This is a genomic window from Micromonospora sp. BQ32 (assembly GCF_059358895.1).
Map to the genome: position 1 here is coordinate 1 of NZ_JCADBI010000001.1, position 56,251 is coordinate 56,251.

Below are 56,251 nucleotides of genomic sequence, written 5' to 3' on the forward strand. Positions count from 1 at the left end.
TTGCGGGCGAACTGGTGCGAGAAGTTGATCGCCTCGATCTCGATGCCGTTCATCGTGATGATCCGGCACCTGGTGTATGGATCGACCGCCTCCGGGTCGATCGGATCGACGTTCAGTTCACGCCAGTTGCGGATCTGGTTCTCGAGTGGGATTCCTTTGTGGTCGAGCGGATTGAACATGCCTCTCCTTCATGGGGGACGGGGGCCGTGCCGCCTGGGGTTGAGCGGCGAGGGAAGGGTCGAGGCCCTGTTGCTGATGCTCCAGGGCACCGTGTGACGGCGGCCGGAGGAGGGGGATCTGGTCGGTCACCTGCGGCCTCCGTCCTCGACGAGGGTGGTCGATCCGCCGCGTGTGCACGGCAGGGCTGACCACTGGAGGGCGCATGTCTTGACCCGATTGGCCCCCTACCCACCCCGAACGGTGGCAAACCAGGCGGTCATCCGGATCGAGGTCCGATGACGATTCGCGGGTGTGGGTGCCTGGGCCGTGGGTAGGGCTGAATCATGCTGAAGCGAGCGGTGTGGCAGGGCGTGGCGGCGGGCCTGGCCGGGGCGGCGGTGATGACAGCCGCCGAGAAGATCGAACAGCGGGTGACCGGTCGGCCCGACTCCTACGTGCCGGCCCGGGTTCTGGCCCGGCTGACCGGCCTGCCGGAATCCTCCCGGCAGCAGCCCCGGTGGCAGAACCTGGCAATGCACTATGGCCAGGGCGCGCTGGTTGGCGTGCTGCGCAGCGTCATGGCGCAGGCCGGGCTGCGCGGCGTCTGGGCCTCGACGATGTTCACGGCGGTGCGCCTGACCAACGACCAGATCCTGGAGAACGCCACCGGCGTCGGGGCGCCCCCACCGACCTGGCCCCGCCCCGAACTCGCCATCGACGTGTTGCACAAGTCCATCTACGCGTTCGCCACCGGAGCGGTGGCCGACGCGCTCGCCGCCCGCGACGGGGCGGGTCCCGGGCAGCGGCACGCGGCGCTCCGCCCCGGTCGCCATTCAGACGTCGGTCCGCTGCCCCGGGCAGCAGCACGTCGGGCATAGCCGCCGAGGACCGGGAAGCTGCGCACGAGGCTACGGAGTGCTTAGCTGCACGGATGATCACACCCGTTCCGCTCGGTACCTGGCCGACGCCCCTGGAGGCCGCGCCCCGGCTCGCCGCCCGGCTCGGGCTGGCCGAGCTCTGGTTCAAGCGTGACGATCTCAACGGCCTCGGCGGGGGCGGCAACAAGATCCGCAAGCTCCAGTACACCTGCGCGCAGGCGATCGCCGTCGGCGCCACCACGGTCATCACCTCGGGGGCGCCGCAGAGCAACCACGCCCGGCTCACCGCGGCCGCGGCCGCGCGGCTCAACCTCTCCTGCGTGCTGGTGCTCGCCGGCTCGCCCCCGGAGCGTCGGCGAGGCAACCTGCTGCTCGACGGGCTGGCCGGCGCGGAGATCGTCTGGACCGGAGACCGTCCGCTCGCCGAGGTGGTGGCGGCCGAGGCGGAGCGACGATCGGCGTACGTCATCCCGTTCGGCGGCACCTCGCCCGCGTCGACCCAGGGTTATGTGGACTGTGGTCGGGAGTTGCGGGCCCAGCTGCCGACCGTCGACGGGGTCGAGGTGGTGGCGGCGCTCGGCTCCGGCGGGACGATGGCCGGTCTGGTGCGGGAGTTGGGCGCGCAGCGGGTGGTCGGCGTGGATGTCGGCGCCGTGCCGGACCCTCGGGCGACCGTCGCCGGGCTGCTCGTCGGCGAGGTCGCGCCGGACGCGCTGCGGATCGACGGCACCCAGGTGGGTGCCGGGTACCGCACCCTGACCGACTCCGCCCGGGCGGCGCTGGAGGTGACCGCGCGTACGGAGGGGATCTTCCTGGACCCGACGTACACCGGTCGGGCGATGGCGGCGCTGCTGGCGGGCAGCTTCCCGCGCGGCGACCGGGTCGTCTTCCTGCACAGCGGCGGGCTGCCGGGGCTCTTCGGCCACCCCGAGCTGTAGGGGCACCGGCCGGGCACGCACTGCGGTGCCCTCCGGCGGGATCGCGCCGGAGGGCACCGCGCCGAGCTGTCGACGGATCAGACGCTGGCGAAGTGCTCGCGGTGGTCGCGGGCGAACTCGGCGAAGGTCCGCGGCTGCCGGCCGACGATTCGCTCGACATGGTCGTTGGTGAAGTCGCCCCAACCGGAGCCGTAGGCGACCCGGTACTCGGCGAGGACCTCGGCCGACCATTGGTCGAGGCCGGCCTGGAGCAGGCCGTCGCGTGCCTGCTTCATGGCGGCCTCCGACGGCTTCGTGCACCTGATCGAGCAGAAACTCGCCGACACGCTCGGTCCCGACCGGTACCGCGACTTCAGAGACGCGCTCAGCCGGGGCGTGGCGAGCCTCCCGGCGACCGGTCAGGACAACGACGGCTGAGCTGGCATGTGCCGGCGTCAACCGGGTACGCCGCCGTGGCCCGGGGGCCGGCGGAACGCCCAGGCTGACCGCCTTTCACGCAGCCGAGGAGCACCGAGATGCCTATCGCAGGGCGGGCCCGACTCGCGCCGACGGCCTCCCTGGTGCTGCTGGCGTCGATCCTGGTGTCGTTCCTGGCGGCGTCGGCGGCCCCGACCCCGCTCTATGGCCTGTACCAGGACCGCTGGCACTTCTCGGCGGTCACGACCACCGTGGTGTTCGCCGTCTACGCGCTCGCGGTGCTGGCCTCGCTGCTCACGTTCGGCAAGTTGTCCGACCACGTCGGTCGGCGGCCGGTGCTGGCCGTCGCGATCGCGGTGCAGATGCTCGCGCTTGTCGTCTTCATCTTCGCCAACGGTGTCCCGGCCCTGCTGGTCGCCCGTCTCGTGCAGGGGCTGGCTGCCGGCGCCGCCACCGGCGCCGTGGGCGCCGCCATGCTCGACATCGACCGTGCCCGGGGCACGCTCGCGAACTCGATCGCCCCTGGTATCGGTACCGGAAGCGGCGCCCTCCTCTCGGCGCTGCTCATCCAGTTCCTACCCGCGCCGACGCGACTGGTCTACGTGGTCCTCCTCGCGATCCTGCTGATCCAGGCCGTCGGGGTCGCGCTGATGCCGGAGACGGTCACCCCGGTGGCCGGAGCCCGACGCAGCCTGTGGCCGGACATCACGCTGCCCCGCTCGGTGCGCCAGCCGGTCCTGATCGTCGCCCCGGTGCTCTTCGCGATCTGGGCACTGGCCGGATTCTTCGGCGCGCTCGGCCCGGCGCTCGTCCGCAGTCTCATGAACACGTCGATCGTGATCGGCGGTCTGGTCCTCTTCGTCTTCGCCGTCTTCGGGTCGCTCGCCGTTCTGGTACAGCGCAACACCGCCGCGCGGACGGTCATCCTGACCGGGATCGTCGCGCTCATCCTGGGCATGATCGTCACGTTGGTGTCGGTCATGGCACAGTCCATCCCGGGCTTCTTCGTCGGCCTCGCGCTCGGGGGCGTCGGCTTCGGCAGCGGCTTCCAGGGCAGCCTCAAGACGGTCATGCCCCTGGTCGAGGCGCACCAACGCGCCAGCGTGCTGTCCGTGCTCTACGTCGTCTGCTATGTCGGCTTCGGTCTCCCCACGGTGATCGCCGGCTTCCTCGTGGTCTACGCCGGCGGCCTGCCGCGGACCGCCGACGAGTACGCCGTCGCCGTCATCCTGCTCGCGCTGGTCGCCCTGTTGGGAGTGCGCAGGGCCACCAGGAAGGCGCCGGGCTGATGCCGGAAAGCGGCGCCGAACAGGCACGCAAGCAGTAGCGTGATGATCAGGAGAAGGGGGCGGCGATGAGCCCGAAGGTTGCCCAGGGCGGCGCGAGCGCGACGTCGCGCATCGAGAACCTCGACGTCAAGCTTGAGGTGATCGTCATCCCGGTGTCGGATGTCGACCGGGCGAAGGCGTTCTACGAACGGCTGGGGTGGCGGCTCGACCAGACCCCGCCCGGCATCGTCCAGTTGACCCCGCACGGTTCCGGATGCTCCGTACAGTTCGGTCCCGGGCTCACGCCGGCGGCACCCGGCTCGGCCATGGCGTACCTGATCGTGTCCGACATCGAGGCCGCCCACGACACCCTCGTCGCCGCCGGTGTCGAGGTCAGCGACGTCTTCCACGTCAGCCCGGACGGCCCGGTCGACGGGCCGGACCCGCAGCGGCGCAGCTACTTCTCGCGCGCCACCCTGCGCGACCCGGACGGCAACACCTGGCTGATGCAGGAGATCACGACCCGGCTTCCCGGACGCATCGAGGGTGGCCTCACGTCGTTCGGCTCCACCAGCGACCTGGCGAGCGCGCTGCGGCGCGCGGCCGCCGCGCACGGCGAGCACGAGAAACGCACGGGCGAACATGACGAGAACTGGCCCGACTGGTACGCGGCGTACATGGTGAGCGAGCAGTCGGGGGCCACGCCGCCCGAGTGAGCCCCGCCGACGCTGGCTGCCCGCTGCGTCCGTGGCGTGGCACCGTGGCCTGACCGCTGGCCGGTCAGCGCAGCCCGCGAATGAGGTTGTCGACCAGGGTGCGGGCGAAATCCTCGGTGAGCGGCAGGTCGGCGATGAGCAGCCGGTGGTAGCAGGCGCCCCAGAGCTGGTCGACGACGGATTCCGGGTCGATGTCGGCGCGTAGTTGCCCACGGGCCACGGCCCGGGTGAGGGTTTCGACGGCGAGGGCCCGCCGGGGGCCGGAGTAGCGCTCCCGGTAGGCGGCGGCGAGTTCCGGGTCGGTCTGGGCCTGCCCGATGAGTTGGCTGATGACCCGCCCCGCGGTGGTGTCCCGCACGAGGTGGACGAAGGCGACGAGCTGGTTGGTCAGGTCGGCGACGATGTCGGCGGTGTCGGCGAACGCCAGGGTGGGCGCTACGACGGTGAAGTAGCCGTCCAGGGCGAGCGCTCCCTTGGACGGCCACCATTTGTAGATGGTCATCCGGCTGGCTCCGGCGTGGGCCGCGACCTTCTCGATGGTGAAGCCGGCCATGCCCTCGGCCAGCAGGAGTTCACCGGCGGCGGTGAGGATCTCGGCGCGTACCTGATCGGCGGGGCGACGCCCGCGACCACGGCGCGCGGGCGTCTGGGCATCCGGCGTGAGCTCGGCCACTGATCCTCCCGATTATATGGACACGCTGTCTACTGGCTGGTTATATGGACACAGCGTACACAGCGGTGCCCCGACACCACCACGCACCGCGACGACGACCGAAGGAGACGAGGGACATGACGGGTCTACGACGGCGACGGTTGGGTGCCTCCGGGCCGGAGGTGTCGATCATCGGGCTCGGCGCGATGGGCATGTCCGACCTGTACGGGCCGGCCGACGAGGCGGAAAGCGTCGCGACGCTGCACGCGGCGATCGACGCCGGCGTGAACCTGATCGACACCGCGGATTTCTACGGGTCGGGTCACAACGAACTGCTGATCGGCCGGGTGCTGCGGGAGCGCCGCCGCGAGGACGTGGTGCTCAGCGTGAAGTTCGGCGCCCGCCGTACGCCCGACGGCGGCTTCCAGGCGGCACCGTACGACGTGTCGGCGGCGGCGGTGAAGGATCGGCTGGCGTACTCCCTGCGCCGGCTGGGCACCGACCACATCGACATCTACCGGCCGTCACGGATCAACCCCCAGGTGCCGATCGAGGAGACCATGGGCGCGCTGCTCGAGGTGCAGCAGGCCGGCTACATCCGGCACATCGGGCTCTCCGAGGTGGGCGCGGACAGCATCCGTCGGGCCGCGGCGCTGGCGCCGATCAGCGACGTGCAGATCGAGTACTCGCTGCTCTCCCGTGGCCCCGAGGCCGCGATTCTGCCGACGCTGCGTGAGCTGGGCATCGGGCTGACCGCCTACGGGGTGCTGTCCCGAGGTCTGCTGAGCGGCCACTGGTCGGCGGAGCGTGAGCTGACCGGCACGGACTTCCGGGCGAACAGCCCACGGTTCCAGGGCGAGCACCTGACGGCCAATCTGCGCCTGGTGGACGCGCTCGGCCGGGTCGCCCAGCGGCTCGGGGCGACCACCAGTCAGGTGGCGATCGCCTGGGTGGCGGCCCAGGGCGAACAGATCGTGCCGTTGGTCGGGGCGCGACGGCGGGACCGGCTGACCGAGTCGCTGGCCGCGGTCGACCTGGCGCTGGACCAGGACGCGTTGGACGAGATCGAGCGTGCCGTGCCGGCCGGTGCCGCCTCCGGCCAGCGGTACGCCACTCCGATGATGGCCCTGCTCGACAGCGAGAAGTGAACCCCGGCGGGCGGGGTCAGGAAGCTGGTCGCCAGACCCAGTTGCGGCGTTCGTAGAGCGGCACCAGCCCGGCCCGGCGCAGGTTGTTCAGCGACGGGTTCTGCTGACCGGGCGCGGGCTTGCCGGTCTCGGCGAACAGCCACCGGCATCCCGCCTCGGCGGCGGCTCGGGCGCGGGCGGCGATCAGCGCCGACTGCGCCCCGAGGCCGCGGTGACCGGAGGCCGTCGCGGCGGCGTTGAGCGACGCGGCCCCGCCGTGCAGGAACAGGTTGCCGCCCGCGACCAGCTCGCCGTCGTCCCAGGCCGCGTACGGTCGCCACGCCGGCCGGCCGACCGTCGCGGCCAGCATGTCGGTGAGCCCACCGGACGGCATGCCGAACCCGGCGAGCAGCACATCGGCCCAGCGCCGCGCCTCGGCGGCCGGCACCGGGGCGACGCGCAGGCGGGTCTGCGCGCCAGTGACGTCCTCGGGTCGGGCGGCGAGCTTGACCCAGGTGCTTCCCGGCTCCAGCCCGCGTGCGGCGGCGATCTCGTCGAAGCCCGCGGGCAGCACCGACGGAACGAGCTGGAGGACAGCCTGGCCGACACCCTGCTCCCGGTAGAAGTCGAGGACGCGATCCAGGGTCTGCACGGTGAACGGTTCGGTGGTGCCGAAGCCGAGGGCCTTGCTCCAGTACCCGCCGGAGGGATCGTTGCGCATGGCGAGGGCGACACCGCCGCCGATGCGGGTGGTCGCGATCCCAAGGTCGGTGTACGTGGGTCCGGGTGCCTGTGACTCGTAGGAGTGCATGAATTCGCACTCCACGGCCTCGGCGAGCGGGGTCAGGTCGGCTGGCGCGGTCATCGGCTGATTATCGTCTGGTCCGTTCCCAGGCCCGCGCCAACTGCATCCGGTTGTGGATGCCGAGCTTGTGGTATATGGACCGGAGTTGAGTATCCACGGTGTGGAAGGAGACGAAGAGGCTCCTGGCCGCCTCCTTCTTCGTGGCGCCGGCGGCGAGCATCTCGGCCACCCGCTCCTCGGCGGGGGTGAGCGCGTTGATGCCCCTGCCGGACGGCTCGTCGAGCGACGGCCGGTGGCGCGGGGTGGCGGCGAGGTCGGCGCAGCGCCGGTCGGCGATCGCCTGGTCGCCAGGGGCGCCGATCCGGGCGTAGAGGGCAGCCGCCTCGTGCGCGGCATCGCGCGCCGCCCCGGAGCGCAGCCGGGGGCTGTTCGCGAGATCGAGTAACGCGTCGGCCAGCGCCGGCCGGGCGGCGGTGGTGCGCAGCTGGTCGACCGCCGACCGGAGCGCGTCCGGGTCACCGTCGCGCAACCCTCGACTCTGGTCGGCCAGCGCGCGCCACAACGGCACCGGCGTACGGGTGGACACCAGCTCGACCAGTTCGGTGACCCGACGGGCGGCCTGGGTGTCGCCAGCGGCCACCGCCGCGCGTACCAGTCGGGGGCCGAAGTGCGGCACGGGCAGGAGCGGCCGGACCGACCGGTGCAGGTCGGCGACGACCCTGGTGAGCAGACCCGCCGGCGCGCTGAGGGCGGGATCGCGGACCGCCACGCAGAACGCGGGAGTCCACATCGTACGGTCCGGCCAGCGATCCTCGGCGAGACAGGTGCGGAGGATGGCGCGCGCGTCGTCGTGTTCGCCGCGGCGGTAGCGGACCTCGCCGATCACCGCGACCAACAGCGCACGCACCTCCCTGCTGAGGTCCGCCGAGCCGGAGCTGAGCGTCGTGACGGCCAGCGCGGCCGCCTCGGGAAGCTCTCCCACGGCCACCATGCGCAGGCAGTCCAGCGCGGTCAGCCCGGTGAGCGGGGCATCGGTCTCGTCGGGCGCCTGGCGGCTCGCGGTCCGCGCGTCCTGGTGCCGGCCCAGGCCGAGCTGCACGAGGATCCGTTCGGCCCGGATGGACGGGGCGTCGGCTCGTGCCGCCCAGGAGTCCGGATTCAGGGTCGCCAGCACGGCCTGGGCGCCCGGCAGATCACCGTGCGCGAGCGCGCGGGCGGCCCGGCCGAGGGCGAGGTGACGAGCGGACGACTGGTCACCCGAGGTGGCGTGCGCGGTGCCCGCGTCGCGGAGCAGGGCATCGGTGTCCGGATGTCCGGTGCGGGCCGCGATCGTGGCGACCAGGGCGAGCAGGGTGCCGCGGCTGCGGGCGTCCAGTCGGAGGTTCAGTGCCTCCCGCAGACCGGCGAGGGCGATAGTCGGCTGCTCCAGCGCCACGATCTGCGCCAGGCGACCGAGCAGGTGGGCGCGGTGGCGTTCGCCGCTGCGGCTCGTGGCGATCTCCGCCGCGAGGACGTGTAGCGCCTCCATCCCGCGCCCGGCGAGCCGGAGCTGATCCGCCGTGGCGAAGAGCCGGTGCCGTCGTTGCTCGGTGTCGGCGGCGATGTTGTCGGCCGGGAGCGTTCCGGCGTTGAAGGATGATTCGGACAATGGCGTTCTCCCCGGTTGTTACCAGGCGCGTCGAAATGCCGTCCTGCGACCGAGCCTAGCCAGGGCGGCAGGTGCGGGCGAGCAGATCGACGAACCGGCGCGATTGCGCGCAATGGCCCCTGCCGTCCGGGATCTGTCGAACGGTAATGGCGCGATCACGTGATGTGACGGCCGGTGCTCGGCACCGATTATCGAATCATGGCTCAGCTCACCGAACTTCCCGGTCTGCGGCGGCTCCGGGTCGTCCTGCTGATGTTCGTCCTCTTCGCCAGCACCGGCGCGGGTGGTCACCCTCCGGCGTGGGCCCGCCTGGTGCTGACGGTGACCGCGGCGGCGATTCCGCTCGCGATTGCGGTCCAGTACGGCTGGCCCGGAGTGCGTGTCCTGTTGGGGATCTCGTCTCGGCTACGGCTGCGGGGCGGATCCGTTCCCGCGCCCAATCCGATCCAACCCGAGTGAGGAGCAGCGACCATGGCGAGCAGCAATCCCGAGCCGCGGCGCGGCGACCAGGGCGCCCCGCCCTTCGCGGGCCGTAACGTCGAGCTGGAGCGGCAGAACCCGGACCTCCTGGTGCCGCCGACGACCGACAGCCGGCTGGTGCCCAACCTCAAGTTCTCCTTCTCCCAGGCGCACACCCGGGTGGAGAAGGGCGGCTGGACCCGCGAGGTCACCAGCCGCGACCTCCCGATCGCCAGCCAGTTGTCCGGCGTGCAGTTCGGTCTCGAGCCGGGCGCGTACCGCGAGATCCACTGGCACCAGCAGTCGGAGTGGGCGTACATGCTCAGCGGCAGTTGCCGGATCAGCGCCGTCGACCACGAGGGACGCAACTTCATCGAGGACGTGAAGGCGGGCGACCTGTGGTTCTTCCCGCAGGGTGTGCCGCACAACATCCAGGCGTTGGAGGACGGGGCGCAGTTCCTGCTGGTCTTCGACGACGGCGCGTTCTCGGAGAACAACACGTTCCTGCTCAGCGACTTCTTCGCACACACGCCCCGGCACGTCCTGGCGAAGAACTTCGGTTGGACGTTGGAACAGATGGAGAACCTGCCCGAGCGGGAGAAGTACATCTTCCAGGGCGACGTCCCACCGCCCCTGCAACAGGACCGGGTGGTCAGCCCGACCGGCGACATCCCACGAAGCTTCAAGCACCGGATGCTCGCGCAGACCCCGCAGCGTTTCCGCGGTGGAACGGTCCGGATCACCGACTCGACCAACTTCGCCGCCTCCGTGACCACCGCCGCGGCCCTGGTGGAGGTCGAGCCGGGAGGGATGCGCGAGTTGCATTGGCACCCGACCACCGACGAGTGGCAGTACTACATCTCCGGCACCGGGCGGATGGGCGTCTTCGCCTCGCAGGCCGCCGCTCGGACGTTCGACTTCCAGGCCGGCGACGTGGGTTACGTCCCCTTCGCGTACGGCCACTACATCGAGAACACCGGCGAGGAGCCACTGGTGTTCCTGGAGATGTTCCGCCATCCCCGGTTCGAGGACATCTCGGTGATGCAGTGGATGGCCAACACGCCCCACGAGGTCATCGCCGACACGATCAACGTGCAGAAGTCGATCGTCGACAGCTTGCCGAACACCAAACAGGTCGTGATCTGAGCGAGGTGTCCGGCCGTCCGTCGTGGAACGGACGGCCGGGCCGGTGGGTCAGCTCCCGGCGGGTGCCGGGGAGGTGGGAGCCGCGGCGGGTCGTCGGCGTCGAGAGACCGCCCCCACCACGACGTCGATGATGAGGAAGGCGAGCAGGGTGAGCCCGAAGAGGGGCAGCGCCCAGCCGATCGCCACGGTCACCGGCACGCCGATCAGCAGTGCCCAGAGCGGCAGGCCGCGTACGCCGCCGCGGGCTGGTGGGGTGCCGGCGAGGGCGCGTCGGTCGGCGCGGGTGGGTCGGCGTTGCCACCACATGCGGTAGCCCCAGAAGATGACGCAGAGCAGCCCGAGGGCGAGCGCGGCGAGCAGGATCTGGTTGACCAGGCCGAAGAGGATCCCCATGTGGGCCTGGATGCCGAGGCCGCTGAGCTTGGCCAGCAGGGGCCAGTCGGCGAAGTCGCTGCGGGCGGTGACCGTGTCAGAGGCCGGGTCGACGGCGATGCGGTCCTTGTTGACCGGCCAGGTGTTGTCGACCTGCGTGACGGTCCAGGCGGAGCCCGGCTCCGGCGCGGGGCTGATCTCGACCGGACCGGAGAGGCCGGCGTCGCGAGCGACTGCCAGGACCCGGTCGAAGGCCGCCGACTCGACGACCCCGCCCGCCCCGGCGGCACCGTGATCGTGGCCGCCGCCGGTCTCGGCAGGGGCGGTGGGGCCGGCGGTGAGGCTCGTGGAGATCTCCGGAGTGCGGGCGCTCAGCGCGTCGAGGCCGGCGGCGAAGTTCGCGCCGGCGTAGCGGGACCAGGTCAGGCCGGTGAGCGAGAGGAAGAGCAGTCCGACGGTGAGCCAGATGCCGGTGGTGGCGTGCCAACCTCGGGTACGGCGGACGCCCTTTGCCGTGGACAGGTCGGGCACGAGCAGATGCCGGGCGGCGGCTCGGGCGGCGCCGCGTCGACGCCACCAGAGAATGACCCCGCCGAGCGCCATCACCCACAGCCAGCTCGCGGCCAGCTCGGAGTAGTGCTCGCCCACCGTGCCCAGGTGCAGGTGGCGGTGCAGGTCGTCCAGCCAGGTGGTGGCCGGCGTGGACCCGAACCAGGTGGTGAGCTGCCCCTGGGACTCGCCGGTGTACGGGTTGATGTAGACGGTGTGCTGGTTCTCGCCCAGCTCGGGCAGGGAGAACACCACCTTGGTGGTCTGGTCACCGGCGCCGGGTTGCACGGTGGTGATGCTGCCGTCGGGGTGCGCGTTGCGCGCGGCCCCGATCTGCTCGGCCAGCGGGAGCTGACGGTCACCCACCTGGGCGACGGTCAGCTGGTCGCCGTAGAGGATGGCGTCGAGTTGCGGGGTGGTGGTGTAGGCCAGCCCGGTCAGCGCGGCGATCACCAGGAACGGGGCGACGAGGATGCCGGCGTAGAAGTGCAGCCGCAGCAGCAGCGCACCGAACGGCGACGTGCGCCGGGCCGGCCGGGCCGGTTTCTCGGCGGTCGTGGAGGGTTCCGGCGTCGGCGTGCCGGACAGTTCGGTGAGAGACATGGTGATCCGATCGGAAGAGTCGGGAGCACCCGGAGGGTGTTTCCCGTACTGGTCTGGTCGCCCGGTGAGGTGTCGCGTCGGCCCTGACTGGTGGTCGGGGGAGAGACGCCGGTGGTTCCCGGCGGAGGTGGAATATCGGATCCCAATGTCAGGGCTGGTCGGGTCGGGCCGTGCGGCGCGGATCGCTGTCGGCCCGTCCGGCTGCGGCGAGGAACGCGTTGTAGCGGGCGAGGTCGTCCTCCGCCCCGGTGGCGTCGGCTCGGTCGGCGGCGCGGTCGAGGCGGCCCTGTTCCCGCTGGTCGGCGCGAATCCACTGGCGAATCAGGACGATCATGACGACGACGGCGGGCAGCTCTCCGAACGCCCAGGCGATGCCGGCGCCCAGCTGCTGGTCGGCCAGCAGCGACGACGCCCAGGTGGGGTGCACAGCGATGTACCAGTCAGGGGCGATGACGGTGGTCGTCTGCATGAGGACCAGGCCGAAGAAGCCGTGCGCCATCATCGACGCCAGGTGGATGATCACCAGCAGGGGATGGGGAAGGCGTCGACGGCCCGGGTCGACTCCGATGAGCACCCAGAACAGCAGATAGCCCGCGACCACGAAGTGGGTGAGCATCGCGAGGTGACCGAGGTGGGAGCGCATCAGCACGCCGAGCAGGTCGCTGAAGTACAGGCCGAACAGGCTGGCGGTGTAGATGCCCAGCGCGACGAGCGGATGCGTGAGCACTCTGGTGGCGCGGCTGTGCACCGCGATCAGCAGCCACTCCCGGGCACCGCGTACCCGCGGGTCGGCCGGTCGGCGCAGGGCGCGTAGGGCGAGGGTGACCGGTGCGCCACCGACCAGCAGGATCGGCACCAGCATCGACAACACCATGTGCTGGGCCATGTGGGCGCTGAACAGCACGTACGCGTAGCGAGCGACACCAAGGTTGGTGACCGCCGCCAACAGGAACAACCCGCCCACCCAACTCGCCGTTCGGGCGACCGGCCAGCCGTGCCCTCGCGCGTGCATCCGCCGCACCCCGGCCAGGTACCCGCCGATACCGAGAGCACAGAGGGTCAGGAAGAACATGTCCGGCAGCGGCTGCCCGAGCAGGCGTCCCGCGCTGGGCGCGGCGGGCATCGGGAAGCCGAGCAGCTCGGTGATCGGGTCGGCGTCGATGCCGGCTTCGGCGACGGGAGTGGGGCTACGCGACAGCGCCACCGCCAGCCCCACGGTGGCGGCGAACACGATCAGCTCACCGGCGGCCAGTCGGCCGAACGCCCACCGCCGTCCGGCGCGCAACGCCGGCAGGGTGCGGGAGCGGTGTATCGCGCCGAGCGCGCCGAGGATCAGCAGGGCGGCGAGCTTGCCGACGACCAACCAGCCGTAGCGGGACTGCCAGAGCTGGTCGACGGCACCGAGACGGACGGCGGCGTTGGCCACCCCACTCACCGTCACGGCGACGAAGCAGCCCAGAGCGAGGCGGCTGTACCGGACGGCGGCGTCGGCCAGCAGCCGGCTGCGTCGCACCATCAGCAGGGCGACGAGTCCACCGCTCCACACCGCGGCCGCGAGGACGTGCAGGGTCAGGCTGGTGACCGCGATCTGGTGATTGCCGGCTCCAGCGGAGTGGCCGGTGAACGCCGGAGGCAGCACCGCGACCAGAGCCAGGATCGTGACGGTCGCGGCAAGCCCCCGGGACAGTCCGACGCGTGCCAGCCACGACACGGTCAGGGCAAGCCCGGCCTGCAGCATGAGCGACTGCCCCTGCGAGATCGTGGTGGCGAAACTGACGACCGTCGTGGGCTTGAGCGTCTCCAGCGGTTGGCCGAGCAGGTCCGAGACCGTCAGCACCATCAGCGACAGTGCGGTCATCGCCCACGCCAGCGCCGCGAGGCTCGCTCGTCGTAGAAGCAGGTAGCCGTGGGGCGAAACGGTCCGTCCGTCGCCGGGCAGCAGGAACGCGGCGGTCACCAGCATGCCGACGGTCACGGTGGCGAGACCGTCGGACAGCAGCCGGACCACGGGTAGTGCCCAGGTCGTGCTCGGCCCCGCGTCGGGGAGGCCCGGGATCGCGGCCGTGAGCGCACCACCGACCCGGAGGCCGAGCACCAACAGGATGACCCCCGACGCGACGGCCGCGACCGTGACCAACCAGCCGGATCCCCTGGGAGCCTTCGGTCGGACGGCGGACAGGGCCGGACCGGTCGGGGTTACCGAGGCGATGGCGACGGTGCGGGCACCGCCCGGATCGTCGGCGGCGAACTGCCGTGGTGCTGTGTGGGACACGTATCTACCTTGACTGGTGAGGTGATGGTGCGACCCGACCGCACGGGGGCGGGTCGGATCAGCGTCGGGCAGCCCGTCGCCACAGCAGCCCAGCCGTCGTCAGGACGAGGGCGGCCAGTGCGGCACCGGCGACGAGTACACCAGCGCTCGGACCGCCGTCGGGCGCCTTCGCGGCGGCGGACGGGGCGGGCGCTGAGGCGCTGACGTTGGCAACCGGCGCGGCGCTGGAGGTGGGATCAGCCACCGTGAACGGGTACGACCCCTGAACCGGGTGCCCGTCGGCGGAGACGACCCGGTAGGCGACCGTGTACGTCCCGTTCGGCAGGGTGTCGGTCACCTGGACCGTGCTCCTCGCTCCGGTGACCACTGGTTCGCCGGTGGAAAGCTTCCGCTTGGCGGCGTCGGTGAGCACGATCGTGGTGAACGTCGGGTCGAGCCGCTGCATGAATTCGAGCGTGACCTCGGTCGGTGCGCTCGGCACTGTCGCGTCCCGAGCGGGCGTGGCCGTCCGCAGCGAGTTGTGTGCCCAGGCCGGGCTGGCCGGGATGAGCACCGCCACGACGACAGCGAGCACCGCCGCGCCGAGCCGGACGGCGGTGGGGCGGGACGACGGTTCGGTCATGACGAAACTCCGGTTGGCGTGGTCATCCGAGCACCTGCTCGCCGACCCAACCGCCGGGTGGACATCCGGGCGGGATGGCGAAGACGGCGGACCCGATCGGCGTGGTCCACTCGTTGAGCAGATCCCGGTCGGCCAGCCGGCGTTGGATGGGCAGGTACTGCCGGGCGATGTCGGCCTGGTAGGACGCGAAGATCAGACCGGTGTCGGCCTGGCCCTCGGCGGTCGGCACACCGTCGTAGTTGTAGGGACGGCGCAGGATCTTCAGCCGGTCGTCGGTGACGTGGGCGCGGGTCAGGTGAGAGAAGTCGGGGATGACGGTGAGACCGTCGGCGTCGGTGGCGGCGAAGTCGGGTTCGTCGTGCTCGGCGGTGCCGGTGAGCGGGGCGCCCGTGTCGAGCCGCCGCCCGACGGCGAGTTCGCGGTCGGTCCGGCCGAGCAGGTCCCAGGTCTCCATGTTCATGCTGATCCGCCGCACCACCAGGGTGGTGCTGTCGCGCAGCCACGCCGGGCCGTCCGGCACCCAGAGCGCGGTGTCCATGGGCGCGCCGGGTCGGGGGTTGGCGGTGCCGTCGAGCTGACCGAACAGGTTGCGTTGGGTGTGGCCGCCCGGTTCGACACCGGGGCTGCGCCGAAAGCCCTGCTGGACCCACCGGACGGTGGCGAACGGTCGGCTGTCCTTGATCAGGACCCGTTGGGCGTGGGCGACGGTGATCGCGTCGTCCGCACAGATCTGCAGCAGCAGGTCACCGCCGGACCAGGCCGGCTGGAGCCGGTCGATGCGGAACGACGGCAGGTCGGTGACCGATGCCGGCCGGCGGTCGTCGACGCCGGCCGCCCGGTGGAGGCCGGGCCCGAAGCCGAAGGTCACGGTCAACCGTGCGGGCAGCAGCCCGAGTTCGGCCTCGGTGTCGGCCAGAGCAGGTCGGCCCTGGGTGAGCCGGGCGGCGTCGTCGGTGAGCAACCGCAACATCCGACCCAGCGCGGCCCGATCGACGCCGGCCCGCAGGGTGAGCGCCACGAATGACGCGTGCGCCTGCGGTTCGGTGGCCACCCCGGCCTGCCGGGCGCCGTGGAACGGCTCGATCAGGCCACCGACGGCCGCCACCGGCGTCGTGTCGGCAGCCGTCGCCGGCGGTGGTCCGGTCCTCCCGACACGGGTAGCGGCGATCGCGGCGCCGCCGACCACGGCACCGCCGGCGGCCAGGGCTCCGCCGGTGAGCAGGCCACGCCTGCTCACCGGCCCGGCAGGTGGCGTGTCGGTCACGATGCCGGGCTCATGCTCGTCCCCGGCGTGGAGCTCATGCCGGTCATCGGCTCGCCGTGCCCGGGGGCATAGCTCTCCTGCGCACCGGTGAACGGCTTGGCCACGGCGGTGAACTGCTGGGTCTTGCCGTCGGCGAAGGTCAGCGTGAAGGTCAACTCGTCGCCGGCCTGAACGGGCTGGGTGAGATTCATCAGCATGAGGTGATCGCCGCCGGGCTCCAACGCGTGGGTGCTCTTGGCTTTGATCACGATGCCGCCCTGCTTTGGCCGCATGACCATCTTGCCGTCCTTCACGGCCATCTCGTGCAGCTCCATCGGAGAGAGGGAGGTCGTGGCACTCGTCACCGTGACATCGGTGTCGCCGTCGTTGACCAGGGTCCCGAAGGCTGCCGTCATGCCCTTGTCGGCCGCCTTCACCCACGGGTCACGAATGCCGAGCACACCAGCGTCCGGGTTGGCCGAGGTCGACGCGGACGAGCCCGCCTGCGCCTTCGACGGAGAATCCGACGAGCCACAACCGGCGGTGCCCACCGTCAGGATCGCGGCGGCGAGGATGGCGGCCGAGCGGCGGCGTGAAGCGTTCGGGCTGGTGGTGCGCATGTTTCTTCCTCCGATGGTTGCTGCTGGGAGGTTGGTCGGCCGCAGCAGGAGGAAAGTTCCGGGCTCAGGGCACGTTGATCGTGAACTCCCCGGTGTGCACCTTGCCGGCGACCTGGAAGTCGAAGAAGGCCCGGTACCGGCCTGAACTCGGTGCGGTCAGCCAGAACTTGACCGTTCCGTCGACCAACTCCGACTCGGGGTGGACGTGCACGTAGCCGAGGTCGCCCTCACGAACGACGACCAGGTGCCCGTACGCGCCCAGGTATCGCTCCAGTTGCGCGGGCGTGGCCGAGTCGGCGCGGTTGACCTGGAAGTGGATCGGCGCCGTCACCCCCACCGTCGGGGTGCCGGTCATCGACACCGCGTACGGACCAGCCGTCGCTTGGGCCTGCGCTGGCGGCAGCGCGGTCGGGCTGTGCGCGCCGGGCACCGTGTGGTCGACGCCCAACACGAGGGGCTGCTGGGTGCCGTCGGCCGCGGTGACGGAGAAGTCGGCGTAGACGCGGTAGCCGCCGGGACGGGCCAGCGTCAGGGGGACGCTCCAGGTGCCGTCGGGTGCCATCGTCGGGTGCAGATGCTGGTAGCCGGACAAGTCGCGGCCCACCACGATCAGGTGTAACGGCTTGTCGTGGACGACCGCGAAGCGGGTCGCCGGCTGCCGGTCGGTCCCGACGATGCGGAACCGGTAGTCCGCGCGTACGCCGGGCGGTTGGGACCGCTCCAGTGGTTGCAGGGTGTACCCACCGGCGCTGACCGTCGTCCCGGTCGCCAGCGTCTGGCCCGTCGCGTCGTCACCCCGATGCGTGTGCGGGCCGGTCCCTGGTGAGTGTTGGTGCCCGTCGCCTGCGGACGTCTCCTGGCCTGAGGCAGGCGGTCCGCCCGCTGCCGGCCGTGCGGTGCCGGTCGCCGGACGCTGGTCGGCGGTGGCGACACGGGCCAACCCGAACCCGGCCAGTAGGGCCACCAGCAGCCCACCGACGAACAGCGCCAGATGGGTGTTGCTCAGCCGGGACCCCGGTGTGCCAGCGGCGACGTCCAGGTCGGGCCGTTGCCTGCCCGCGGTGGTGGGCGCGCCGACACCGCCGCCGCGAGGGGCCGCACCGGTTTTACCGCCGACGGTCTTGCTCTCGGAACGGGCAGCGGCGCCGCGTCGGCCGGCCGTCGCCGCCGAGGTACGGCCCCGGCCGGCGGGTCTGCCGGTGCGAACCGTTCGGCGACGCCAGCCGACGAATCCGGCCACCCCCACCGCCACCACGACCGCGACCGCCCAACCGGTCCAGGCCGGTGCTCCGGGGTCACTCTCACCGGTCGACCCGGTCGACGGAGCCGCCGCAGCCGTCGGGGTCGACGGGTCGGCGGGCGTGGTCGGCACCGCCGAAGCCTGCCCGGACGTCTGGTGCTGCTCGGTGGCCGCCAGCAGCGCCGGGTCCGGCTGGGTCGACGGCGGGTTCCACCCCTGCGGGGCCGCCGTCACCGGCCCGTTGTAGCGAAACGTCATCGTGCCCCGCACGGTGTCACCGTCGGACGCGACCGACAGGTAGCTCACCGAATACTGGCCCTTGGCGGGCAGATGCGAGACGGCCACGACCGCCGGGAATCCGGTCGTGTACTCGCGTGGCTCGAACTGCCCATTGACCAGGAAGTACTCGCGCACCGGCTTGTCCAGTTGCTTCGGCTCCCCGTACGACCAGCCGTTGTCGACCCGGGTGCCGCCGGGAGCGGTGATCGTGAAGTACGCGTTGGCGGCGGCCTTCTCGGTGAAGAAGAGATGTACCGACGTCACCGGCTCGCGCACCGTGGCGCCACCCGCTGGCGTGGACATGGCCAGGGTCCCGTGAGCTGCGGCGGGCTGAGCGGACGCGAGGAGAGCGACCACTGAGGCGAGGAGGAGCGCGAGGAGGCCCGAGACCATCCGCCCAGGAATCTGAGGGTGACGACGCATCTGAATATCCTCACTGTGCCGAGACTTTTTACAAGAGGTGACGATCTTTTTCCTCAGCTGGCAAAAGCTGACCAGCCATGACGGCTGGTATCCGGGTGGTCGGTCGGGTCGGCCAAAAGTTCCGGCGGTGCCGGCGCAGGTGACCCCTGCGGAAGCCGCCCGGCCGGCGGTCCGGTCGGATAGCGTCCACGTGACGTCTCGACCACGGAGAGTGTGGATTGTCATGCGTGCTGCGGTGCTGCGGGAGTTCGACGCTCCGCTGACGATCGAGGAGATCGATCAACCCACTCCCAAGGCGGGGCAGGTGCTGGTGCGGATCGTCGCCAGCGGGGTCAACCCGCTCGACACGAAGATCCAGGCAGGTAAGGCCCCGCACGCGCGCGTCCAGCTGCCCGCGGTGCTCGGCCTGGACCTTGCCGGCGTCGTCGCGACGGTCGGCACGGGGGTGACCGGCTTCGAGCCGGGAGACGAGGTGTACGGGCTGTGCGGGGGCGTCGGCGACCTGCCGGGCTCGCTGGCCGAGTACGCCGCCGCAGACGCCCGGTTGCTGGCCCACAAGCCGAGAAGCCTCTCGATGCGGGAGGCCGCCGCGCTGCCACTGGCGGCGGTCACCTCCTGGGAAGGGCTGGTCGACCGGGCTGGGGTCCACGCCGGGCAGAAGGTGCTGGTGCACGGCGGTGCCGGCGGGGTCGGATACGTGGGTGTGCAACTAGCCCAGGCGCGAGGCGCCGAGGCGTACGCCACGGGCGGGCCGGCGAGCCTGCGGGTGATCGAGAGCCTGGGCGCCGTGCCGATCGACTACACCGCGAGCAACGTCGAGGAGTACGTCGAGAGGTACACCGGAGGCGAGGGCTTCGACATCATCGTGGACAACGTCGGTGGCGCGACGCTCGACGCGTCGTTCGCGGCGGTACGCACCTATCACGGGCACGTCGTCAGCGCGCTTGGCTGGGGCTCACACTCGCTCGCCCCACTGTCGTTCCGAGGTGCGACCTACTCCGGCGTGTTCACCCTGCTACCGATGCTCACCGGGCGGGGCCGCGAACACCACGGCGGCATCCTGCGCGAGATCGCGACGCTGGCCGACGCCGGCGCGCTGCGCCCCCGACTGGACGGGCGCCGGTTCACGCTCGACACGGTCACGGACGCCCACCACCTGGTCGCCGACGGCACCGCCGAGGGCAAGGTCGTCGTGGACGTCGCCGGTTGAGCCGAGCCGTTCGTTCACACCGAAGGCGTCCACTCCCGGCGAGACCAGGTGGATGTACGGTCCATCGCCATGAGCTATGACCTGATCTTTGTGCCCCGAAGCGACGAGCAGTCCTGGGATGATGCGTTGGACGCGGCAGAAGAGGCCGACAGCGACAAGCGGCCAAGCGGCGAGGCTTGGGCCCGACTGGTGGCGGCTCGGTGAGGTTTCCGTCTTCGAGGGGGCCCACAACTACGAGCTAACCCACGAGCCGACTGGAATCCAGGTCAGCTACTACCCAGAAGAGGCTGGGATCACGGTTCCCTACTGGTACCGAGGCGGAGATGCTCGGGCGGTCGTCACGGCGATGTATCAACTCGGCGACGCCGTCCAGGCGGTCACGGGCCTACCCGGGTACGACCCCCAGCTGGAGTTGCCGTTGTCGGGTGCCGTCACGCAGATGGAGCTTGCCGTCAGCGTCTTCGATGAGGTCGCGGCGTCCTTCGCGGAACGAGGGATTTCCAGCCCCAGCAATGGCTGAGTGACTATCTGGGTGACGACGGGCACGAGCGGCGGCGGACGTGCACGGACGATCGTGGACCGTTGTCGCAGGTACATGCCCAGGGCAGCGCAGGTCAGCGAGCCGTGTTGGTTGCCTGGGGGTCAAGGGGTCGTCGATTCGCATCCGGCCGTCCCGACGCAGGTCAATGGCCATTCGGAATCTTCCGGATGGCCATTTCTGATCTTGTACAGCAGCGAAGTACAGCAACGGCATCAAGACCTGCGTGACAGTTCAACGAGGCTTCGTGCCGGCCAGCTACGAGGTTGTCTATTCCGGGACGACTCTTCCTAGCTCTGACCGGAAGTCGCGTACCTCGCGCGGGTTCCCTTCCTCAACAACCACAGCCCCTGCCGTGCGGTCAGCCAGAGCCTTGTCTCCCGCCACCGCCGCTGCGAACGCTGCTGCTTGCAAGGGTGCGGTGCCCCCGGGATACACATGCCGGAACGCCCCCCATGACCCCTGTCGGGCATGGACTTCGGCCGCCCACCGGCCGAAGGCGTGAAGGTCTGCGGCGTGACACAGGAAGGCGACGCCGGGTCCGGCGACGTCATCTATCAGCTCTGCTGGCAACGGTTTCTCAGATGCGGGGCGCGGATAATCGTTGAGTTGGCGGATCGGCTCAAGGTGAGTCCATAGCGCGTCGCGGCGGAACTCCACGAGTGGTTCCGGCAGGCCCACGATCCGAACGCCGAGGAACACCTGGATCCCCTTCCTGGCGGGGTCGCCCCACCGAGGGGTGTAGAACCGCATCTCCCGTAGGAGACCGTTGTCCGCCCGCGTGCAGCTGTTGCCGTGGCGCTCGAAGCCAAGCGGCGCCAGGACGTCGCGATGAAGACGGTTCACGGCACGGGGGAGGCTCCAGCGACCGGGCACCCCTGAGATGTTAGGGCCAGCCAACTTCTAGCCACGGTTGTCACCCAGGTCCCGAGACTGATCCGACACGGAGGTCGTGAGACCTGACAGCCGTTTGCCGACACCGGACTGCCGGCGATGTTGACGCTCCTATTTCCGTCAAGCGGTCAGGGTGAACCGATCATCCGTGGGTGAGTAGATGATCAAAGGGTGCTGCGGGTTGTCCTCCGGTGTGAGGCGCACTGGCTTTCCGAGGTGGTGTCCGAGGCTGCGCATGAAGCAGCACAGGAGGTCCAGTTGGTGCTGGCCCTGTAGATCGTCGCGGTCGAAGTCGAACACGACCTCGCCTTCGCTGAAGAAGTGGGTGTTGGCCCGCAGGTTGGGCGCTGGCCAGATGCGCATGGTGATGAGCGCCTCGGAGGTGCGGGCGAAGATCTCAGCGACCTGCTGCGGTAGTGGCAGGGAGTGGTCCTCGACCGTGTAGTCGAACCGCCATCCCTGGGATCTCACGAGGTCGATCATCCGTTGCCAGTCGGCCTCGTTGGCGTCGAGGACGTATGCCTCAAGTGCCGAGCAGTCGGACGCGAACCATTCGGCGACATCGTTCCAGGTCAGGTAGTTCACTCGGACATGATCGTCCTTGCGGAGCCTTCAGGCACGCTCGACCGGGTGGTCAGCTGTGAGCAGTCGGTAGGCGTCTCGGGCGATGTAGCGCTTGAGGCATCGCATGATCTCGGTCTTGGTCTTGCCCTCTGCCGTGCGGCGGGTGACGTAGTCCTTGGTGGGCTGGTGGCAGCGCATGCGGACGAGGGTGATGCGCCAGAGGGCGCGGTTGGCGTCGCGATCGCCGCCACGGTGTAGGCGGTGGCGGTCGGTCCGTCCGGAGCTGGCCGGGATGGGGGCGACGCCGCAGAGCCGGGCGAAAGCCCCTTCGGAGTGCAAGCGGTGAGGGTTGTCGCCGGCGGTGACGAGGAGTTGCCCGGCGGTGTCGACGCCGACGCCAGGCAGCGCGACCAGATCCGGGGCGGCGGCGGTGACGAGGGCGGCCAGGTGGCTGTCGAGGTCGTCGATCTCGGCCTGAAGAGCGAGCCAGCGTCGGGCGAGGCTGCGCAGAGCGACTTTGGTGGCGGTCGCCGGATCAGACACCGTGCCAGGCATCAGAGCGGCGCAGACGCGGATGCGCTTCTTGCCGGCCAGCCCGCGCACCAGTTGTCTCACGGGTTCGGGGGCCGAGACGATGAGCGATTCCACCTGGCCTCCGGCCTGAATCCGAGCCTTCATCGCTCCGCGGCGGGCGACGCGCAGAGCCCGGATCATCTCGACTCGGGCGTGACGGGTCTTCGGGGTGCCGCTGGCTCGGCCCGACAGGACCGCCCGGGCGGCGGACTCGGCGTCGATGGTGTCAGTCTTGCCGACTCGGCGGCGGGTGGAGCGGTCCGGACGGTCGACCTCGACCACGGTCAGGCCGTAGTCAGTCAGGATCCGCAGCAACCCGGCGCCGTAACTGCCGCTGCCTTCCAGGCCGACTTTGACAACCGTGCCGAAGGACTCAGCCCAGGTGGCGAGCTGCGCGTAGCCGCGCATCGTCGTCGGAAAGCCTCTGGTGCCCAACACCCGACCGGTTTGGTCCAACACCGCCGCGACGTGCACGTCCTTGTGCGTGTCGACCCCGACGGTTACATCCTGGTCCTCGCTCACGCTGCCTCCTACCTGCTGCATTGACGGCAAGGCTCGACCACCGAGCACGAGGAGGACGCTGGACAGAACGGGGATGAGGGACGAACCCGAGCTCCTAATCAGGTCACCACGCCGGCCCGTGCAGATGCCGAGAGAGTGGCTGCGCGAGCCATCCCGCCAGCCGACGATCCGGGCGAGCCGAGCAAACCACCGCCCGACCCGCCAGCGTCCGACCGTGCGTCAAGGCCGTCTTGACGTGGCGGGCCGGGCGGCGGCCCGCTCCCCAGGAGGACGGGTCGACGGCAGACGGGATGGCAGTTTGGGCCACGTATTCTGCGTGGCTGTGGAGCTGGACGGTCCGACGCGAAGCAGAGCGCTGGCCCTCGTTCGTGAACTGCGCGATCCCGCCCTTCCCGACGAGGAGACCGGGGTGCGAGTTGACGAGCTGGAACGCATCCTGTGTTGCCCACACGTTGTCTCCCTCATGTTCTTCAGGGAACCCGAGTTGAGAGACGAGGAAGTAATCGAGGAAGCTCTCAAGTACCAGCCGTTTTCCCTCTAGGTGCTTGGGCAGACGAGCTGGGTGACCAACTGGGTGACGACGGGCGCGGGCAGTGCCGGATGCCCATGGACTCCGGCGGACCCTATGGGCAGCTCACCCCGTTGTTGGCGCAGCTCATCGCCGGCCGATGGTTCCTTCGGGACGAAGAGGTCAGTCCTGGCCCGTCGTCTCGTTGGAGTGCCTGAAGCGCTGGTCAATCCCGATGCAGGCAACAACGGCAGACAGGTCGTCGGTGAAGAAGAGTTGGAAATGGTGGTCCGGGTCTGTGACCTTGACCCAGCCCAGGCGCACAGGCTGATCCGTCGCGTCATGCAGGCGTTCGACGCCTTGACGGAAGCTGAGCGTGGCGATCCCATGCTGTCGGCAGTGCCGCTCCCGGCGGTCGTAGATGCGGGCGTAGTGGCTTGCCGGCAGGGCACCATCCGTGATGGTGAAGTCCGCACCACGATCGAGCGCGTTTCGGCACATCGCGTCGGCGCTGCCCTTGCCCGTCAACAGAGCGATCAGTCGATGCCGTTCCACGCGGACGACAGTACCTGGGCCACGCCGAGCGACGCCCATTGTCCCGTTCGGCCAGCGTCGTGCCCGATCCGTGCCCGATGCAGCGGTCAACACGGGGCCACAGAGGCACGGACCTGGCCGTGATCAACGTTTGGTAGCGATGTCCCAGGTGACGCGACTACCCGACGTGCAGGATCAACACGATTCCCAAGCTGACATTGCTCGACCGTCCCCGCCAGGGCAGTGTTCCGACGGGTGGTAGAACGGGGCATGGAGATCGCGCAGCTCAGCCAGGCGTTGGATGACATCTTCGATGGCGCGATCGTGCATCACGGGTACACCGACTACATCCGCGATTACGAAGTCATCGTCTACGTCACCGCAGACCCGCGTACCGGCATCCCACCCGTCCACCTCCGCTACCTCTTCAAGTACTGCGTCGCCGCTGAGGTGCAAACGGCGGTGAGTCCCGAGACCTGGCGTTGCTCGCTCGACGAGCGACTGATCGACCGGGAGATCGGTCCGGACCTGGACGGCTTTGTGTGGGCGGTGCGCTGGCAGCCGCTCTACCCAGGTGCGGAGGTGGTGGCAGACTCCGAGCGTGCCCGGTCGTGGGCTGACAAGATCGGCGTTCCCTTTCATGAGGTCCGCTTCAAGATGAACGCTCACGCCATCACTCTCATCTTCAGCGGCCTTGATGTGACGGAGGTGCAGGAGGGCTACGCACCCTTCACGGTCACTGAGGACGACTGATGCAAGGACCCTGCAACTCGCCCGGGGGTGACTAACTGGGTGACGATCGGGACGGACGCCAGCGGACGAGCAGGGATACTGATGGACGGTTCCAGCAGTTCAACGCCCGTGAAACGGCAGGCCAAAGCCCCGTGTTGGTTGCCTGGGCGTTAAGGAGTCGGATCATCTGCTGGATGGTCGCAAAGGGACGACTGCGCGGCTGCCTTCATGGCCGCTACCGCTTCCTCTGCCTGGTCATTCGTTGCGCCCCATCCTGCGTACAGCTCTAAGAAGCGATCGCCCACCGCTCAGCTCCGGCATTCCGGAGTAGCACGCCTGCCAGTGAATCTCGTGGGCCAGGTCCTCGGGGTCGCCCTTTCCAGCAGCTATGTTCGCTGCTGCCTCACGCATGAGGTGTAGCCGGGCGCCGCTCTTGTCCGGGACCGGACAGCCGAACTCGTCCCTCGCTTGGCGGAACAGGTCAACGGCTTCCCGTGACTGACCCTTCGAAAGGCCAGCGAGCTCACGCAAGCTCGGAGAGTCAACGCCTCGGGTTAGTGCGTGAGCAGTCGTCATCGGCAGGTTATCGCCGACCGGCTTCATCCATGGCCAGCCGGATGGCAAGGTCGCGCAGCTGCTCCATGCCGAAGAGGATAAGCGGTGCGCGGATCACCGACCAAGGCGTTTACGACGGCGAGCAAGCTCGGGGACGCGGGCAAGGGTGGGTAGCCCTTCGACGAAAGTTCTGGGGGCACAGACGGGGCACAAGACGCCGTGAAACGTCGTCAAGCAATGCTGAACGGTGGCAGCCCGAGACTCCGCACGAGCAGGCGTCGAAGGCTGATCCCGCTGGTAGCGGTACAGCGGCTCTTAGTTCCGCTTCATCCTCTGAGGCACGGATAGATGATCAAGCGCATGACGGTGCTACCGGTGCAGATCGGTGTACCGTCCGAAGTGGCAGCCTGCCGGGGATGGTCGGCAGGGATCTCATGTCATCTGGAGTTCTGCTGATGCCTCGCCGGCCTATACCTGCTGATCCGTCGATTGGCGATCGTATTCGTGCTCGTCGGGAGTTGCGTGGTTGGAGTGTGCGGTATGCGGCCAGTCGGGCGGGGATTTCCCATACGTCGTGGTCGCGGATCGAACGTGGTCAGCAGCGCACCGACCGGTACATGGTGGTGGATCTAGCTGCGGCTCTTGAGTGTTCGGTGGTGGATCTGACCGGCCAGGCTTACCCGCCGGCTGATCGGCAGCTTGATGCGGCGCGCATCGACGCTGAGCGGGTTTGGCGGATCATGATGGACACGCCGATGGGCGGACGTTCCGATGCGGTGGCGACTGTCGAGCAGGTGCGTCGTGAGGCGGCGCTCGTGAGTGGCCTGTACGGGCGGTGTGACTACGCGGGCGCGTTGCGGCGGCTTGTCGATCTGGTGCCGGCGATACACGGCCTTACCGATCGGCGAGTGGCGCTGACGGAGATGGTGCCGGTGTACGGCGTGGCGATGGGGTCATTGCTGAACGTCAGCTATCCGGCGCATGCGTGGCTTGCGGCAGAGCGTTGTGCCGAGGCGGCCGGGTTGCTCGAAGACCCGGTGGCGGTCGGGGTCGCGGCGGCGAACCGGGCGCGGGTGTCGGCCTATTCGGGGGCGTACGGTCCGGCGCGGGCGCTGTGTGACGTCGCAGCTGCTGATCTACTGGGTAGCGGCGCGCACGGGGCGTTGGACGTGCTGGGGTTCCTGCACCTGGCGCGGGCGCATCACCTCGCCGGGCTGCGCGATCAGGCCGCTGCGGAAGACCATCTTGCCGAGGCAGGGCGGATCGCGGCACACACCGGGGAGACCGACAGTTGGGATCTCGCCTGGGGGCCACGAAACGTGGCGCTGTGGCTGATGGCGTTCCTGCTCGACACGGGCCGTCCGGAGGCCGCGTTGCAGACGGCGGTCGGTGTGGAGTTGGCGGGTCTGCCGGCGGTGCGACAGGTGTATTTCTGGCTCGACATGGGCCGTGCCGCCGAGGCGGTCGGCCGGGAACGTGATGCGGTGCGGATGCTGCTCGCTGCGGAGCGGGTCGGTCCGCAGCATGCCCGCTCGTCGGTGTCGGCGCGCGAGACGGCACGTTCGTTGCTGCGCAAGGGCGCGACATCCCCGGAGCTGCGGGGGCTGTGCGAGCGGATGAGCCTCACCTCCTAGTAGTGGTGCGTAAGCGTTCCAGCTAACGGATGTGCGTTCCGTAGCGTCCCGATTACAGCGCGGCCCGCGTGTTCGTCCCTTTCCGATTGCTGCGGTCGCGCCTCTGAGCCGGCGCGACGGTGGCGACATCTCCCGTTGACACACACCGCCGCGCCCTGTCTGAAGAGGGGTCGTACGGCATGGAACACGATCGAGGGCAAAGCCGAGGCGAACAGGCGGAAGCGGCGGAGCGGGAGGCCGCGAAGCAACGGATTCTGGCGCAGGCCGAGGCCGAGCGAATACCGGTCGAGGAAACAACCCGGGCAGTGCCGGATTGGCGGTGGCGTCGTGACCGTTGAACCCGTGCCGATCGGCCGGCGTGTCGCCTACCTGCGGGTGCGCCGGAAGCTGTCGCAGCAGTCGTTCGCGGATCGGTTGGGGAAGTCGAAGAGTTGGGTGGACAAGGTCGAACGCGGCGTGCGCTCGTTGGAACGCCTGTCGACCATCCGCGACATCGCCACCGTGCTCCGCGTCGACGCCGCGATCCTGCTCGGACGCGACGTCCAGCCCGCCGAGGTAGCCGAGCGCCACGAAGGTGTCGCCCAGATTCGGGCGGCGATGTCGACGTACGAGATGGCCCTCGGCCGACCGTCAGCCCGTTGCGAGGCGATGCCGCCGGAGAGACTGGCCCGGGAAATCGCGCACTCGTGGACCACCTACCAGCACGCTCGCTATCCGCATCTGGTTGAGCTGTTGCCGGCGTTGTTGACCAAGGTGCACCGGGCTCACGCCCAGGACCCGGAGGCAGGTCGGACGCTGGTGGTGGAGGCGTACCGGGTCACTGCAGCGTTGCTGGTGAAACTGGACGAGGCCCACCTTGCCTGGCTGGCCGCCGACCGGGCCATGTCCGCCGCCACCGGTGACCGGACTTCGCTGGCGTGCGCGGCGGTGCAGCTCGGCCAGGTCCTCAGGACATCGGGGCGGGCGAAGTCGGTGATGATGGCCGCCGCCTACCAGATCGCCCCACCCGACCCCGACACCGGCGAGCCCCAGGAGGTATCGCTGTGCGGCGCCCTGCTCGTGCAGGCAGCCCTGATCGCCGCCACCTCCGGCAACGACCGCGCCACCGCTGATCTGCTGGACGAAGCCGCCGCCATGGCCACCCGAGTCGGCGACGGCCACGACCATCACCACACCGCGTTCGGGCCGACCGCTGTCGAACTGGCTCGGGTCGCCGCTGCCGTCGAGCTGGGCGATGGACCGGAGGCGCTCGTCCGGCACGACAGAGCAATCGGGCGCGACGGTTGGCGGTGGCTGCCCGTGGAGCGCCATCAGCCTCGGGCTGGTGTGAACGTGACCGCGCCGTTCCTGTCTCTCGCTCAAATCCGCAACCGCCTTACCCTCATCGCCCGAGCCCACCTGCGAGCGAAGGCAGCAGGGAGCCCGTGCCCGGTGTGTGGAACGCCATCGGTGGATGCCGGCCGAGCGCCCGGTGGCGGCGTCCGGTCCGACATTTCGATTATTGATCGCACCTCTCTGGCCACCGGGCGTCCGGAGCGAGGGTCAGGTGCGTGCCCTCGCGGTGCCGGCGAGGTCGACGATCCGGTCGCTCCAGCGGTCCAGCAGGGTCTGGTCGTGGGTGATGACCAGGACACCGGCGCGTTGGGTCCGCTGGTAGTCGCGGATGACAGCGGCGACGTGCGCCTGGGTTGAGGCGTCGAGCATCGCGGTGGCCTCGTCGCAGAGCAGGTAGTCGGGGCGGTGCACGAGGGCCCGGGCGAGGCAGGCGCGTTGCAGTTGCCCGTCGGACACCGCGTGGGGACGCCGGCTGCGCAGATCCGCGGTGAGGCCGACGAGGTCGGCGAGTTCGGCCACCCGGTCCCGGACCGCCGACTCGGGCGTCCGGGTCGCCCGCAGTGGCTCGGCGATCAGATCGGTGAGGCTCAGTCGAGGGTCGGCGGCGGCGCGCGGGCTCTGGAAGAGGGCGGCGACGCGGGTCCGTAGGGCGACCGGCACGGCGTACCGGACGGCGTCGACCGAGGTGCCGTCGATGCTGACCCGGCCCTGATCGGGGCGGTGCAGCAGGGCCAGGACCCGGACCAGTGTCGACTTTCCGCAGCCGGACGGCCCGCGCAGTCCGACGGTCTCTCCCCGGCCGATCCGCAGGGTGACGCCGTCGAGGACGACCTGGCGGCCGTACCCGACGCTCACCTCGTCGGCGAGCAGGTGCTGCGCGCTGGTCACGTGGTGGCTCCGGTGGGGATCGGATGGTGGCAGGCCACCGTGCCGCCACCGGTGACCGGTGTCGGCTGTGGTCGGTCCGCGCAGGTGTCGGTGCGGCGTGGGCAGCGGGGCGCGAAAGCGCATCCGGGGGGCAGCGCGGTGAGCATCGGCGGGTCGCCCGGCACCGGTCGGAAGGCCCGATCCGGCAGGGCGTCGAGCAGCGCCGAGGCGTACGGGTGAGTTGGTGCGGTGAAGAGCTTGTCGGTGTCGCGATGTTCCACGATACGGCTGGCGTACATCACGGCGACGGTGTCGGCGACTCGGTGTGCGGCGGCCAGGTCGTGCGTGATGAGCACGACGGCGGCGCCGTTGTCGCAGCGGCGGCGCAGCAGGTCGAGGGTGTGGTCCACCAGCGGCCGGTCCAGCCCGGTGGTGGGCTCGTCGGCGATGAGCAGCGACGGGTCGGGTGCCAGCGCGAGCGCGGTGACCAGACGCTGTGCCATGCCGCCGGACAGCTCGTGGGGGTAGCGGTCCAGGTCCGCCGGGTCGAGCCCGACATCGACCGCGAGTTGGTCGGCGTCGGCGCGGTCGCGGTCGCGGCCGTGCGCCCGCAGCGTCTCGGCGAGCAGTCGCCGTCCGGTGCGGACCGGGTTCAGGGCGGTAGCCGGGCTCTGCGGGACCAGCCCGACCCGGCGCCCGCGTACCGTGCGGGCCAGCTGGCGTTGGCCGCAGGTGACCAGGTCGACCGGGTCGGCGCCAGGGTGGCGCAGGATGGCGTGACCGGTGGTCGTGGCGTTGCCCGGCAGCAGGCCGAGCAGGGCGTGGGCCAGGACGGACTTGCCGCAGCCGGACTCACCCACGATGGCCAGCAGTTCGCCGGCCTGCACGGTGAGGCTGAGGTCGGTGACGGCGCGCACGCGCGCGTCGCGGAGCCGGAACTCGACGCCGAGGCCGTCCACGGCGAGCAGCGGCTGCGTCGCGGTGATGCGGGGCGACGCCGGGGCGGGAACGGATTCGGTGGTGGTCACAGGTGCAGCTCCGCTCGGACCCGGGGATCGAGGCGGTCACGCCAACGGGCGGCGAGGACCGCGATGGCGAGGGTGACGACGACGATGACCGCGCCCGGTGCCAGGCTGGCCCACCAGGCACCGGTCAGCAGCGACCCCTGACCATCGTTGATCATGTTGCCCAGCGAGGCGAGGTGTGGCGGCAGACCGAGGCCGAGGAACGACAGGGCGGTCTCGTGCCACACCGCGTGCGGAATCATCAACGTGGTGGCCAGCGCCAGCCGGGGCAGGACGTGCGGCAGCAGGTGCCGGGTGAGGACCCGGAGTCGGCCGGCTCCGCCGCTGATGGCGGCGTCGATGAAGGGTCGGGTGCGAAGGCTCAACAACTCGGATCGGACGATGCGGGCGGTGGAGAGCCAGTGGGTGAGCCCGACGGAGGCGATCACGGCACCGAGGCTGGGACGCAGCATGGCGACGATGAAGATGCCCAGCAGCAGGTGCGGCATCGCGGCGATGGTGTCCACGATCCGCATCAGGATCCGGTCCACCCGGCCACCGACGGTGCCGGCGATCCCGCCGACCACGCCGCCGAGGACGGTGGCGACCAGCGCGGCGACCGCGCCGACCAGCAGCGAGACCCGCAGCCCGTAGACGGCGCGGTGGGCCACGTCGCGGCCCAGGTCGTCGGTGCCGGCGAGATGGGTCCAGGACGGCGACAACCGGGTCTGGTCCAGCGCGACCGCGCTCTGGTCGAGCGGCCAGACGAGCGGGGCGAGCAGCGAGCCGGCGACGGCCACCAGCAGGACCAGTCCGGCCGCGACGGCACCGGCCTGGCCGGGCCGCAGCCGCAGCCGCGACCGGGCCACCCGGAGCAGCGGCGGTCGGGCGGCGAGGTCAGCCATCGAGTCGTACCCTCGGGTCGGCGGCGGCGTAGGCGAGGTCGGTCGCGAGGTTCGCGGCCAGCACCACCGCGGTGGTGACCAGCGTGATCGCCGCCAGCAGCGGGAAGTCGCTGCCGAGCGCGGCGGCGACCGTGACGGCCCCGAGGCCCGGCAGTGAGAAGACCGTTTCGACCAGCACCGCCCCGCCGACCAGCTCGGGCAGGTGGGTGCCGACCAGGGTGAGGAACGGCAGCAGCGCGGTCCGCAGCGCGTGCCCGAACAGCACCGTCCGACCGGGCAACCCGCGGGCCCGCGCCGCGAGCACGTGGTCGTCGCGCATGCTCTCCGCGACCGCGTCCCGGACGAACAGCACGAACCACGGTGCCTGGGACACGGCCAGCACTCCGACCGGCAGGATCAGGTGGTGTGCCACGTCGGCCCAGGAGGTGCTGGTCGCGGTGACGTCGGTGAGCCCGCCCGCCGGCAACCAACCCAGGGCCAGCGCGAACACCGCGATCGCGGCTAGGCCCAGCCAGAAGACCGGCATCGACTGCACGGCGTACGCGGCCGTCCGCAACGCGCGGTCGAACAGCCCACCCCGGCGGTACGCGGCCAGCGCGCCCAGCAGCAGGCTCGCGACCAGGACCAGGGCGAGGGCCGCGCCGATCAGGAGCAGTGTCCAGCCGGCCCGGGCGGCGAGCACCGAGGCGACCGGCTCGTGGCGGCTGGTCGACCAGCCCAGGTCGCCCTGGACCAGGTTGCTGATCCAGCGCAGGTACTGCACCGGCAGGGGGTCGTCGACGCCCCAGTTGGCGCGCAGCTGGGCCAGGTTCTCCTCGCTGGCGGTGAAGGCCGCCGCGCCCGCGTACTGTTTCGCGGGGTCGACCGGCGAGGCGGCGCCCAGGGCGAACATCCCGACGCTGGTCGCGGCGAGCACCGGCACGGCGACGAGGAGCCGGCGCCGGACCACCGCACCGGCCCCGGCCAGTCGACCGGAGCGGGTCACGACCGCGTCCAGGTGTCGATGTTCCACCAGAGGCTGTTCGCCACCCCGTGCTCGTGCGCCTCGACCCGCGGCGTCACGCCCTGGACCGACGACTTCAGCACGTAGGTGTGCCGCAGGTAGGTGAGGAACAGCCACGGCACGTCGGCGGCCAACTGCTTCTGGAACTGCGCGTACGCGGCCTTGCGAAGGGCCGGGTCGATCTGGTCGCGGCCCTCCTGGAGGGCGCGGTCCGTCACCTCGGAGCGGTACGAGCCGGGGTTGAAGTAACCCTGCCCCGCGAACGTCGAGCCGAACAGCTTGTACGAGACGAAGTCCGGGTCGTACGGCGTGCCGTAGCCCATCAGCAGGGCGTCGGACTTCATCCGGGGGTCGATGGCGTCCCAGGTGAGCCCCGCCGGGGTCACCTCGATGCCGATCTTCTTCGCGTCGGCGGTGACGGCAAGGGCGAGGTCCTTGCGCAGCGTGTCGCTCGCCGGGTACATCAGCGTGAACCGGGCCGGTCGGCCGTCCTTGACGCGTACCCCGCCGGGACCGGGGGTCCAGCCGGCTGCGTCGAGCAGCGCTCCCGCCGCCGTCGGATCGCCGGTCGGCTTGCCGATGATCGAGGGGTCGGCGAACTCGGAGGTCGGCGGGATCGGGCCGAACGCCGGTTCGCCGGCGCCACCGAGGAGCCCGGACACCATCGCGGCCCGGTCGACGGCCAGGTTGAGCGCCCGGCGGACCGCCGGGTCGGCGAGGAGCGGGTTGCCCGTCGGCAGCATCACGCCGCGGTAGTCGGCGGTCGGCACCCGCTGCACCCGGTACGTGGCGTCGGTGTCGAAACCGGAGGCGAGCTTCGGCGGCAACTCGGCGGCGTCGAACTCGCCGGCGCGCATCCGCTGGGCGCGGACGTTGTCGTCGGCGACGAACGCGACCACCACCCGGTTGTTCTTCGGCCGGCCACCGAAGTAGCGCTCGTTCGCGGTGAGCACCAGGCGGTCGCCCGGCGTCCAGGAGTCGACCCGGTACGGCCCGGTCCCGATCGGCTTGCGGTTGAACCCGGCGGTGTTGATGTCCTGACCGCTGAGCAGCTTGGCCGGCACGATGCCGAGGGTGAGCCGCTGCAGGAACGGCGCGTACGGGTAGCGCAGCCGGAACACGACAGTGGCCGCGTCGGGCGCGGTCACCGACTCCACCATGTCCAGGTCGGAGCGGAGCGTCGAGTCGACAGTCGGATCCAGGACGGCCTGGTACGTGAAGACGACGTCCTGGGCGGTCAGCTCGGTGCCGTCGTGGAACTGCACGCCGTCGCGGAGCTTCGCGGTCACGGTGCGCCCATCGGGTGACAGCTCCGGCAGCGCCGTGGCCAGACCGGCGGCGAGACGGTTGTCGTCGCCGCGGGTGACGAGGCCGTCGAAGATCAGCGAGGCGCCGTCGACGCCGTAGTTGAGCACCGGGTTCAACGCGTCCGGCTCGTCGGAGGTGGCGACGACCAGCGTCGCGCCGCCGGATGAGCCGTCGGGGGTGGCCGGGGCCGAGCATCCGGCGAGGACGAGCATCCCCGCCGCCGCGGTCGACGCCACGAGGCGTCGGAAGGTCGGACGCATCCGGGTCACAGAGGGCTCCTGTGCTGTGGGGAGGAATCGTTGGTCGGGCGGGCGCGCCCCCGCAACCGTTGATCATCACGGTGACACAATTGCCACTCATTGGCAATTACCAGAGGTATGCATCATGCCGATGCCAGGACCCGTCCGCCGGTGGTGACGGCCACCGGTGACCGGTTAGGGTTCCCGGATGTTCCGCGCCGTCGTGTTGATCGCTGCTGTGGTGCTCGCCGCGGATCAGCTCACCAAGTACTGGGCCGAGTCCGCGCTCTCGGACGGGCAGACCATCACCGTTCTCGGTGACCTGCTGCAACTGCGACTCGTGTACAACCCGGGCGCCGCCTTCTCGATCGGCTCCGCGTACACCTGGATCTTCGCGGTGTTCGCGGCGGCGGCGGTGGTCGCGGTGACGGTCGTGGCGCGGCGGGTCACGTCACGGGCCTGGGCGGCGGCGTTGGGCCTGGTGCTCGGCGGCGCGGCGACGCACCTGCTGGACCGCCTCTTCCGCGAGCCGGGCTTCGCTCGCGGGCACGTGGTGGACTTCATCGACTACGCCGGGTTCTTCGTCGGCAACGTCGCCGACATCGCCCTGGTGATCGGCGTGGGCATCGTCATGCTGCTCAACGTGCGCGGCATTCCGTTGCACGCGACGGCGGGCGAGACCCGCACTGACGAGCCGGTGCCGTCGTCAGGCGCCTGAGCCGCCCGTCGGGCCGACTGGGACGACTTCGTCGTCTGGGGCGATCAGGACGACCTCCAGCCGACGCGGGCCGTGCACTCCCTCGACCCGGTTGAGCTCGATGTCGCTGGTCGCGGACGGGCCGGAGATCCAGGTCTGCGGCGCGCGCGGGTCCAGTCGGGTCAGCGCCTCCGGCAGCAGACCGACGACCTGGTCGGTGCGGACGACGCAGATGTGCCGGTCCGGCACCAGGGTGAGCGCGCGTCGCCCCTGCGCCGGGCCGGCGTCGAGAATGATGGTGCCGGTGTCGGCGACCGCGACGGCGCAGCCGGTCAGGACCGCGTCCAGGTCGTCGAGCGCGGCCGGTGACAGCGGGGGCGCGTCGCGGTGCAGTTGCCCGGCGTAGCCGGCCAGCCAGGCGGCGGGGACGTCGGTGGGGACGGCAAGCCGGTCGACCTCGCCGAGGAGCCGGGGGAGGGCGTCGATGCCACGATGGACGACCGCCCGGTAGTCCTCCAGGCGGTCGACGAGGGTTGCGATCAGGTCGGGGTGGTCGTCGAGCCGGCGGTACCGGCGGGGCACCTGCACCGGCGGCGGGCTGTCGGCCAGGGCCGTCCGGAGCCGCGCCAGGATCTCGTCACGAGCGGTCACTGCTTCCCCCACCATTCCCGGAAGGTCTGCGGCGCGGGCAGCGGCAGGTCCCGCGACCGGGTCCACGCCGACGCGGGCCAGGGCAGTCGCCGCAGCGTGCGAGCGCCGGTGCGCCGCTCACGGTACGCCCCGAGCGGCCCCGCGCCGGCCCGGGCCAGGCGCAGGGCGGTCGCCCAGCGTCGGGGGCTGCGCATCACCCAGGACAGGACGCGCATGGCGGCCCGTTCGGCCGGCGGGTGCGGTGCCTGCTGACGGAGGTGGACCAGGATCTCCGGAATGTTGATCTTCACGGGGCACACGTCGTAGCAGGCGCCGCAGAGGGTCGACGCGTACGGCAGCGAGGCGTTGTCGGCCACGCCGGTCAGCTGCGGCGACAGGATCGCCCCGATCGGCCCCGGGTACACCGAGCCGTACGCGTGCCCGCCGGCCCGCTCGTACACCGGGCAGACGTTGAGGCACGCGGAGCAGCGGATGCAGGACAGCGCCGGCCGCCCGACCGGGTCGGCGAGCACCGCGGACCGGCCATTGTCGACGAGCACGACGTGCACGTCCTGCGGGCCGTCGCCGGGGGTGACGCCGGTCCACATCGAGGTGTACGGGTTCATCCGCTCGCCGGTCGAGGACCGCGGCAGCAGTTGCAGGAAGACCTCCAGGTCGGTGAAGGTCGGCAGCAGCTTCTCGACGCCGACGACGCTGATCAGCGTCTCGGGGAGGGTGAGGCACATGCGGCCGTTGCCCTCGGACTCCACCACCACGAGCGTGCCGGTGTCGGCGACGGCGAAGTTCGCGCCGGAGACGGCGACCCGGGCCGAGAGAAAGCGTCGTCGCAGGTGGGCGCGGGCCGCCTCGGCAAGGGCAGCCGGTTCGTCGCTCAGGTCGGCCGGCACGTCGGCCATGCGGCGCTGGAAGATCTCCCGGATCTGGGCCCGGTTGTAGTGGATCGCCGGCACCAGGATGTGCGAGGGGGTGTCCTCGCCGAGCTGCACGATCAGTTCCGCGAGGTCGGTCTCGTACGCGGCAATCCCGGCCGCCTCCAGCGCCTCGTTGAGCTCGATCTCCTGGGTCGCCATCGACTTGACCTTCACGACCTCGTCGGCCCCGGCGGCCCGGGTCAACGCGACCACGATCCGGCACGCCTCGGCCGCGTCGCGGGCCCAGTGCACGGTGGCGCCGGCAGCGGTGACGGACGCCTCGAACTGCTCCAGCAACTCCGGCAATCGACGTTGGACGTCCGCCTTGATCGCCGAGCCGGCGTCCCGCAGCGCCTCCCAGTCGGGTACCTCGTCGACGACCCGGGCTCGCTTGGCGCGGATGGTGCGGGTGGCCCGGTGCAGGTTGGCCCGGAGTTGCGTGTCGGCGACGGCTGGTTTGGCGGCGGTGGGGAAGGGCAGCGGGGTGCGGATCCGCCCGCCCCCGGTGGCGGGTGCGACCGGAGGGTTCATGAGCTGGCTCCCGTCTCGGCGAGAATCTCGGCGTAGTGCACGGCCCGTACGGCCGCCCGCTGGCGGTCGAGGCCGCCGCCGATGTGCGCCAGGCAGGAGTTGTCGGCGGCGGCGAGCACCCGGGCGCCGGTGTCGCGGACCCGGGCGCACTTGTCGGTGAGCATGGCGGTGGAGACGTCCGGGTTCTTCAGGGCGAACGTGCCGCCGAAACCGCAACACTCCTCGGCGTCGCCCAGCTCGACCAGCTTGATCCCGCGCACCTGACGCAGCAGGGTCAGCGGCCGGTCGCCGAGGCGCAGCATGCGCAGGCCGTGGCAGGTGGGGTGGTAGGTGACCGTCTCCGGGAACTCGGCGCCGACGTCGGTGACGCCGAGAACGTCGACGAGCAGCTCGGACAGCTCGTACGTGCGGGCGGCCACCGAGGTGGCGGGCGGGTGCAGGCGCGGGTACTGGTCGCGGATCATCGCGGTGCACGACCCGGACGGTGCGACGATGGCGTCGTAGGAGTCGAAGACGTCGACGTAGTTGCGCACCATCGGCAGGGCCTCGGCCCGGTAGCCCGTGTTGGCGTGCATCTGCCCGCAACAGGTCTGGGCGGTGGGGAAGTCGACGGTGTGGCCGAGCCGCCGCAGGATGCGGGTGACCGCGATGCCGGTGGCGGGGTACGCGAGGTCGTTGACGCAGGTGATGAAGAGGGCGATCCGCATGGCGGCTCCTCGGGTGTGTGGGGGTGGGTCACGCCGAGTCGCGCGGTGTTGCGGGGGTGGGGAGCTGGTCGAAGGCGGGCAGGTGGCGCTTCCGGGCGGCGCTGAGGTGGGCGCGCATCGCTTCGGTGGCGGCTGCCGCGTCGCCGGCGACGATGGCGGCGGCGATGCGCTGGTGCTCGGTGTTGGTGTCCGGCGCGCCGGCGACCGGAAAGTACAGCCGGTGCAGGTGCAGGTGTGAGTGCAGCCGCGTGATGGTGTCCCGCAGCAGGGGGCTGCCGGAGACCTCGGCGATCAGGTCGTGGAACTTCGCGTCCAGCGCGGTGAAGGCGGCGTGTCGGCGATAGCCGTCGCCGGCCTCCACGTCGATGCTCGCCGCCGCCTCGACGCTGATCCGTTGGCGGGCTTCGGCGGAGGCGTGCGTGGCGGCACGTCCGGCGGTGGCGCCCTCCAGCAGTTGGCGGACGTCGAACAGGTCGTCGAACTCGGCGCGGCTCAGCAGCGGAGTGGTGGTGTAGCCGGAGAGCGGGCGTTTACGGACCAGGCCGTCGGCCTCCAGCCGGGCGAGGGCCTCGCGGACGGGGGTGGGGGAGACATCCAGCTCCCGGGCGAGCGCGTCGATGTTGACCCGCTCGCCGGGGGGAAGGATGTGGTCCATGACCAGCGTCTTTATCGACTCGTAGACGTCCTCGGTGAGGGTGAGTCGACGGGCGGGACGGAGTCGACCCTCGCGAGGGTCCTGCTGGGTCATCTCGTCTCCTCAGCAACCGTTACCTCTCGGTACGCTTTGGTGTGCGCATGATCGGCAGTCCTGCCTTGCGGTGGGACGGTCCCGGTCTTGCCGGCGGGTGCCGTGCCGGGTTCACGTTTCTCGGCCATCTGCCCGCGTGTGCGGGTCTTATGGTCGGCTCCACGTGCTGCCACCGGGCCACTCCCGGCGGTTGTTGTCTGTGCCGCGAGGGCGGCGAGGTTGCGGGCGGCGTTGAGGTCCCGGTTCAGGGCCAGGCCACACGTGCCGCATTCGTATTCGCGCTCGGACAGGGCAAGCTTGGTTTTCACCGTGCCGCAGCCTGAGCAGGTTTTCGAGGACGGATACCAGCGGTCGGCGGTGATGAGCTTCCCGCCGTTCCAGGTTGTTTTGTAGGCGAGTTGGCGGCGGATCTCGGCGAACCCGGCATCGGCGATGTGTCGGGCCAGTCGCCGGTTGGTCAGCATCCCGGCCACGTTCAGGTCTTCCACGACGACGGTGCCGTGGGTGGTGGCCAGGCGGGTGGTGAGCTTGTGTAGGCCGTCGCGGCGCAGGTTCGCCACCCGGGCGTGCGCCCGACTGAGGCGGGTGCACGCCCGTCGCCACCGGTTCGACGGGCGCTGCCCGGTGCGCCGGTCCGGGCCGGTCTTGCGGGATACCGCCCGTGCGAGAGCCCGCAGGCGGCGCTGGGCGTCGGTGAGGTGACGAGGGTTAGTACCAGGTCGCCGGTCGACAGGACCGCGAGGTGCGCAACGCCGACGTCGACACCGACTACTGACCCGGGGCGCGCCGGCGTGCGGTCGGGGCGTTCGACCTCGACGCAGAACGCGACATACCAGCGTCCGCCGTCACGGCGCAGGGTGGCGGACATGATCCGGGCGGTGCCGGCCTCCACACGGCGGGCCAGCTTCCGGGTCGACTCGTGCACCTTCAACCGACCCAGCCGCGGCAGCACCACATGCCTGCGATCGGGCTCGACGCGGATGGCGCCGGTGGTGAACCGCACCGATGGTGTGCTGCGGCGGCGGGACTTGAACCGGGGGAACCCGACCGGCCGTCCCTTACGCTTACCTGACCGGGACTCAGCCCAGTTCTTCAACGCCCGGGCCAGCGCGTCCAGGCCGGTGTTGAAAGCCTCTTTGGACACCTCCGCCCACCACGGCGCCACGTCGGGCTTCGCCGTGTTCCACGCCCTGCGCAGCCCCGCCAGCGACCACGACAACGACGGCGTCAGCAACTCCTCCGGCACACCATAGGTGCGTTCGGCGGCCCGCTGGCCCATCACCGCCTTCACCCGCGCAAGCGCCCAGTTATGAGCCACCCGAGCCGCCCCGGCATGCGCGTACACCGCCCGTTCCTGCGCCGGACTCAGGTCCAGAGCGAACCGGTACGCCTGAATCGTCTTCACCCCAGACCGTCCGGGTCGCCGACCAGCAGTCGCCGACCCTGCGCCGCGAGGGCCGCCTCCACGTGCTCAGCGCCGAACCGGGCGAACCGGTCACGATGCTCGACCACAATCGTGGACACCGCCGGGTCACGCAACAGAGCAAGGAACTTCTTCCGCCGCCCGTTCAACGCTGAGCCGACCTCGGTCACCACCCGCGACACCGCGAGGTTATGCCCAGTCGCCCCCACGCGGTCACCTGAGCGACCTGCCGGTCCATCGGACTTCCGGCCGGCCAACGACACCCGGGTATACACCACCGTGATATTCGACGGCGGCGCGCCGGTGGCCTGCTTCACCAGGATCAACCCACCAAGCCGCCGAGCAGGCATCGGCAACTCACCCTCCCGGAACCAGCGATTCGCCGTAACCGGACGGACACCCTTTCGCTTCGCCCACTCCTTCAAGTCCACCGTTGCCTTCTATCACTTACCGAGTGGCCAACAGCCGGTAAGCCCTTGACCGTGCCGGTCTGAGCGAGTACACACGAGCCAAACAACATCCTATAGGAAATTGGGTCCCTTGCGACCCATGCACTGGAGGTTGGGTTCGTGAGATTCATGCGCGTCGGGCCCGTGGGGCGGGAACGCCCCGTGCTGTACGTCGATAGGCGGCACTTCGACCTCTCGTCGCTCACCGCCGACATCGACGGCGAGTTCCTCGCCGGCGACGGCGTCCGGCGGGCCCGCGAGGCCACCGACCTGCCCGAGATCGACGTCACCGGGCAGCGCGTCGGCGCACCGATCGCCCGACCCGGAGTGGTGCTCTGCGTGGGGCAGAACTACGCCGCGCACGCCGCCGAGTCCGGTGCCGCGCCACCGACCGACCCGATCATCTTCTACAAGGCGCCCAACACCGTCGTCGGGCCGTACGACGAGGTCCTGATCCCGCGCGGATCGACGAAGACCGACTGGGAGGTGGAGCTGGCGGTGGTGATCGGCCGACCGGCCCGCTACCTCGCCTCACCGGCCGACGCCCTCGGGCACATCGCCGGGTACGTGCTGTCCAACGACGTCTCCGAGCGGGACTTCCAACTCGCCGTCTCCGGCGGCCAGTGGTCGAAGGGCAAGTCCTGCGAGACGTTCCAACCGCTCGGCCCGTGGCTGGTCACCGCCGACGAGATCGGCGACCCGCAGGCGCTGCGGCTGCGCTCCCGGGTCAACGGCGAGCCCCGCCAGGACTCCAGCACCAAGGACATGATCTTCGACGTGGCGTACCTGGTCTGGCACCTGTCCCAGTACACCGTCCTGGACCCGGGCGACGTCATCAACACGGGCACTCCACAGGGAGTGGCACTCTCCGGCCGCTTCCCGTACCTGGCCGTCGGCGATGTGATGGAGGTCGAGATCGACGGCCTCGGTCGGCAGCGCAACACGCTCCGGGATGCCTGATGCGGTGTGACGGTCTGGTGACGGTGGTGACCGGAGGTGGATCGGGGATCGGCCTTGCCTGCGTGCGGGCGTTCGCCGCCGCCGGCGCCCGGGTTGGTGTCCTGGACCTGGAGCTGTCCGGTCTGCCGGAGGATTCCGGCGTACTCGGCGTCCGGGCGGACGTGGCCGACCGGTCCTCCCTCACCGCGGCCGTGGCCTCGGTCGCGGAGGCGTTCGGTGGCATCGACATCCTGGTGAACAACGCCGGCATCTCGGCCGTGGGCACGGTGGAGGACAACGACGACGAGCAGTGGAGCCGGGTACTCGACGTCAACGTCTCCGGCGTGGCCCGAACCAGCGCCGTCGCCCTGCCGTACCTGCGCAGGTCGTCGTCCGCGGCGATCGTCAACATCTCCTCGATCGCGGCGACCGTCGGTCTGCCCCGACGCGCCCTGTACTCGGCCTCGAAGGGTGCGGTGCACGCCCTCACCCTCGCCATGGCCGCCGACCTGGTGACGGAGGGTGTCCGGGTCAACTGTGTCGCCCCCGGCACCGTCGACACACCCTGGGTGGCCCGCCTGCTCGCCGGCGCGGCCGACCCGACGGCGGAGAAGCGGCACCTGGCGTCCCGGCAGCCGACCGGCCGCCTGGTGACCGCCGACGAGGTGGCAGCCGCCGTCGTCTACCTCGCGTCGCCCGCTACCGGGTCGGTGACCGGTTCGTCGCTGCCGGTGGACGGCGGCATGTCCGGCCTGCGCCTCCCCGCCCCGGTCCCGCCCGCGGCCGATACTGCCGAACCGGGCGCGTGACATGATTGCGCCATGGGGAAACAGCAGGACGTCGGCGAGGCCGACCGTCACAGCGGGTCCGACACCACCGCCCACCGTCCGATCGGTGGCAGTGCTGACGCTCGGCTCGCCCTCGCCCAGGACCCCACAACGCCACAAATGACCCTTATCGACCTGGCGTCCGACCCGTCGGCCCTGGTCCGCAAGGCGGTCGCCGCTCGGGCCGACGCACCCGCGCAGGCCCTGCGACCGCTCACCCGCGACCATGATCGTCAGGTCCGGGAGGCCGTGGCGAGGAACCCCTCCACCTCGATCGCCAACCTCATGCGCCTGGTCAAGGACGCCGACCGGTGGGTCCGCTGGGCGGTCGCCGGCAACCCGGCCTGTGACGAGTCGATCCGCCAGGTCATGGCGCAGACCTCGGACAAGGAGCTTCGCGGTCTCCTTGCGGAGAGTCGTGAGCTGGAGCCGGAGTTGGCCGCCAGGCTGATCGACGACGTGTCACCCGAGGTACGGGAACGACTCGCCACGCACACCCACGACCCCGACGTGATCACCGCCCTGCTGGCCGATCGCACCGCACGCGTCCGCAAGGGGGTCGCCCGCAACCCGCGGACCACCGCCGAGCAGCGCAGCGCGCTCGCCGCGGATTCGGTTGTCGACGTCCGTGCCGCGCTGGTGCGGGCCGTCGAGCTGAGCGAGGCGGATCTGGCCCGCCTGGTCGACGACCGCGCGGTGCAGGTCCGACTGGCGATGGCGACGTCCGAGTTCGTTCCGCCGCACATCCGGCAGGCGCTCGCTCGCGATGCCGACGAGATGGTGGCCAGCGCGGCACGGGACTACCGCCCCGGCGCCGGCAACGCCTCCGCCGTGCGGGCGCCCCGCATCGCGCACCGGCCCTCCGCCGCCGGTGCGGGTCGATCGGATGGCGGCACCTCGCGGTAGCGCGCCGGCGTCCACTGCCACCGGCCTTACGCTCCGTAAACGCACTCATCCCGGACAGACTCGAGTGATGAGTCGTCGCGTCCGCGCCCGTCATACCTACGACAGGACATGACGAGGCGGAAGGATGACGTGATGAGTGCGGACACGCGGCTGGAGGAGCTGGGCGTGAGCGGTCTGGGCGAGGTCGACGAGCCGGCGTTCTCGGGGCTGGCACAGCGGCACCGGCGGGAGCTGCACGTGCACTGCTACCGGATGCTCGGGTCGTTCGAGGACGCCGAGGACACCGTGCAGGAGACGTTCCTGCGGGCCTGGCGGCGGCGGGAGACGTTCGAGGGGCGGTCGACGTTCCGCGCCTGGTTGTACCGGATCGCCACCAACGCCTGCCTGGACCTGCTCGCCAAGCGCCGCCCGCAGCCGGCGACCGGCGGCGAGGTGCTGTGGTTGCAGCCCTACCCGGACCGGCTGCTCGACGAGCTGCCCGCGGGCGACGCGGACGAGCCGGAGACTCTCGCCGTCGCGCGGGAGACGATCGAGCTGGCGTACCTGGTCGCGGTCCAGCACCTCGCGCCGCGTCCGCGGGCCGTGCTGATCCTGCGGGACGTGCTCGGCTGGCCGGCGAAGGACGTTGCGGAGCTGCTCGGGGACTCGGTCAACTCGGTCAACAGCGCGCTGCAGCGGGCTCGCGCCGGCATGCGGGAGCACCTGCCCGCCGAGCGGCAGGACTGGACCGGCGGCGAGGAGGACGCCGGCACGCGCGAGCTGGTGCGCCGCTTCACCGAGGCCAGCATGACCACGAACGTCGACGCGCTCGCTGCCATGCTGCGGGACGACGTCCGCTGCTCGATGCCGCCCACGCCGGGCCTGTACGTCGGCCGCGACGCGGTGGTGAACAGCTGGGTCGAGGATGGCTTCGACGGCATGACGGGCCTGCGCGGGGTCCCCACCTCGGTGAACCGCCAGCCCGCCGTCGCCTTCTACCACTGGCGCAAGCAGGAGGGCGCGTACCTGCCGCTGACGATCGACGTCCTGCGCATCACCGGCGGCGCCATCACCGAGGTCTTCACCTTCCACGACGACCAGTTCCCGCGGCTCGGGCTGCCGGAGCGCCTGCCGGCGGACGGCACGGAGTAGTCCCCGGTGTGGACGCTCACGCTGCCCGGTGGCGCGCGTACCGCGGTGGTCAGGGCGGAGTGGCACGACGCGTTCGGTGTCGTCACCCGTGGCCGGGTGCAGCTGGAGCTGCGCGACGGCGAGCCCGGGCCGGTCCTCGGGCGCGACGCCGGGTTCTGGCTGCGCGGCACCGGCGTCTGCGCTCTGCGCAACCCCGGCCGTCGCACGGCGAGGGTCCGGGTGTTCACGCCCGGGTCGGTCACACGCCAGTCAACGCATTCCGTACGCCAGCTCCCAGATGACGGAGACGACATGAACAGCATGAAGGACACCGCGACCGTCGCCGGCCCGGCGTCGGGTCGACCCCGCTACACTCACCGATTCCGCGGGCTCGTCGGCACCGGCGTGATCGCCACGCTCGCGGCGATGGTGGCCACCACTCTCGCCGCCGCGCTGGCTCGGGCCGCCGGCGTCGACTTCGAGATCCCCGACGGTGGCGAGACGATTCCGTTGTCCGGGTTCGCCGTGGTGACCGGCTTCTTCTCGGTGGTGGGCGTCGTCATCGCCGTGGCTCTCCTGCGGTGGAGCGCTCGGCCCGCCGACCGGTTCGTCTGGACCACGGTGGCGCTCACCGCGCTCTCACTGGTCCCGTCCCTCATCTCCGGGGCGAACGCGGCCACCGTCACCGCCCTCCTCGGGCTGCACCTCGTCGCCGCGGCCGTGATGATCCCCGTCCTGGCACGGAGCCTCCGTACCCGGACCAATTGACGCTGACAGGCTCCCCTGAGCGGGTGGGTGGTCACTCTGGTGGCCACCCACCCGTATTTGCCCGGCAGAGGCTCAGCTGTTCGGAGAGTACAACTCGGGTACGCAGGATGGCCGTGAAGTATTCACATGTGTCGTCCCGATTTCTCCTAGGCTGCGAATGCCCAGCTTTTGGGCGTACGTCGTCAAGGGAGGATCAGCGGTGCGAATCAGGAGATCAAGGTCCACGATCGTCGCGATGGCCGTGGCGACCGTGGTCGTCATCGCGGGGGGAGTGTTCGCCGGCAGCACGGCGAGCGCCGCCGAGCCCTCCCCGTTCACCGTCGTGGACGGTGCGATCCGTACGGCGACCGGCACCCCGGTGCCCACCTCCGGAACCCACGCCTCGCTCTGGGGCAACTCCAGCTATGCCAGTACCAGCATCAGTGGCTCCGGTCGAGTGCTGATCGGCGCGATCGGTGACAACTGCCAGGGCTGGCCGACCGTCCGGGTGACGGTCGACGGCGTCAGCGTCGGCCAGACCACAATCGTCAGCGCGACCAGCTACGGCACCTATCCGGTCGGCACGGCGGTCGGCGGCGGGCAGCACACCGTGCGGATCCAGTTCATCAACGACTTCCGGGCCGACTCCTGCGACCGCAACGTCCACGTCGCATACGCGCGGATGGAGACCGCGGGCACCACCGACACGAAGTTCAGCTTCGCCGTCCTGCCGGACACCCAGCAGGAGGTGCTCAACAGCGCCGACACCCGGTTCCTCAACCGCACGAACTGGTTGGTGCAGAACCGGTCCGCGCTGGACCTGCGCTTCGTGACCTCCTCCGGTGACGTGGTCAACTGGGACACCCCGGATCACGCGCAGTACGTCATCGCCCGCAACGCGATGCGGCCGATCGAGAACGCCGCCATCCCGTACGCGCTGGCGCTCGGCAACCATGACACCCAAGCCACCGGCGTCGGCGGGTCGGCCCGCGATCCCGCCCACACCCGCGAACTCCTCCGCGACACCACCGTGTTCAACCAGTACTTCACCGTCAGCCAGTACCGCGCGGTCAAGGGGCAGTTCGAGGCCGGCAAGGTCGACAACTCGTACTCGACCTTCGAGGCCGGCGGCGTGCAGTGGATGGTGCTCACCCTGGAACTCTGGCCCCGGGTCGAGGCCGTGAACTGGGCCAGGAGCGTCGTCGCGGCCAACCCCCGGCACAACGTCATCGTCGTCACCCACGACTACATCGACGGCAACGGCGCCATCGAGCAGAGTGCCGGGTACGGCGCGACGAGCCCGCAGTACCTCTTCGACAACCTGATCAAGCAGTACGCCAACATCCGGTTCGTCTTCTCCGGTCACACGGGCATCGCCGCCAACCGGGTCGACACCGGGGTCAACGGAAACAAGATCTACTCGTTCCTCCAGACGTTCCACTCCAACAGCACCAACCCGGTACGTCTGGTCGAGGTCGACACCGCGGCCAACTCGTTGCGGACCTGGATCTACGCGCCGTACACCAACCAGTCGTTCACCGAGTACGACAGGTCGTTCACCGGTATCGGCGTGGTCCGCTGAGGCGTACTGAACCGCCGCCAATCTGAGAGAAGATCAACCGGAACGGCCGGGGCCCAACTGAGGTTGGGTCCTGGTCGTTGTCGATCAAGGGCTCGGGTCGCGGCGTTGGTCGGGCGGGCCGGTCTGCTCCCACAGCGACTTCATCTCGTCGAAAGCCTGCTCCATCAGCTGCACCATGGCCTGCCGGGCACGATCACCGTCGCGCCGTTGGATCGCCTGGGCGACGTCGGCGTGCATCTGGAGGGCCTGCTCATGCGGGTGGTGTGGCATGAGGTGGTGCTTGTGCCGACCGGTGAGCACCTCCGCCACCAATTCTTGGAGCCGGACGAACATCTCGTTGCCGGAGGCGAGCAGGACGCGCCGGTGAAACTCGATGTCGAGGTGCAGGAAGCGCTCCTCGTCGCCGGCCTCGCCGGCCGCCCACATCTTCGCGGCCAGTCCGACGAGGTCGCTCGCCTCGTCGCGGCCGATCCGGCTGGCGGCCAGGAAGGCCGCGTGCGGTTCGACGGCGGTGCGCAGCTCGGTGATCGACCGGAGCTGGGCCATCCGGCCGGCCGAGGCGAGGCGCCAGCGGATCACCTGCGGGTCGAAGACGTTCCACGCGCTGGCCGGCCGGATCATCACACCCACTCGTCGGCGGGCCTCGATGAAGCCGATCGAGGCCAGCACCCGCAGCACCTCGCGGACGACCGAGCGGGACACGGCGTACCGGTCGACCAGCTCGTCGATGTTGAGGACCGATCCGGGTGCCAGCTCGCCGCCGCAGATGGCGGTGCCGAGGTGTTCGAGGACGCGCGCGTGCAGCCCGGACTCGGCGGGGAGGGCCGGAGCGGCTGCAACCTCTGATGAGGACGGTTCCACTCAAAGATCATATCATTTGCATCTACCTCTTGAAGTAATCAGCTTTTTCGGCCTAGCATCCCGATGTTAAGCGGATGTAACACCGAGGTAGCGGCCCTCTCGGGGGCGGCGGCCACGACAGAAGGAGAGACAAGCGTGCGACGTCGATCGATAATCGGCACTTCTCTGGCCGTGGTCACCGCCATGAGCCTGGCTGCCTGCGGCGGCGACGGCGGCGGCGAGGACTCCAAGACCGTACGCGTGACACTGGTCAACCACGTGTGGACCGAGAACATCAAGAAGGTCCTGCCGGAGTTCGAGAAGCAGTCCGGCCTCAAGGTCGAAGTCACCCAGCTCGGTGAGGACCAGCTCTCCGACCAGTACAACGTCAAGCTGAACGCCGGCTCCGACGACCTCGACGTGATGATGTACCGCCCCCTGCAGGAGGGGAAGCTGTTCGGCAAGAACAAGTACCTCGCCGACCTGAGCGAGAAGGTCAAGTCCGACAGCGCCTTCGAGTTCGGTGACTTCCAGGCCGGGCCGTTGCAGGCGACGACCTATGAGGACAAGGTGGTCGGGCTGCCGATCATCACCGAGCAGGAGGTCCTCTACTACCGCAAGGACCTGCTGAAGAAGTCCGGCTTCACCGCGCCGCCCAAGACCCTCGACGAGCTCAAGGCGCAGGCCGCGAAGATCGAGGCCGACAACCCGGGCGTCGCCGGCTTCGTCGCTCGTACCGGCAAGGCCGCCGCGGTCACGCAGTTCTCCAGCTTCCTCTTCAGCTTCGGCGGCGACTTCGTGGACTCCAGCGGTAAGGCCACCGTCAACACCGAGCAGGCCAAGCAGGCGTACGCCTACTACGGCGGGCTGCTCAGGGACCACGGCCCGGAGAACATCAGCACCGACATGAGCTGGTCGGAGGCGATGGCGATCTTCACGCAGGGCAAGGCCGCCTTCTACACCGAGGCCAACTCGCTCTACAAGAACGCCACCGACCCGACCAAGTCCAAGGTCGTCGACTCCGTCGGCTTCGCCGCCTTCCCGGCCGGACCGGCCGGGTCGAAGCCGTACAACATCCCGTCCTGGGCGCTCGGTGTGAACGACAGCTCGGAGAACAAGGACAACGCCTGGAAGTTCATCCAGTGGGCGGCCGGCAAGGAGCAGGCGCTGGCGCAGCAGGTGGCCGGCGTACCCGGTGCCCGCACCTCGGTCTGGGCGAACCCGGCGGGTACCGCCTCCTACCCGAAGGACCTTGCCGAGGCGAACACGGTCAGCACCGCCAACGGCGTCGGGCACGACCGTCCGCTGGTGGTCAAGGTGGCCCAGGCGCGGGAGATCGTCGGCCAGCCGATCGTCGACGCGATCACCGGCAAGGACGCCGCCAGCTCGGCGGACACGGCCAACGCGGCGTTCCAGAAGTTCCTCGACGACGAGGCGAAGTAACCCACGCGCTGGGCGGCGGGGCCGACCGGCTCCGCCGCCTCGCCGGGACCTGGCCCCTCCAACCCGGAGATCTCAATGTCAGCCGTTCTCACCCCCCGTACCGATTCGCCCGAGGCCCCCGCGGCGTCCCCGGACACGACGTCGGCCTGGTCGCGATGGGCCAACGAGCACCGCAAGTGGCTCTTCGCGGCACCCGCCATGGCGTTCGTCGCCGTGCTGATCATCTTTCCGGTGGCGTGGACCGGGTACCTGAGCCTGACCGACGCCGAGGGTTCGGTGCGCGCCGAGTCCGAGTTCATCGGCTTCCAGAACTACCTCGACGTGCTCACCGACACCGACCGGTTCTGGCCGGCGGTCTGGCGGACGGTCCTGTTCACCGGCGTCGTGCTGTTCTTCGAAGTCATCCTCGGCATGGCCATCGCCCTGCTGCTGTGGCGGCCCTTCCGCGGTGAGAAGTGGGTCCGCGTCGCGATCCTCCTGCCGCTGGTGGCCACTCCGGTGGCGGTCGGCATGATGTGGCGCCTGATCTTCGACCCCAACATCGGGATGGCGAACCAGCTGCTCGGCTGGATCGGGATCGGCCCCCAGCCCTGGCTGGCCGGGCAGCACTCGGCCCTGCCGACGACGATGTTCATCGACATCTGGCAGTGGACCCCGATGGTCGTGCTGATCCTGCTCGCCGGGCTCACCTCGCTCTCCGACGAGCCCCAGGAGGCGGCCCGGATCGACGGTGCCAGCAGCTGGCAGCGGTTCCGGCACGTCACCCTCCCGCTGCTGATGCCCACGGTGATCGTCGCCATCCTGCTGCGCGGCATCGACGCGCTGAAGACGTTCGACATCCTCTACGCCACCAAGGGGCGCGGCGGCGGGTCCTTCCACGAGGTCGAGACCCTCAACGTGTACGCGTACGGCCTCAGCTTCGACTACAACGACTACGGCGTCTCGTCGACCGTCCTCATCATCTTCTTCCTGATCATCATCGGGGTGATGTGGGCCCTCACCTATCGCAAGAAGGGGCTGGGCCGATGAAGCCGAGCAAGCCGTACCGGATGTTCCGCACGTCGGCTCTCGTCGTCGTGGTGTTCGCGCTGATGGCGCCGCTGCTCTGGATGATCGCCGCGTCGTTCAAGACCAACGTGGACATCTACGACACCGCCAAGGCGTTCGTCTTCTCGCCCAGCCTGAAGAACTACGAGACCGTTCTCCAGCAGGCGAACTATCTCCAGTTCATCGGCAACAGCCTCTGGGTGGCGTTCGCGGCCACCACACTCTCGCTCCTGCTCGGCGTGCCCGCCGCGTACTCGATGAGCCGGTTCAGCATGAAGAAGTCCGCGCTCGTCGTGCTCATGGCCCGGGTGATCCCCGGCGTCTCGCTCCTGGTGCCCTGGTACTACGTCTTCTCGAACCTGAAGATGGTCGGCGGCTTCACCGTGCTGATCCTGAGCCACATGTTCGTGTCGCTGCCGCTGATCGTCTACATCATGATGGGCTACTTCGACGGCCTGCCGACCGAGTTGGAAGAGGCCGCGCTGGTCGACGGGCTGACCCACATCGGCGCGTTCCGGCGGATCACCCTCCCGCTGTCGGTGCCCGGCGTCGCGACCGCCGGCATCCTCTCCTTCATCTTCTCCTGGAACAACTTCATGTTCGCCCTGGTGCTCTCCGGCGCCGACACGAAGACGCTCCCGGTCGCGATCTTCGACTTCGTCGGCTACGCCAGCATCGACTGGGGCGGCCTGATGGCCGCCGCGACCGTGGTCACCCTGCCGATCATGCTGATTGCCCTGTTCGTGCAGAAGTACGTGGTCTCCGGCCTCACCGCCGGTGCCACGAAGGGCTGACCGGGTCATGACGACGATCGCAAGGGTGGAGACCTTCCTGGTCGCGCCCCGCTGGCTGTTCGTCCGGATCGAGACGGAGTCCGGCATCGTCGGCTGGGGTGAGGCGACCTGCGAGGGCCGGTCCGAGACCGTGCGCACGGCCGTCGACCAGCTCAGCGAGCTGCTCATCGGTCGGGACGCACTGCGCATCGAGGACCACTGGCAGGTGCTGACCAAGGGGTCCTTCTACCGGGGTGGCCCGATCCTGGCCAGCGCGGTGTCCGGCCTGGACCAGGCGCTCTGGGACATCGCCGGCAAGCACTACGGCGCCCCCGTGCACCAACTGCTCGGCGGGCCGGTCCGGGACCGGATCCGGGTCTACGGCTGGATCGGTGGTGACGAGCCCGCCGAGGTCCGTGACCAGATCAGCGCCCGAATCGAGGCGGGCCTGACCGCGGTGAAGATGAACGCCTCCGGGCGGATGGGCGCGCTCGCCTCGGTCGCCGACCTCGACGCGGTGGTGCAGCGGGTGGCCGTCGCCCGCGAGGTCCTCGGCGACAACCGCGACGTCGCGGTCGACTTCCACGGGCGGTTCACCCTCGCCAACGTTCGCCGGGTCGCCCCGCTGCTGGAGCCGTACCGGCCGTTCTTCCTCGAAGAACCGGTGGTGCCGGAGAACTCGCACCTGATCGGTGAGGTCGTCCGCTGCACCACCACCCCCATCTCGACCGGGGAGCGGCTCTACAGCCGGCAGGAGTTCCTGCCCGTGTTGCAGGCCGGCATCGCCGTGGCCCAGCCGGATCTCGCGCACGCCGGCGGCATCACCGAGGTTCGCAAGATCGCCACCTTGGCCGAGGTGTACGACGTGCAGCTCGCCCCGCACTGCCCGCTCGGGCCGATCGCCCTCGCCGCCTGCCTCCAGGTCGGCTTCGCCACGCCCAACTTCCTGATCCAGGAGCAGAGCATCGGCATCCACTACAACCAGGGCGCCGAGGTGCTCGACTACTGCCTCGACCAGACCCCGCTGACCTTCGTCGACGGGCACGTGCAGCGGTTGACCGCGCCCGGTCTCGGCATCGAGATCGACGAACACGCGGTGCGGACCGCGGACAAGCGCGGGCACGCCTGGCGCAGCCCGACCTGGCGGCACCCCGACGGCTCCTACGCGGAGTGGTGAGACCCCGACCGGCAAGAACGAAAGGCACCCCGTGAAGATCGTCGCAGCAGACATCATCGTGACCAGCCCCGACCGGAACTTCGTCACCCTCAAGATCACCACCGATGAGGGCATCACCGGTCTGGGCGACGCCACGCTCAACGGCCGTGAACTCTCCGTCGCCTCGTACCTGCGCGACCACGTCGCCCCGCTGCTCATGGGGCGGGACCCGCACCGGATCGAGGACACCTGGCAGTTCCTGTACCGGTCGGCGTACTGGCGGCGTGGCCCGGTCACCATGGCCGCCATCGCCGCGGTGGACGTCGCGCTGTGGGACATCTTGGCCAAGGCCGCCGGGATGCCGCTGTACCAACTGCTGGGTGGCGCGTCCCGCACCGGCATCATGGCGTACGGGCACGCGTCGGGGCGGGACATCCCCGAGCTGTTCGACTCCATCCGTCGCCACCTCGACGAGGGCTTCCGGTCGATCCGGGTGCAGACCTCGGTGCCGGGAATCAACGCGGTCTACGGCGTGGCCGCGCAACCCAGCGCCACCGGCCAGCGCTACGACTACGAGCCCGCACAGCGCACCCCGCTGCCCGCCGAGGAGGACTGGGACACCCGCGCCTACCTGCGCCACCTACCGTCGGTCTTCGAGGCGGTGCGCAACGAGTTCGGCCCGGAGTTGCCGCTGCTGCACGACGGTCACCACCGGATGACCCCGATCCAGGCCGCCAAGCTCGGCAAGTCCCTCGAACCGTACGACCTGTTCTGGCTGGAGGACTGCACCCCGGCCGAGAACCAGGAGGCGCTGCGGCTGGTCCGCCAGCACACCACCACCCCGCTGGCCATCGGAGAGGTCTTCAACACGGTGTGGGACTACCAGACCCTGATCCGGGAGCAGTTGATCGACTACGTCCGGTCCGCGGTCACCCACACCGGCGGCATCACCGCCATGCGCAAGCTGCTCGACTTCGCCGCGCAGTACCAGATCAAGTCCGGCATCCACGGCCCCACCGACATCTCCCCGGTGGGTATGGCCGCGGCGCTGCACCTGGACCTGGCCATCCACAACTTCGGGATCCAGGAGTACATGAAGCACACCCCGCTGGCCAACGAGGTGTTCCGGCAGTCGTTCACCTTCACCGACGGCTACCTGCACCCGGGCGACCAACCGGGGCTGGGGGTGGAGCTCGACGAGGAGGCGGCGGCCCGGTTCCCGTACGAGCCGGCGTACCTGCCGTTCAACCGGCTCAAGGACGGCACGGTCCATGACTGGTGAGCGGCGCGGCGCCCGGCCCACCCGGCACGTCGTGGTGATGGGCGTCTCCGGGGCCGGCAAGACCACTGTGGCGCGCGGGATCAGCGCGGCGACCGGGCTGACGTTCGCCGAGGCCGACGAGTTCCACTCCCCGCAGAACGTGGCGCGGATGCGCTCCGGGGTGCCGCTGGACGACACCACCCGGTGGCCCTGGCTGCGGGACATCGCCGGGTGGATCGCCGACCGCGGCGCGGAGGGCCGCTCGACGGTGCTGGCCTGCTCGGCGTTGAAGCGGTCGTACCGGGACGTGCTCCGCCAGGGCCCGCTCCGGGTGGACTTCGTGCACCTGGACGGCCCGGCGGAGGTCATCCGGGCCCGGTTGGCCCAACGGGAGGGGCACTACATGCCGGCCAGTCTGCTGGAGTCGCAACTCGCCACGCTGGAACCGGCCGAGCCGGACGAGTCGGTGCTCGTACTCGATGTCTCGCTGCCCCCGGAAGCCCTGGTCGCGGCGGCCGTCAAGAGCCTCGGCCTGCCCGGTCCGGCGCCGGTGGGCGAGCACCGGGACCGTGCGTCCAACCCCACTTCGGGGGCATGTTAGGTTAGCCTGCCCTAATCGTAAGTGGAGTCTGTCGCCGTGCCCTCATCGATCCGAGCATGACAGTCGCCGAGACCACCGGTGGCGTGGTGCTCCGGCGCGCGCTGCGTCGACAGCGCGCCCGGGTGGCCGCGGGCATCGCGCTGCTCTGCACCCACCAGGCCACCGAAGCCCTCGTCCCGGTGGCCATCGGCGTGGTCATCGACCGTGCGGTGGCCACCGGGAACGTCCGCGCCCTGCTGCTCTCGCTGGCCGGCCTGGCCGTCCTGTTCACCGTGCTCGCCTTCGCCTACCGGGCCGGCGCGCGACTGACGTTCGCCGCCGTCGAACACGAGGCGCACGCCACCCGGGTCGAGATCGTCCGCAGCGCCCTCGACCCGCGCGGACGCCGGTCGGGCATGCGTGACGGCGAACTACTGTCCGTGACGGCCTCCGACGCCGAGCTCTCCGCGCTCGTCGTGCGGGTCGCCGGACTCACCGCCGCGGCGCTCACCGCCATCGTGGTCGCGGCCGTCGCGTTGCTCGTCGTCGACGTACCACTCGGCCTCGGCGTGCTCATCGGCGTACCCCTGCTGGTGGTCGCCCTCCAGCGGATGGCGCCGCTGCTCACCCGGCGCAGCACCTCGCAGCAGGAGGCCCTCGCGGCCACGACCGCCCTCGCCGTCGACCTCGTCACCGGCCTGCGCGTGCTGCGCGGAATCGGCGCGCAGGACCACGCCGCCCGCCGGTACGCGGGCGCCAGCCGGCACGCGCTCGACGTCACCCTGCGCGCCGCCACCACCAAGGGCCTGCACCTCGGGCTCACCACCACCGTCAACGGCCTCTTCCTCGCGACGGTCGCCGGTGTCGCCGGCTGGCTCGCGTTGCAGGGCCGGCTCACCATCGGCGAGCTCGTCGCCGTGGTCGGGTTGGCCCAGTTCATCGCCGAGCCGGTGCAGACGCTCGGGTACTGCGTCCAGTTGTTCGCCATGGCCCGGGCCTCCGCGGGGCGGGTCGGCCGGGTCCTCGGCGCCGCGCCGGTCGTCCAGCCCGGTGACGCCGGGCCGCCCGCCCCGAGCCCGTCCCGGCTCGCCCTCGACGGGGTCTCCTACGCGGGCCTCGACGATCTCAGCCTGCGTGTCCACGCCGGTGAGATCCTGGGCGTGCTCGCCTACGACCCGAGCGAGGCCGAGGCGCTGGTCGAGCTGTTGGCCGGCCGGGTGCCCCGCGCGGACCACCGGGGGACGCTCCGCGTCGACGGCGTGCCCGCCGACCAGCTGCACATCGACGCCGCGCGCACCGTGGTCCTGGTCGAGCAGCATGACGTGGCGCTGTTCGAGGGGACACTGCGCGCCAACCTCAGCGCCGGCGCCTCCGTCGACGACGAGGTCCTGCGCGCCGCCGTGCGGGCTGCCGCAGCCGAGGACGTGCTCGCCGCGCACCCGCACGGGTTCGACCGCCTGCTCACCGAACGCGGGGCGAACCTCTCCGGAGGGCAGCGGCAGCGGATCGGGCTGGCGAGGGCGCTCGTCGCCGACCCACCGGTGCTGGTGCTGCACAACCCCACCACGGCGGTCGACGCGGTGACCGAGGGCCTGCTCGCCAGCAGGCTGGCCGAGGCCCGCGGGGCGGGAACCCGCGGCACGGTGCTGATCACCACCAGCCCGGCGCTGCTGCGGATCACCGACCGGGTCGCGGTGATCGACCGGGGACGGGTCGTCGTCGACGGTCCGCACGAGCGGTTGCTCACCAGCGACGCCCGCTACCGGGAGGAGACCCTGCGATGACGTCCGAGCCGATCACCCGGCACCTGCTGCCGACGGCCACCGGCCGGCAGACCTGGGCCGCCCTCCGGACCGAACTGGCCCTCCTGCCAGGGCTCAGCGCCGTCGCCGGCACGTTGCTGATCGCCGCCGCCGCGACCGGGCTCGTCGCCCCCTGGGTGCTCGGCCGCCTCGTCGACGACGTCATCGCCGGAACCGACACGCCGCAGGTGGTGGCCTGGGCCGGCGTGATCGCGGGCGCCGCCGTGCTCGCGGGGCTCCTCACCGCGGCCGGAGCGACGGCCGCCGCGCGCCTCGGCGAGACCGTGTTGGCCCGACTCCGGGAACGGGTCCTCGACCGCGCCCTGCACCTGCCGTCGGCCACCCTGGAGCGGGCCGGGACCGGGGACCTGGTGGCCCGCGCCGGCGACGACGTGGCCGTGGTGACGAATGTGATCGCCACCAGCGGCCCCGCCTTCCTCGGCGCGCTGCTGTCCGTCGTGCTGACCGCGGCGGGGCTCTTCGCCCTCGACTGGCGGCTCGGCATCGCCGGGCTGGCCGCGGCACCGGCGTACGCGGTGGCGCTGCGCTGGTACCTCAGGCGTTCGGTGCCGTACTACGCCCGGGAGCGGATCGCGACGGGCGAGCGCGCGCAGGCGACAGCCGAGGCGCTGCGGGGCGCGGCGACCGTGCGCGCCTACCGGATGGAGGACGCCCACGTCGCGCGGATCGCGGATCGCTCCGGCACCGCCCGCGACCTGTCGCTGGAGATCTTCGGCCTGTTCACCCGGTTCGGGCTGCGCATCAACCGCTCGGAGTTCGTGGGCCTCGCCGCCGTGCTGCTCGCCGGCTTCCTGCTGGTCCGGGGCGACCTGGCCACCGTCGGAGCCGCCACCACGGCCGCCCTCTACTTCCACCGCCTCTTCAACCCGATCGGTCTGCTGCTGTTCGAGTCGGACTCGGTGTTGCAGGCCGGGGCCAGCCTGGCCCGACTCGTCGGGGTCACCACACTGCCGGACACCGCGACCCCCGCCGGCACCGAGCCCACCCGCCCCGATCGGGTCGAGCCGGCGGCACTGGAGGTGACCGTCACGCAGCACCGCTACGACGACGGGCCGGTCGTGCTGCGGGACATCGCCCTGAGTCTCGCGCCCGGGGAGCGCGTCGCTCTCGTCGGCGCGAGCGGTGCGGGCAAGAGCACCCTCGCCGGCATCATCGCCGGCATCATCGCGCCCACCCACGGTGCGGTGACCCTGCGCGGCGTCCCGCTGGCACAGCTCGACGAGCACCGCCTCCGTCGCGAGATCGCCCTGATCAGCCAGGAGGTGCACGTCTTCGCCGGGCCGCTCGCCGACGACCTGCGCCTCGCCGACCCGGACGCCACCGACGCGGAGATCGCCACCGCCCTCGACCTCGTCGGCGCCACCAACTGGGTGCGGACCCTGCCGGAGGGTCTCGCCACCGCGGTGGGGGAGGGTGGTCGGCAGGTCACCTCGGCCCAGGCCCAGCAGCTCGCGCTGGCCCGCCTCATCCTCGCCGATCCCGCCGTCGCGGTCCTCGACGAGGCCACCGCCGAGGCGGGCAGCGCGGGCGCGCGCGACCTCGACCGCGCCGCCGTGGCGGCCACCGAGGGCCGTACCACGCTGATCGTCGCCCACCGCCTGAGCCAGGCGGCCACCGCGGACCGCATCGTCGTCCTGGACCAGGGGCGCGTCGTCGAGCACGGCACGCACACCGAACTGCTCAGCGCCGAGGGCGGGTACAGCCAACTGTGGCGCTCGTGGAGCATGCCCGGCCCCGTG

54 protein-coding genes and 2 pseudogenes (1 of these 56 cut by a window edge) are annotated in these 56,251 nt (G+C 70.6%); 29 read left to right on the forward strand and 27 right to left on the reverse strand.

Annotation, left to right across the window (positions count from 1 at the left end; all coding sequences use genetic code 11):
* The first annotated feature begins 503 nt into the window (after nt 1-503).
* Nucleotides 504-1,037 carry a hypothetical protein gene (locus AC5L30_RS00005; protein ID WP_494864259.1) on the forward strand — a complete coding sequence of 178 codons (534 nt, stop codon included), beginning with the start codon at nt 504-506 and terminating at the stop codon, nt 1,035-1,037.
* 53 nt (nt 1,038-1,090) lie between these two features.
* The gene (locus AC5L30_RS00010) at nt 1,091-1,975 is read left to right on the forward strand and encodes a pyridoxal-phosphate dependent enzyme (protein WP_494864261.1); all 885 of its coding nucleotides are present in this window, start codon (nt 1,091-1,093) and stop codon (nt 1,973-1,975) included.
* Between the two features lie 77 nt (nt 1,976-2,052).
* Here the strand turns inward: AC5L30_RS00010 and AC5L30_RS00015 are convergent, their stop codons facing one another.
* A complete protein-coding gene (locus tag AC5L30_RS00015) occupies nt 2,053-2,250 on the reverse strand; it encodes a hypothetical protein (protein ID WP_494864263.1) in 198 nt (65 codons plus the stop codon).
* On the opposite strand from AC5L30_RS00015, the gene AC5L30_RS00020 reads away from it, so the two are divergent.
* From AC5L30_RS00020 to AC5L30_RS00030, 3 genes are all read left to right on the forward strand, one after another.
* Nucleotides 2,249-2,392: a hypothetical protein gene (locus AC5L30_RS00020; RefSeq protein WP_494864264.1), complete on the forward strand. Its 144-nt coding sequence runs from the start codon at nt 2,249-2,251 to the stop codon at nt 2,390-2,392. The two genes, AC5L30_RS00015 and AC5L30_RS00020, sit on opposite strands and share 2 nt — an antisense overlap.
* 98 nt (nt 2,393-2,490) lie before the next feature.
* A complete protein-coding gene (locus AC5L30_RS00025; protein ID WP_494864266.1) occupies nt 2,491-3,681 on the forward strand; it encodes an MFS transporter in 1,191 nt (396 codons plus the stop codon).
* Nucleotides 3,682-3,746: 65 nt separating this feature from the next.
* A complete protein-coding gene (locus AC5L30_RS00030) occupies nt 3,747-4,376 on the forward strand; it encodes a VOC family protein (protein ID WP_494864268.1) in 630 nt (209 codons plus the stop codon).
* Between the two features lie 64 nt (nt 4,377-4,440).
* Here the strand turns inward: AC5L30_RS00030 and AC5L30_RS00035 are convergent, their stop codons facing one another.
* Nucleotides 4,441-5,049, reverse strand: a complete 609-nt coding sequence (locus AC5L30_RS00035; RefSeq protein ID WP_494864269.1) for a TetR/AcrR family transcriptional regulator — start codon at nt 5,047-5,049, stop codon at nt 4,441-4,443.
* Nucleotides 5,050-5,165: 116 nt separating this feature from the next.
* Here AC5L30_RS00035 and AC5L30_RS00040 point away from each other — a divergent pair, with 116 nt between their 5' ends.
* Entirely contained in the window at nt 5,166-6,176 is a 1,011-nt protein-coding gene (locus AC5L30_RS00040) for an aldo/keto reductase (RefSeq protein WP_494864271.1), read from the forward strand.
* 16 nt (nt 6,177-6,192) lie between these two features.
* On the opposite strand, the gene AC5L30_RS00045 is transcribed toward AC5L30_RS00040, so the two are convergent.
* Together AC5L30_RS00045 and AC5L30_RS00050 are read right to left on the reverse strand one after the other, a co-directional pair.
* Nucleotides 6,193-7,020 carry a GNAT family N-acetyltransferase gene (locus AC5L30_RS00045; protein ID WP_494864273.1) on the reverse strand — a complete coding sequence of 276 codons (828 nt, stop codon included), beginning with the start codon at nt 7,018-7,020 and terminating at the stop codon, nt 6,193-6,195.
* A gap of 7 nt (nt 7,021-7,027) precedes the next feature.
* Entirely contained in the window at nt 7,028-8,608 is a 1,581-nt protein-coding gene (locus AC5L30_RS00050) for a helix-turn-helix transcriptional regulator (RefSeq protein WP_494864274.1), read from the reverse strand.
* A 198-nt stretch (nt 8,609-8,806) separates the two neighbouring features.
* Between AC5L30_RS00050 and AC5L30_RS00055 the strand changes: the two genes are divergently transcribed.
* Together AC5L30_RS00055 and AC5L30_RS00060 are read left to right on the forward strand one after the other, a co-directional pair.
* Entirely contained in the window at nt 8,807-9,067 is a 261-nt protein-coding gene (locus AC5L30_RS00055) for a hypothetical protein (RefSeq protein ID WP_494864275.1), read from the forward strand.
* A 12-nt stretch (nt 9,068-9,079) separates the two neighbouring features.
* Complete coding sequence (locus AC5L30_RS00060) at nt 9,080-10,213, forward strand: cupin domain-containing protein (RefSeq protein WP_494864276.1); 1,134 nt, start codon at nt 9,080-9,082, stop codon at nt 10,211-10,213.
* A 48-nt stretch (nt 10,214-10,261) separates the two neighbouring features.
* Here the strand turns inward: AC5L30_RS00060 and AC5L30_RS00065 are convergent, their stop codons facing one another.
* The 6 genes from AC5L30_RS00065 to AC5L30_RS00090 all read right to left on the reverse strand — a co-directional run bounded on the left by AC5L30_RS00065 (nt 10,262) and on the right by AC5L30_RS00090 (nt 18,316).
* The gene (locus AC5L30_RS00065; RefSeq protein WP_494864277.1) at nt 10,262-11,737 is read right to left on the reverse strand and encodes a PepSY-associated TM helix domain-containing protein; all 1,476 of its coding nucleotides are present in this window, start codon (nt 11,735-11,737) and stop codon (nt 10,262-10,264) included.
* Nucleotides 11,738-11,885: 148 nt separating this feature from the next.
* Nucleotides 11,886-14,009, reverse strand: coding sequence for a bifunctional copper resistance protein CopD/cytochrome c oxidase assembly protein (locus AC5L30_RS00070; protein WP_494864279.1), 2,124 nt, complete (start codon nt 14,007-14,009; stop codon nt 11,886-11,888).
* A 58-nt stretch (nt 14,010-14,067) separates the two neighbouring features.
* The gene (locus AC5L30_RS00075) at nt 14,068-14,631 is read right to left on the reverse strand and encodes a copper resistance CopC family protein (RefSeq protein ID WP_494864280.1); all 564 of its coding nucleotides are present in this window, start codon (nt 14,629-14,631) and stop codon (nt 14,068-14,070) included.
* Between the two features lie 22 nt (nt 14,632-14,653).
* Nucleotides 14,654-15,868, reverse strand: a complete 1,215-nt coding sequence (locus AC5L30_RS00080; RefSeq protein WP_494865291.1) for a Dyp-type peroxidase — start codon at nt 15,866-15,868, stop codon at nt 14,654-14,656.
* Between the two features lie 23 nt (nt 15,869-15,891).
* Entirely contained in the window at nt 15,892-16,494 is a 603-nt protein-coding gene (locus AC5L30_RS00085; protein ID WP_494864281.1) for a copper chaperone PCu(A)C, read from the reverse strand.
* A 64-nt stretch (nt 16,495-16,558) separates the two neighbouring features.
* Nucleotides 16,559-18,316 (reverse strand): DUF8832 domain-containing protein, encoded by a 1,758-nt coding sequence (locus AC5L30_RS00090; RefSeq protein WP_494864282.1) that lies wholly within the window; start codon nt 18,314-18,316, stop codon nt 16,559-16,561.
* Between the two features lie 343 nt (nt 18,317-18,659).
* Here AC5L30_RS00090 and AC5L30_RS00095 point away from each other — a divergent pair, with 343 nt between their 5' ends.
* Together AC5L30_RS00095 and AC5L30_RS00100 are read left to right on the forward strand one after the other, a co-directional pair.
* A complete protein-coding gene (locus AC5L30_RS00095; protein WP_494864284.1) occupies nt 18,660-19,646 on the forward strand; it encodes a zinc-dependent alcohol dehydrogenase family protein in 987 nt (328 codons plus the stop codon).
* A gap of 118 nt (nt 19,647-19,764) precedes the next feature.
* On the forward strand, nt 19,765-20,166 hold the full coding sequence (locus tag AC5L30_RS00100; protein WP_494864286.1) for a hypothetical protein: 402 nt from the start codon (nt 19,765-19,767) through the stop codon (nt 20,164-20,166).
* Between the two features lie 288 nt (nt 20,167-20,454).
* Here AC5L30_RS00100 and AC5L30_RS00105 read toward each other — a convergent pair whose 3' ends face one another.
* The 3 genes from AC5L30_RS00105 to AC5L30_RS00115 all read right to left on the reverse strand — a co-directional run bounded on the left by AC5L30_RS00105 (nt 20,455) and on the right by AC5L30_RS00115 (nt 22,758).
* On the reverse strand, nt 20,455-21,060 hold the full coding sequence (locus AC5L30_RS00105) for a hypothetical protein (protein ID WP_494864288.1): 606 nt from the start codon (nt 21,058-21,060) through the stop codon (nt 20,455-20,457).
* Nucleotides 21,061-21,198: 138 nt separating this feature from the next.
* The gene (locus AC5L30_RS00110; protein ID WP_494864290.1) at nt 21,199-21,663 is read right to left on the reverse strand and encodes a hypothetical protein; all 465 of its coding nucleotides are present in this window, start codon (nt 21,661-21,663) and stop codon (nt 21,199-21,201) included.
* A gap of 27 nt (nt 21,664-21,690) precedes the next feature.
* Nucleotides 21,691-22,758, reverse strand: coding sequence for an IS110 family RNA-guided transposase (locus tag AC5L30_RS00115; RefSeq protein ID WP_494864292.1), 1,068 nt, complete (start codon nt 22,756-22,758; stop codon nt 21,691-21,693).
* 295 nt (nt 22,759-23,053) lie between these two features.
* On the opposite strand from AC5L30_RS00115, the gene AC5L30_RS00120 reads away from it, so the two are divergent.
* Nucleotides 23,054-23,278, forward strand: a complete 225-nt coding sequence (locus AC5L30_RS00120) for a hypothetical protein (protein WP_494864294.1) — start codon at nt 23,054-23,056, stop codon at nt 23,276-23,278.
* A 150-nt stretch (nt 23,279-23,428) separates the two neighbouring features.
* Here the strand turns inward: AC5L30_RS00120 and AC5L30_RS00125 are convergent, their stop codons facing one another.
* Nucleotides 23,429-23,800 (reverse strand): hypothetical protein, encoded by a 372-nt coding sequence (locus AC5L30_RS00125; protein WP_494864296.1) that lies wholly within the window; start codon nt 23,798-23,800, stop codon nt 23,429-23,431.
* 249 nt (nt 23,801-24,049) lie between these two features.
* On the opposite strand from AC5L30_RS00125, the gene AC5L30_RS00130 reads away from it, so the two are divergent.
* From AC5L30_RS00130 to AC5L30_RS00140, 3 genes and pseudogenes are all read left to right on the forward strand, one after another.
* The gene (locus AC5L30_RS00130; RefSeq protein ID WP_494864298.1) at nt 24,050-24,532 is read left to right on the forward strand and encodes a YxiG-like protein; all 483 of its coding nucleotides are present in this window, start codon (nt 24,050-24,052) and stop codon (nt 24,530-24,532) included.
* Between the two features lie 1,022 nt (nt 24,533-25,554).
* Nucleotides 25,555-26,700, forward strand: coding sequence for a helix-turn-helix domain-containing protein (locus AC5L30_RS00135; RefSeq protein WP_494865292.1), 1,146 nt, complete (start codon nt 25,555-25,557; stop codon nt 26,698-26,700).
* A gap of 342 nt (nt 26,701-27,042) precedes the next feature.
* Nucleotides 27,043-27,210: pseudogene (locus tag AC5L30_RS00140) on the forward strand (helix-turn-helix domain-containing protein); the annotation flags it as partial.
* A 1,032-nt stretch (nt 27,211-28,242) separates the two neighbouring features.
* Here the strand turns inward: AC5L30_RS00140 and AC5L30_RS00145 are convergent.
* Genes AC5L30_RS00145 through AC5L30_RS00165 form a run of 5 tightly spaced genes read right to left on the reverse strand, consistent with a single transcriptional unit; the run spans nt 28,243 to nt 33,382 of the window.
* Nucleotides 28,243-28,923: an ABC transporter ATP-binding protein gene (locus AC5L30_RS00145; protein ID WP_494864300.1), complete on the reverse strand. Its 681-nt coding sequence runs from the start codon at nt 28,921-28,923 to the stop codon at nt 28,243-28,245.
* Nucleotides 28,920-29,930, reverse strand: a complete 1,011-nt coding sequence (locus tag AC5L30_RS00150) for an ABC transporter ATP-binding protein (RefSeq protein ID WP_494864302.1) — start codon at nt 29,928-29,930, stop codon at nt 28,920-28,922. The genes AC5L30_RS00145 and AC5L30_RS00150 overlap by 4 nt, the downstream gene beginning before the upstream one ends.
* Nucleotides 29,927-30,811: an ABC transporter permease gene (locus AC5L30_RS00155; protein WP_494864304.1), complete on the reverse strand. Its 885-nt coding sequence runs from the start codon at nt 30,809-30,811 to the stop codon at nt 29,927-29,929. The genes AC5L30_RS00150 and AC5L30_RS00155 overlap by 4 nt, the downstream gene beginning before the upstream one ends.
* Nucleotides 30,804-31,823: an ABC transporter permease gene (locus AC5L30_RS00160; protein WP_494864306.1), complete on the reverse strand. Its 1,020-nt coding sequence runs from the start codon at nt 31,821-31,823 to the stop codon at nt 30,804-30,806. The genes AC5L30_RS00155 and AC5L30_RS00160 overlap by 8 nt, the downstream gene beginning before the upstream one ends.
* Complete coding sequence (locus AC5L30_RS00165; protein ID WP_494865294.1) at nt 31,793-33,382, reverse strand: ABC transporter substrate-binding protein; 1,590 nt, start codon at nt 33,380-33,382, stop codon at nt 31,793-31,795. Before AC5L30_RS00165 ends, AC5L30_RS00160 begins: the two co-directional genes overlap by 31 nt.
* A gap of 187 nt (nt 33,383-33,569) precedes the next feature.
* Between AC5L30_RS00165 and AC5L30_RS00170 the strand changes: the two genes are divergently transcribed.
* The gene (locus tag AC5L30_RS00170; RefSeq protein ID WP_494864307.1) at nt 33,570-34,079 is read left to right on the forward strand and encodes a signal peptidase II; all 510 of its coding nucleotides are present in this window, start codon (nt 33,570-33,572) and stop codon (nt 34,077-34,079) included.
* Here AC5L30_RS00170 and AC5L30_RS00175 read toward each other — a convergent pair.
* The 7 genes and pseudogenes from AC5L30_RS00175 to AC5L30_RS00205 form a co-directional block, all read right to left on the reverse strand.
* Nucleotides 34,068-34,709, reverse strand: coding sequence for a LutC/YkgG family protein (locus AC5L30_RS00175; protein WP_494864309.1), 642 nt, complete (start codon nt 34,707-34,709; stop codon nt 34,068-34,070). The two genes, AC5L30_RS00170 and AC5L30_RS00175, sit on opposite strands and share 12 nt — an antisense overlap.
* Entirely contained in the window at nt 34,706-36,151 is a 1,446-nt protein-coding gene (locus AC5L30_RS00180; RefSeq protein ID WP_494864310.1) for a LutB/LldF family L-lactate oxidation iron-sulfur protein, read from the reverse strand. Before AC5L30_RS00180 ends, AC5L30_RS00175 begins: the two co-directional genes overlap by 4 nt.
* Nucleotides 36,148-36,858, reverse strand: coding sequence for a (Fe-S)-binding protein (locus tag AC5L30_RS00185; RefSeq protein WP_494864312.1), 711 nt, complete (start codon nt 36,856-36,858; stop codon nt 36,148-36,150). Before AC5L30_RS00185 ends, AC5L30_RS00180 begins: the two co-directional genes overlap by 4 nt.
* Before the next feature lie 28 nt (nt 36,859-36,886).
* Complete coding sequence (locus tag AC5L30_RS00190; RefSeq protein WP_494864313.1) at nt 36,887-37,606, reverse strand: GntR family transcriptional regulator; 720 nt, start codon at nt 37,604-37,606, stop codon at nt 36,887-36,889.
* Nucleotides 37,603-38,442 (reverse strand): RNA-guided endonuclease TnpB family protein, encoded by an 840-nt coding sequence (locus tag AC5L30_RS00195; RefSeq protein ID WP_494865295.1) that lies wholly within the window; start codon nt 38,440-38,442, stop codon nt 37,603-37,605. The genes AC5L30_RS00190 and AC5L30_RS00195 overlap by 4 nt, the downstream gene beginning before the upstream one ends.
* A 500-nt stretch (nt 38,443-38,942) precedes the next feature.
* Nucleotides 38,943-39,011: pseudogene (locus tag AC5L30_RS00200) on the reverse strand (hypothetical protein); the annotation flags it as partial.
* Nucleotides 39,008-39,460 (reverse strand): recombinase family protein, encoded by a 453-nt coding sequence (locus tag AC5L30_RS00205; RefSeq protein WP_494864314.1) that lies wholly within the window; start codon nt 39,458-39,460, stop codon nt 39,008-39,010. The gene AC5L30_RS00205 and the pseudogene AC5L30_RS00200, both read right to left, overlap by 4 nt.
* A gap of 138 nt (nt 39,461-39,598) precedes the next feature.
* Between AC5L30_RS00205 and AC5L30_RS00210 the strand changes: the two genes are divergently transcribed.
* The 6 genes from AC5L30_RS00210 (at nt 39,599) to AC5L30_RS00235 (ending at nt 45,589) form a co-directional block, all read left to right on the forward strand.
* The gene (locus AC5L30_RS00210; RefSeq protein ID WP_494864316.1) at nt 39,599-40,438 is read left to right on the forward strand and encodes a fumarylacetoacetate hydrolase family protein; all 840 of its coding nucleotides are present in this window, start codon (nt 39,599-39,601) and stop codon (nt 40,436-40,438) included.
* A complete protein-coding gene (locus AC5L30_RS00215; protein WP_494864317.1) occupies nt 40,438-41,226 on the forward strand; it encodes an SDR family NAD(P)-dependent oxidoreductase in 789 nt (262 codons plus the stop codon). The genes AC5L30_RS00210 and AC5L30_RS00215 overlap by 1 nt, the downstream gene beginning before the upstream one ends.
* Before the next feature lie 12 nt (nt 41,227-41,238).
* On the forward strand, nt 41,239-42,150 hold the full coding sequence (locus AC5L30_RS00220; RefSeq protein ID WP_494864319.1) for a hypothetical protein: 912 nt from the start codon (nt 41,239-41,241) through the stop codon (nt 42,148-42,150).
* Nucleotides 42,151-42,282: 132 nt separating this feature from the next.
* Complete coding sequence (locus AC5L30_RS00225; RefSeq protein ID WP_494864320.1) at nt 42,283-43,281, forward strand: RNA polymerase subunit sigma-70; 999 nt, start codon at nt 42,283-42,285, stop codon at nt 43,279-43,281.
* A gap of 6 nt (nt 43,282-43,287) precedes the next feature.
* Nucleotides 43,288-44,028, forward strand: coding sequence for a DUF6069 family protein (locus tag AC5L30_RS00230; RefSeq protein ID WP_494864321.1), 741 nt, complete (start codon nt 43,288-43,290; stop codon nt 44,026-44,028).
* 235 nt (nt 44,029-44,263) lie between these two features.
* Nucleotides 44,264-45,589: a carbohydrate-binding domain-containing protein gene (locus tag AC5L30_RS00235; protein WP_494864322.1), complete on the forward strand. Its 1,326-nt coding sequence runs from the start codon at nt 44,264-44,266 to the stop codon at nt 45,587-45,589.
* Nucleotides 45,590-45,673: 84 nt separating this feature from the next.
* Here the strand turns inward: AC5L30_RS00235 and AC5L30_RS00240 are convergent, their stop codons facing one another.
* Complete coding sequence (locus AC5L30_RS00240) at nt 45,674-46,450, reverse strand: FadR/GntR family transcriptional regulator (RefSeq protein WP_494864323.1); 777 nt, start codon at nt 46,448-46,450, stop codon at nt 45,674-45,676.
* A 135-nt stretch (nt 46,451-46,585) separates the two neighbouring features.
* On the opposite strand from AC5L30_RS00240, the gene AC5L30_RS00245 reads away from it, so the two are divergent.
* From AC5L30_RS00245 to AC5L30_RS00280, 8 genes are all read left to right on the forward strand, one after another.
* Entirely contained in the window at nt 46,586-47,872 is a 1,287-nt protein-coding gene (locus AC5L30_RS00245; protein WP_494864324.1) for an ABC transporter substrate-binding protein, read from the forward strand.
* 75 nt (nt 47,873-47,947) lie between these two features.
* Entirely contained in the window at nt 47,948-48,901 is a 954-nt protein-coding gene (locus AC5L30_RS00250; protein WP_494864325.1) for a carbohydrate ABC transporter permease, read from the forward strand.
* Entirely contained in the window at nt 48,898-49,713 is an 816-nt protein-coding gene (locus AC5L30_RS00255; protein WP_494864326.1) for a carbohydrate ABC transporter permease, read from the forward strand. Before AC5L30_RS00250 ends, AC5L30_RS00255 begins: the two co-directional genes overlap by 4 nt.
* 7 nt (nt 49,714-49,720) lie before the next feature.
* Nucleotides 49,721-50,869, forward strand: coding sequence for a galactonate dehydratase (gene dgoD, locus AC5L30_RS00260; RefSeq protein ID WP_494864327.1), 1,149 nt, complete (start codon nt 49,721-49,723; stop codon nt 50,867-50,869).
* A gap of 31 nt (nt 50,870-50,900) precedes the next feature.
* On the forward strand, nt 50,901-52,130 hold the full coding sequence (gene manD, locus AC5L30_RS00265) for a D-mannonate dehydratase ManD (RefSeq protein ID WP_494864328.1): 1,230 nt from the start codon (nt 50,901-50,903) through the stop codon (nt 52,128-52,130).
* Nucleotides 52,120-52,710 carry a gluconokinase gene (locus tag AC5L30_RS00270; RefSeq protein WP_494864329.1) on the forward strand — a complete coding sequence of 197 codons (591 nt, stop codon included), beginning with the start codon at nt 52,120-52,122 and terminating at the stop codon, nt 52,708-52,710. The genes manD and AC5L30_RS00270 overlap by 11 nt, the downstream gene beginning before the upstream one ends.
* A gap of 56 nt (nt 52,711-52,766) precedes the next feature.
* Nucleotides 52,767-54,473, forward strand: a complete 1,707-nt coding sequence (locus AC5L30_RS00275) for an ABC transporter transmembrane domain-containing protein (RefSeq protein WP_494864331.1) — start codon at nt 52,767-52,769, stop codon at nt 54,471-54,473.
* Nucleotides 54,470-56,251, forward strand: partial view of an ABC transporter ATP-binding protein gene (locus tag AC5L30_RS00280; protein ID WP_494864332.1) — the 5' portion only. Its footprint extends 45 nt past the window's final position; 1,782 of the gene's 1,827 nt are visible here — the first part of the coding sequence; it begins with the start codon at nt 54,470-54,472; the stop codon falls past the right edge of the window. The genes AC5L30_RS00275 and AC5L30_RS00280 overlap by 4 nt, the downstream gene beginning before the upstream one ends.

Coding starts and splice junctions, on each gene's coding strand:
- AC5L30_RS00270 (WP_494864329.1), top strand. CDS start 52,120: ATGACTGGTGAGCGGCGCGGCGCCCGGCCCACCCGGCACGTCGTGGTG.
- AC5L30_RS00185 (WP_494864312.1), bottom strand. CDS start 36,858: ATGCGGATCGCCCTCTTCATCACCTGCGTCAACGACCTCGCGTACCCC.
- AC5L30_RS00255 (WP_494864326.1), top strand. CDS start 48,898: ATGAAGCCGAGCAAGCCGTACCGGATGTTCCGCACGTCGGCTCTCGTC.
- AC5L30_RS00040 (WP_494864271.1), top strand. CDS start 5,166: ATGACGGGTCTACGACGGCGACGGTTGGGTGCCTCCGGGCCGGAGGTG.
- AC5L30_RS00025 (WP_494864266.1), top strand. CDS start 2,491: ATGCCTATCGCAGGGCGGGCCCGACTCGCGCCGACGGCCTCCCTGGTG.
- AC5L30_RS00055 (WP_494864275.1), top strand. CDS start 8,807: ATGGCTCAGCTCACCGAACTTCCCGGTCTGCGGCGGCTCCGGGTCGTC.
- AC5L30_RS00155 (WP_494864304.1), bottom strand. CDS start 30,811: ATGGCTGACCTCGCCGCCCGACCGCCGCTGCTCCGGGTGGCCCGGTCG.
- AC5L30_RS00015 (WP_494864263.1), bottom strand. CDS start 2,250: ATGAAGCAGGCACGCGACGGCCTGCTCCAGGCCGGCCTCGACCAATGG.
- AC5L30_RS00180 (WP_494864310.1), bottom strand. CDS start 36,151: ATGAACCCTCCGGTCGCACCCGCCACCGGGGGCGGGCGGATCCGCACC.
- AC5L30_RS00165 (WP_494865294.1), bottom strand. CDS start 33,382: ATGCGTCCGACCTTCCGACGCCTCGTGGCGTCGACCGCGGCGGCGGGG.
- AC5L30_RS00250 (WP_494864325.1), top strand. CDS start 47,948: ATGTCAGCCGTTCTCACCCCCCGTACCGATTCGCCCGAGGCCCCCGCG.
- AC5L30_RS00060 (WP_494864276.1), top strand. CDS start 9,080: ATGGCGAGCAGCAATCCCGAGCCGCGGCGCGGCGACCAGGGCGCCCCG.
- AC5L30_RS00130 (WP_494864298.1), top strand. CDS start 24,050: ATGGAGATCGCGCAGCTCAGCCAGGCGTTGGATGACATCTTCGATGGC.
- AC5L30_RS00190 (WP_494864313.1), bottom strand. CDS start 37,606: ATGACCCAGCAGGACCCTCGCGAGGGTCGACTCCGTCCCGCCCGTCGA.
- AC5L30_RS00225 (WP_494864320.1), top strand. CDS start 42,283: ATGAGTGCGGACACGCGGCTGGAGGAGCTGGGCGTGAGCGGTCTGGGC.
- AC5L30_RS00275 (WP_494864331.1), top strand. CDS start 52,767: ATGACAGTCGCCGAGACCACCGGTGGCGTGGTGCTCCGGCGCGCGCTG.
- AC5L30_RS00010 (WP_494864261.1), top strand. CDS start 1,091: ATGATCACACCCGTTCCGCTCGGTACCTGGCCGACGCCCCTGGAGGCC.
- AC5L30_RS00065 (WP_494864277.1), bottom strand. CDS start 11,737: ATGTCTCTCACCGAACTGTCCGGCACGCCGACGCCGGAACCCTCCACG.
- AC5L30_RS00075 (WP_494864280.1), bottom strand. CDS start 14,631: ATGACCGAACCGTCGTCCCGCCCCACCGCCGTCCGGCTCGGCGCGGCG.
- AC5L30_RS00220 (WP_494864319.1), top strand. CDS start 41,239: ATGGGGAAACAGCAGGACGTCGGCGAGGCCGACCGTCACAGCGGGTCC.
- AC5L30_RS00215 (WP_494864317.1), top strand. CDS start 40,438: ATGCGGTGTGACGGTCTGGTGACGGTGGTGACCGGAGGTGGATCGGGG.
- AC5L30_RS00090 (WP_494864282.1), bottom strand. CDS start 18,316: ATGTCCACGCCAGCGGGTGGCGCCACGGTGCGCGAGCCGGTGACGTCG.
- AC5L30_RS00115 (WP_494864292.1), bottom strand. CDS start 22,758: ATGCAGCAGGTAGGAGGCAGCGTGAGCGAGGACCAGGATGTAACCGTC.
- AC5L30_RS00235 (WP_494864322.1), top strand. CDS start 44,264: ATGGCCGTGGCGACCGTGGTCGTCATCGCGGGGGGAGTGTTCGCCGGC.
- AC5L30_RS00005 (WP_494864259.1), top strand. CDS start 504: ATGCTGAAGCGAGCGGTGTGGCAGGGCGTGGCGGCGGGCCTGGCCGGG.
- AC5L30_RS00045 (WP_494864273.1), bottom strand. CDS start 7,020: ATGACCGCGCCAGCCGACCTGACCCCGCTCGCCGAGGCCGTGGAGTGC.
- AC5L30_RS00100 (WP_494864286.1), top strand. CDS start 19,765: ATGATGCGTTGGACGCGGCAGAAGAGGCCGACAGCGACAAGCGGCCAA.
- dgoD (WP_494864327.1), top strand. CDS start 49,721: ATGACGACGATCGCAAGGGTGGAGACCTTCCTGGTCGCGCCCCGCTGG.
- AC5L30_RS00030 (WP_494864268.1), top strand. CDS start 3,747: ATGAGCCCGAAGGTTGCCCAGGGCGGCGCGAGCGCGACGTCGCGCATC.
- AC5L30_RS00085 (WP_494864281.1), bottom strand. CDS start 16,494: ATGCGCACCACCAGCCCGAACGCTTCACGCCGCCGCTCGGCCGCCATC.
- AC5L30_RS00020 (WP_494864264.1), top strand. CDS start 2,249: ATGGCGGCCTCCGACGGCTTCGTGCACCTGATCGAGCAGAAACTCGCC.
- AC5L30_RS00095 (WP_494864284.1), top strand. CDS start 18,660: ATGCGTGCTGCGGTGCTGCGGGAGTTCGACGCTCCGCTGACGATCGAG.
- AC5L30_RS00170 (WP_494864307.1), top strand. CDS start 33,570: ATGTTCCGCGCCGTCGTGTTGATCGCTGCTGTGGTGCTCGCCGCGGAT.